Here is a 57,671-nt window from a genome sequence, read left to right on the forward strand (position 1 = left end):
TGTTATTTATCAAGCCGACATCTAATAACATTATCCTCTTTTAAACCAAGCTAACGTTGTCACTCATAACCTGACTCAGGTATTAAAGTACAGCTTCATCAACTTGCAACTTTTCCTTATTGCAATGTAACCGATGGCTGTATGCCATGAATGTCCAGGAAACTTCTATGATTCGTAAATGTTTGTTCCCCGCTGCCGGCTACGGCACGCGTTTCTTGCCGGCCACCAAAGCCATGCCGAAAGAGATGCTGCCGATCGTCAACAAGCCGTTGATCGAGTACGCCGTTGAAGAAGCACGAGACGCCGGTCTGCAGCACATGGCGATCGTCACCGGCCGGGGCAAGCGCGCACTGGAAGACCACTTCGACATCAGCTACGAACTCGAACACCAGATTCGCGGCACCGAGAAAGAGAAGTTCCTGGCCGGCACTCGCGAGCTGATCGACACCTGCACCTTCTCCTACACCCGTCAGGTGGAAATGAAAGGTCTGGGCCACGCAATTCTCAGTGGTCGCCCATTGATCGGCGACGAGCCCTTCGCCGTGGTCCTGGCCGACGACCTCTGCCTGAACCTTGAAGGTGACGGCGTGCTCACCCAGATGATCGAGCTCTACAAGAAATTCCGCTGCTCGATTGTCGCCATCCAGGAAGTCCCGCGAGACCAGACCCACAAGTACGGCGTGATCGCCGGCGAGGCGATTTCCGAGGGCATTTACCGGGTCAACCACATGGTGGAAAAACCGGCGCCGCAGGACGCTCCGTCGAACCTGGCGATCATCGGCCGCTACATCCTGACGCCCGACATTTTCGACCTGATCGCCGACACCGAGCCCGGCAAGGGCGGGGAAATCCAGATTACCGACGCCCTGATGAAACAGGCGCAGAACGGTTGCGTGCTGGCCTACAAGTTCAAGGGCCTGCGCTTCGACTGCGGTGACGCCGAGGGTTACCTGCAAGCGACCAACTTCTGCTACGACAACGTCTACCTCAAGGGCCGCTGAAAGGCGCCCCACCCACATCCGGCGAGGCAACCATGAACATCGCACAACATTCGACAGACATTGAACGGGAGGTGGATAACCTCGGGGTGATGAGCTGGTTGTCTCGTCATCAGCCATTGCCCAGCGCCAATGAGTCCTGGCTGGGGACCATCCTGCTGGTGGAACGGATCGGCATGTTTCCATCGTCCGGGGACATTCGCCGGCCGCTGCGCGATCCCTATCCCCTGCTCGCCCATCTGAAACGGATCTATGGCGAGCAGGCGCTGGAGGTCGATGACCGCGACGGCCTGAAGGTGATTCTCGGCGACTGGCGATTCCGCGTGCGCCTCTGCTGCAACGAGCCGGCGATCATCATCAATGTGGAAACCCGTTGTGTGACGCAGTTGATGCCGCAGAAGACTGCAGAGCTTCTGGGTCACGTGGACAGCTTCGACAAGGGCTGAACCCTTATTCCGAGGCGGCGCCGCAGGAAGTCCCGTGGTTGCCGCCGACGATCATCCGATAGAAGTAATCGGCAATCACCTTCCCGCCGGTGGCCGGCAGCGGATGTATCTTGTCCGGGCCGATCATCGCCGCTGCATAGCGTTTTACATCCGTACCGAATGCGCATTGCAGATTGGCGCAGCCCAGATGCTGCTCGCGGGCCCAGGGCTCCAGCACCTGCGCGTAGGCCGACATCGGATAGGCGCTGGAACGTGTGGTGTCCTGGCGCATGATCAGGTTGACGCTCGCGGCCGGCTGAATCTCGCGGATCATCCCGACCAGCCCCTTAACGTTCTTCAGGTACTGCTCGGGCTTCACGCCGAAACCCTGATCGTTGCCGCCGAGCATGATCAGATAGACGTCAGCCGGAATCTTCGACACCACCGCTTTCCACTGGACCTGCCACTGACCATCGGCATGATAGAAATCGCCGGATGCCGCACCCGACGCCGCCAGTTTCGACACCCGCAAACCGGCCTGCTCGTTGCTCATCCAAAGGCCGAACAAGGTTGGTGCGCCTTTCACCACTTCCAGCCTGAATGACCAATCCGTCGCGGCGGATGTACCTGACAATGGGACTTCCTGAACACCGACGCCGCTTAACTTCAACGGCTGCCAGGATTGCGAGGGCGACCAGCGATAGTGCAGTTCACTGGATTCGCCGCTGCCCAGATAAAGCAACTTTGCCTGGGTGACAGCGGTGTTTATCGCTTCGCTCGGATGGGCATCGACCTGCAGCCATGCGCCGGGACTTCCAGTCACGGTACGGCTGTCGGGACTGGCCACGCCGAGGTCCGACACCTTCCAGTCGCCACCAAAGTATTTCTCGCTGCTGCGGGTGTACTTGAAGTGGCTGCCGCCCAGCGCAGCACCATGGTTGAAACCGACATAACCGGGGCCGGCAAAACCGACCTCCCCGACCAGCCGCTGCACCAGTTTGTTCAGATAAAAATCCTGCCCGGCGCTGTAGCTGTCGCCGATCACCGAGACCGACAACACCTTTCCGGCCTTGCCTTCGCGCCACTGAGCAAAACGCTCGCGGGCGTCACCGATTTCAACCACCGACGCCGCGACCGGCGCTGCGTCATCCACTGCAACCATCAAGCACTTCCTTTAGCCGAAACCGGCGTCGGGGAGACGTTCCCCGCCGGTTTTTTTGCCGCCGCACGCTCGCCCAGAAACAGCACCGAAGTGAAGTTGAACCGGCTGAAAATGGTCGAGAGCAGCACCGGCCCGAGCAAGCCGCAAGCCACGCCACAGAACACCAGCACGCTTTCGTCCTTGATGCCCAGGCGCCCGAGTACCGAGCGCGAGGTGGCGGCGAACAACACATGAAACAGGAAAATCGCGTAAGAGTAACCACCGAGCCAGGTCAGCGCCTTCGAACGCATGTCACTCGACAGCAACGCGAAGCAGGACACGCACCCCACCGTCAGGCCGATCAGGCTGCGACGATCGATGATCAGCTCACGATCCAGTGAGGCGATGTACAACAGCGTCAGGGAGATCAGCACAAACACCAACGGGCCGATCACTTTGAACCGCTGCTTCAACGCGCTGACATTTTCCTGACCGATCATCCCCGCCACAAAAAACGGCAACAGATAGGTCGCACCGTTGATGCCGAACGCATCGAACTTGAATGGCGGCAATAGAAACACCGCTGCAGAGAACGCGAACAGCAGGTACAGACGTGTCGCCGAGCGCAGCAATCCACGCCACTCCAGCAGGCCGACAAACATGAAAATGATGAACACCGCCTGCAGGAACCAGAAGTGGTTGACCGGCACATAGAACGACAACAGCGCATCGATCACGCCGACATCCTTGTTCACGCCCGGCCCCACCGCCTGCAACACGGAGAACGGCACACCCACGCAAAACAGCGGCACGATCAGCCGCCGCACCTTGCCGGTGAAGAACGCCGAAAAGTCATTGCCGCGAATCTTGTAGATGGAATAGATGTAGCCGGAAATGAAAGTGAACAGCGGCATGCGCACGTACACCATCGAATCGGCGATCACCCGGAACGGCGAGCCGATGTCGATCTTCAAACCGCCGCCCAACGGGCCGATCACGTGGTAGAGCACCAGCAACAGGCAAGCAAGCCCGCGCAGGGTTTCGATCTCCAGGGACTTTTTCTTGCTCGACATAAAGCACCCGCCTCAATTCAGAATTCTTGATTCGACCCGCACCGGTTTGTTCGCCCGCAGCATCAAGCCCAGGCCCACGAACAACACCGGCACCACCATCGAAAAGTGTCGGGCGAACGAGCCGAAGTCCGGTTCGAACAAGCCTTGAACCAGCAGAAACGCCAGGGGAATCGCGATCAGTTCCTTGGGTTTGGTCTGGATCGGCGCGCCCTTGTAATCGGTCGAGGTGATGACTTTGAACAGCAGCAACGCGGTCATGATCATCAGCGCCACGAAGATCACCTGGCCCGGCCCGGAGAGCAGGATCAGCTCAACCGGGAACGACAGGCGAAAGAAGATGATCATCGAGTCCAGGGCCTGCGAAACGAAGTCGCTGCCGCTGAGCCACGAGACGATCAGCGACTTGGAACCCTCCTCGCCCGCCGTGCGCAGTTCGTTGTTGCTGGCGCGAATCGACGACACCGGAAAGCCCAGCGCCAACTGGATGGCCATGGCCACTGCCAGGTAGAACAGGAACAGCATCAGGAAGAAGGTCATGCGCGACACGTATTTCTTCATCATGCAGACGCCGACCCAGGACAGCGAAAACAGAATCCAGTAGGGCCGGATCAGCACGCCGTAGATCACCGCCGACAGGAAAAAACCGCCGCGATATTTGCGCGTCAGCGAGCTGAACAGAATGCTCAGCACCGCCACCGACACAATGATTTCCTTGGTCAGGTTTTCCAGGAAGAACGAGCGCACCACGCCCCACAGACACAGGGTCCCGAAGATCGCCAGCGGCATGCGCCGGAACACCACCACCGGAATCGCCGTGAGGAAGAAATTGCAGAACATCCCGTAGGCCCAAGCGTTGGTCAGGTTGATCCCGGTGGGCCGCAGCAGGAACGCCGAACACTCGTAGGACGAGCGATCCGGCGAGAACGGGTTCCAGAAATTGCAGTTGTCGGCCCGGGCATAGGACGACCACAGGGTCATCGCATCCGGGCCGGGATCGCGGGGGATCAGCAGCGGCATGGCCACCGACAGAAACAGGCCGGTGAACAGGATCAGGAACGACAGCGACGAATCAAGTTTCTTGCCGCGAAACTCGATGCACGGCAGTTTCAGGCCCATGACACGACAGCCTTTTTCGCACGCGTTGCACGGGTCAGTAGCGCAATCACGCCGAGCTGCACGATGATCCCGAAGACGTTGCCCCAGGCCGCGCCATAAATCGAATAGTGCTTGATCAGCATATAGCTGACTGGTATCGAAATCAGCAGGCAAAGGGCCGAACTGGCGAGGGATACCCGGCTGTTTTTCGACGCGATCAAACCACCCCAAACGATGTCGCCGATGGCGCGCAGGGCGAAGGAAAAGATCAGCACGCCGAGGATTCCGTTGTCCGGACGCGGCACCGCTGCGCCGACGTAATCGAGCACGACATTGAAGAACAGATAAATCGCCACCGCGACTGCCGCTGAAACCTCCAGCGAACGCGCGACCCATTTGTTCACGAACAACTGCCTGACCGTGAACGCTTGTTGATCGGCCTGGTAACGCTTGGCGAGCACCGGAATGCCGACCACCGCCACCACCGCATAGGACAACGCCTGCAAGGTGTTGGCCGCCGACCAGGCGTACACGTATTTACCGAGGCTGGCGTAGGGTTCCAGATCAATGATCAGAAAACGTTCGGCGTACTGACTCAACGCGATCAGACCGGTGCCCAGATAGAACGGCAACCCGGCTTTCCAGACGGTCGCCGTCGCCAGCGTCCCTTCTTCGCGCCCGCGATGGACGTTCACCACAATCAGGTAACCGGCGACGATCACCAGCACGTTGGCGATGACCCACAGCCACAGCACGCTGGCGATTCCGGACACCCAACCGAGCATCATCCCGCCCACGGCGAGCAGTGCCCAGAGGCCGGTCTTGATGAAAAACAGCAGCGCCCCCGCCGTGGCTTTCTGCGCGGAAAACACGAACGAGTTGATTTCGAACGACAGATGCTCGGTCAACAGAACCAGGGTCACACAGGCGATCAATGCCGCCGTCGCCTCGACCTGCTGGAACAGCGAATAGATCAGCACCGTCAGCACCGACAACAGCAACCCCACGGCCAGGTACAGCAGCAGAACCTTGTCGACCACACGCTTCGAACTGCCGCCGACGCTGATCAGCCGATTGATCTCGGAACTGAAACCGACGCTGTAGAACTTCGACGCGATCAATGACGCCGCGACCACCACGCCGTAAAACCCCAGCGCCTCGTAACCGAGGTAATGGGTGATGGCGAGCACCAGCAGGAACTTCGCGCCCAGTGCTCCGCCGCGCAGCAACAAGCGGAATATCATCGAATGACGCCCTTGATGATGTCGTCCATGGCCACGGTTTTGGCCTCGATTTCACGGCAGGTGTCGGTCAGGCGCTTGCCGAAATTCGACAGCGCGTCAGGCGCGTAAACCGTGTCGATGATGGTGTCGACATCGATGTCGCCACCGTTGATTACCCAGTCCTCGACGCCCATGTCCTGATAGGCGCCGAAGCCTTTGCGCTCGTAGCTGATGTGATACGCGGGCACCCCGGAGAGCAGCGATTCGATCGCCCCGTGCAGGCGCACGGAAATCACCAGGTCCGGCTGATATTTGGCAATCGTGGCCTTCAACGACAGCAGGTCTTCGGTGATGCCCAGTTCGCGATAGAACGCACCGTCATCGTTACCGCGCACAGCGCTCTGCACCGCGCAGACCACTTTGCTTTTGTTCTTCAAGCGCTGCAGCAGCACCTTCAGGTTGGCCACGTAGGCGAGCTTCTTTTCCTTGCTCCATGCCGGCGGTTTACGCAGCACCACGCACACCGTGGCCGGCGTCGAGGCGCAGCGGGTGAACTTGGGTTGCTGCAGGATTTTGCCGGCCAGGGCCTGCACCGCGAGGTCCGGTGCGCGGTAGACATTTTCGCAGGCGTCGAACAACGCCGAGGAGCGGTTATCGCGCACGAACACCGCATCGGCGCTGGCGTAGTGGCCGACGATCTTGTCGCTGTCACCGTGGAACGGCCCGATGCTCTGCGGCAGGTACACCGACGGGACTTTGCTGAGGATCGCGGTTTCCAGTTGCTTGGCGTGGCCCAGTTTCAGCTTGATGTGTTCGAAGGCGCTTTTGGAGCGCATATAGCCGCCGCCAACGCCGACGATCAGATCGGTTTTCTTCAACAGATCCGCCAGCCCGGCGTAGGACTGATTGAGGAATACCGCCTGCTTGACCCGACCCAGGCCCTTGGCTGCCATGACCGGCGCGTCAAAGCGCGGGTGCGGCAGGTATTTGAAGGAATCCGGATCGGAGGCCACGACGCTGATCGCGGTGTCTTCACCAAAATTGCGCTGCACCAGCGCAATGGCCAGATCGACCAGCAGACCATCACCGGAATTGGAGGCACTGTAGCCATGCAAAATCGTTACGTTCATGAGCGGCGTTCTACTTAATAAGAGGGAGCGGAATACACGTCGTAGGTCTGGCGGATCATCAACGCGGCGCTGAAGCGCTCGCGGACGATGCGCCGACCTTCGATGCCGAGGGCTGACAATGCGGGTTTCTGGATCTGCTTCAGGCGATCGGCCAGCGCGTGGTGATCACCGGTGGGGAACACGTAGCCGGATACCCCGTGGGTGACCAGTTCCGGCAGCGACGTGCAGTCGCTGGCGATCACCGGCAGGCCCAGCGCCATGCCTTCCAGCGGCACCATGGCAAAGCCTTCCCAGCGACTCGGGACGACCAGCGCATCGGCCTGCTGATACAGCGCGTTGACCTCGGCCGGCGTGACCCACGGCAGGTACTGAACGCCGTCCATTGGCGGGCAATCGACCGTCGCCTCGTTGACCGCACTGCCGACCACCGTCAGTTTCAGGTCGTTACGCCCGGTCCTGGCGTAGGCCTTGAGCAGCACGTCGAAGCCTTTCTGATAGTCGAGCCGGCCGACGAACAGGAGGTGAATCGGCTGCGGATCCTCGGCTTTACGCTCCTCATCCTTGGGATGAATGCCGTTGTAGATCAGCCGCATGCGTTTGCGCTCGATGCCGAACGCTGCGGCTTTGTCCAGTTCGTACTGGCTGACGCAGATGATCGTGTCGGTGACCTTCTGCAACACCCGCTCGATCCACGCATAGACTTTCTGCTTGGTCGGCGAGCTTTCCATCAGGAACGAAAAGGCATGCGGGCAGTAGACGATTTTCGGTTTGCGCCACGGCCGCAGAATCACGCACACGCAACGGCCGATCACCCCGGAAAACGTGCTGTGCAGGTGCACGACATCGGGTTTTTCCTTAAGCATCACTTGCATCAGGCGCCAGGCAAAACGCAGCAACGACGGCACATTGCGCCCGGTTCGCTCGAAGGTGCGGATCTGCTGCGGGGCGATGCCGTGCAGCTCCTTTTCCTGATCCTGCGGCACCAGATACACCAGTTCGTAGTTCGCTTGCGCATCGTCCGGGGATGCCGAAATCGTGCGGATCACCGTCGCCACGCCACCTTTTATCGTTTCAGCCACGTGCAGTATTTTTTTCACAACCCACCCACTTTGTTGCCTGTAAGAACAATCGCTGAAACTCAGGATTTGTCGGACGCGTATTCGTAGTTGTAATAGCCGTAGCCGCCGTTGCCGTAGTAACTGGCCGCACGCTTCTCGACGCCGTTGAACACCGCGCCTTTCAACTCGATGCCGTTCTGGGCGAAGCGGCGAATGGTCAGTTCGACTTCTTTGGCCGGGTTCACGCCGAAGCGCGCGACGATCAGGCTGATGCCCGCTTCACGGCCGACAATCGCCGCGTCCGTTACCGCCAGCAGCGGTGGCGTATCGATGATCACCACGTCGTAGCGCTCGCTGAGTTCCGCCAGCAGTTCGCGGAAATTGGCGTGCATCAGCAGTTCGGAAGGATTGGGCGGCACCTGGCCTCGGCTGATGAAGTGCAGGTTGTCGACTTCGACCTTGTTGATCGCCTGCTCCAGGGTGCAGCGCTTGACCAGCAGGTCCGACAAACCGTTGGTGATCGGTGTATTCAGTGTCTTGTGCAGATGGCCCTTGCGCATGTCGGCATCGATCAGCACCACGCGCTGGCCGCTCTGAGCCATGACCGCCGCGAGGTTGGAAGACACAAAGGTCTTGCCGACCTGCGGACTCGGACCGGAAATCATGATGCGGTTGTTGGTCGAATCCAGCGCCGCGAAATGCAGGCAAGTGCGCAGGCTGCGGATCGACTCGATGGACAGGTCCGTCGGATTGCGCAGGGCCAGCAGATACGCCGGTGTGTCCGCCGTGACCTTGGCGCGGACTTTCTTGGTGTCCTCTTCCTGTTGCAGGGCGCTGTAAGGGATCGATGCGTAGACCGGCAAGCCGAGCTGCTCGATGGCTTCCGGCCCTTCCAGGCCCTTGCTCAGGGACTTGCGCAACAGCACCAGCGCCACGCCGACGAAGGCACCGAGGAAGGTCGCGATCAGCACGATCAGGGCTTTCTTCGGCTTGACCGGGCTGGTCAGGTCGACATCCGCCGAGTCCACCAGACGCACGTTGCCCACGGCGCCGGCGCGGATGATGTCCAGTTCCTGGGACTTGTTCAGCAACTGGGTGTAGATCTGCGAAGCCACTTCGACATCGCGGGTCAGATTGAGCAGTTCCTGTTGCGTGGCCGGCAGGTCGCCAACCTTGCCTTCCAACGATTTCTGTTGCTGGGTCAATTCACCGATCTGGGTCATCAGGGCTCGATAGGCCGGATGCTGTCTGGTGAACTTGCGGTCCATTTCCGCCTGCTGCATTTTCAGCTCGGAAATCCGCGTTTCGAGGGCGACGGACTGACCGAGCACCGATTGGGTTTCCAGGGAAATGTTCACGGTCTTGCCGCGCGTCTGGTAGGCGTTTAGCGCATCGCTGGCCTTGGCCAGATCGCGTTTGACCTGCGGCAACTGGCTTTGCAGGAAGGCCAGGCTCTGCGCGGCTTCGGCCGAGGTGCGGCGTACGTTCTGGTCCACGTACAGCGAGGCAATCTTGTTGAGGATTTTCACCGCTTCGGCGGCGTCGGTGCTGGCCAGGGCCAGACGGATGATCCCCGACTCCTTGCCCTGTTCGGAAATATCCAGCGCGTCCTGATACCCCTGAATGGTCACGATTCGGGGATAGCGCACCACTTCGAAACGGGTGCCAGGGTTGGCCAACAGCTGCGTGATCTGCCCCTCTACGCCATCCTGTGCGAAGGCTTCACCGGCAGTGCCTTCTGCCAGCAGATTGTCGTTGTCGTCGAACAACTGGAAGCGCTGCTGCTCGCCGGCGATCAGGCTGAGTTTTTTGCCCAGCAGTTCCTTGGGCAGATCGAGCCGGGCGAACTCCAGACGCTCACCGCCCCACGCGTAGCTGCTCAACCCGAAACGTGGCGGCGCGACGCTGAGTTCGGTTTCACCGCGATAGCGGCGTGAGAGAAAGCCGCCAATCACCGGGAAAGTATTGGGGGTGACGTCGATGTCCAGGCGCAGATCGTCGACGGTCTTGCCGATCACCGCGCGGGACTTGATGATGCCGATCTCGGTCACGGAGGGCGACTGACCGCCCAGCATGCTGTTGAGATCGGAGAAGCCGAGCATGTCGTTCTTTTTCGGCTCGACCTGTACCAGCGCGTTGGCCAGATACACCGGCGTGGCCAGAATCGCATAGGCGACGCCGGTCATCATGAACGCGCCGGTGAAGGCGCCGATCAACCATTTCTGGTCGATCAAACTGCCGAATATGCCGAGAAGATCAATACTGTCTTGATCGTTGTCACGGGTGCCGACTACTGACGGTAACTGCATAAGTCTTTCTTACCATTCACTGTTCTGAAGAATATTCATCAATGCCCGAGGCGCTGTGCCCAGGAGCCAACAGCATCTTCAATCAATGCATGGGCATGAATAAAAGCGGCCTGCCCTTGACGATACGGATCCTGTATTTCTCGTTCGTTCTGCCACTTGCCGAGAAGAAACACTTTGCCCCTGGCGTGAGAGGCAATCTTCAGTACTTGTTTTACATGCTCTTTTTCCATCACCAGAATCAGGTCCGATTCATTGACGATGTCCGCTGTCAGTTGCCGCGCCTTGAAGCCTTCGGCGCACTGCCCGCGGTCTTCCAGCACCTTGCGGGCCGTCGCCTCCATGGACTCGCCAACCCTTGCGGACAAGCCTGCGGAGGTGACCGTGATGGTCGAGGGCGCCAGTGCATTACGCAGCAACAGTTCTGCTGTCGGACTTCGGCAAATATTGCCGACGCAGACGACAAGGATCTTTTTGAACAAGGTTTACTTTCCCGTGTAATGTCAATCGGCCAACATGTCCCGTGGACTTAAATGAATCCACAGGACTTTCCTGCACTCGGAAACAGTTTCGCCTGTTAGTACCGGTGCATTAAGTACCACGGGGTCCAAAAGTCACCCAACCAGAATTACCGGACTAAAAATAACTGTGATTTTCGGCGCTTTTTACACGCGGACTTTTCCGACAAAAAATAACATTGGTGCACTTTTCAACCCTTCGGACATCGGAATAGGGGTAACGAGATAACTATTGGCTAGATGTCATTTCTCATCAGGAGAGCAGACATGAAATCAGCACATCTCATTCGTCTCGGCGCCCTTTCCCTGTTAATGCTCAGTGCAGCGCCTTCGCTCCACGCCAGCGAGCTGTTCCCCGCCCTCCCCCACAAAACGGTCGGCGTTCAGGTCAAAGTGCAGAACTTTTCCGCCGCCGATGCCGCGCAGATCAAGGCTGCCGGCTTCAGTTTCGTGCGCCTGGGCGCGTGGAGCGACAGCCTGGGTGACAAGGCTTATCAGAAACAGCTCGGCGATGCGTTTGCCGCCGCTGGATCCGCGGGGTTGCCGGTGTTGATGACGGTGCGCGCCATCAAACCGCTGTCCACAGACCCCGCCACCGCTGGCGCAGCATTTGCCAGCGCGGTGAGCAGCCTGGAGCGGACTTACGGTTCTCATCTGGTCGCAATTGAAATCTGGAATGAACCGGATCTGGACACGTACTGGCCCACGGGCAATTTCAGCACTACCTTTGCACCGTTCATGAGCGCCATGTGCAAGGCGCTGCAAGACAATCCCACCACCACCCCCGTGATCGGTTTCGGCTTCGCCCGGCCACCGAACGCCGGTTCGGCCTCGACCGTGGCGCTGAACAGCATTCTCGGCGCGTATCCCAAATGCCTGAGCGCCATTTCCTACCATCCCTATGGCATGACGGCGACGCAGATCGGCAATGCGCAAACCTTCATCCAGCAGAATTTCCACCTGCCGGGCGTGATCAGTGAATGGGGCATTTCGGCGCTCCCTTCCAACGGCGGTCCCGACGGACAGGCCGCCAAGGTCGCCGCATTCATCGCCGATGTGAAACGGCTGCAAATCCCGCTGACGTCGATTTATGAATGGAAGAACAGTGATTCAGGTAGCAATGACCGGGAGAAGAATTTCGGCTTGCAGACCTCGAACGGGCAACCGAAGCCGGCAGAAGCGGCCGTCAGAACGCAGCTGGAGTCCGAATAGGTCGCATATTCATCAGTCAGTTGCTTTGAACCTGTGCCGCGATTTGGCATCGTATCTATCGATACCGCGCCCCGCCCGTTCAAACAGCCGTTTTCAGGTTGTTGCCCGCGGGGCTATCGATACATCCACATGCCCTTGAGTGGCTGTCAGCGCTCGGGTAATGTCGTCAGACCCATAGGACAGAGCACGCTCATGACTTCCAAGCTGGAACAACTCAAACAGTTCACCACCGTGGTTGCCGACACCGGCGACTTCGAAGCGATTGCCCGGGTCAAGCCGGTCGACGCCACCACCAACCCTTCCCTGCTGCTCAAGGCGGCGGCCATTCCGGCCTACGCCGAGTTGCTGAACGCCGCCGTTCGCGACTGCAAGGGCGATGTCGGCCTGGCCAGCGACCGTTTCGGCGTCGCGGTGGGTCAGGAAATCCTCAAAGTGATTCCTGGCCGCATTTCCACCGAAGTGGATGCCCGCCTTTCGTTCGACAAGGACGCGATGCTCAAGCGTGCGCACCGTCTGATCGAGCTGTACGACAAGGCCGGCGTCGGCCGCGACCGCGTGCTGATCAAGATCGCCTCCACCTGGGAAGGTATCCGCGCCGCCGAAGTGCTGGAGAAGGAAGGCATCCAGACCAACCTGACCCTGCTGTTCTCCTTCGCCCAGGCCGCCGCTTGCGCCGATGCCGGCGTGTTCCTGATTTCGCCGTTCGTGGGCCGCATCTACGACTGGTACAAGAAGGCCAACGGCAACGACTACACCGGCGCCGATGATCCGGGCGTGCAGTCCGTGACGCGTATCTACAACTACTACAAGGCCAATGACTACAAGACCGTGGTCATGGGCGCGAGCTTCCGCAACCTCAACCAGATCGAGCAACTGGCCGGCTGCGACCGCCTGACCATCAGCCCGGACCTGATCGATAAACTGGCGGCGGACACCGGCAAACTGGAGCGCAAACTGGCTCCGGGTCACGCCGGCGAAGCTCGCCTGAGCCTCAACGAATCGCAGTTCCGCTGGTTGTCCAACGAAGACGCGATGGCCACCGAGAAACTGGCCGAAGGCATCCGTCAGTTTGCCCGCGACCAGGAAAAACTCGAGGCGCTGCTGCAAGCCAAGCTGTAACGGGCTGACGTCAAACGCAAAAAGGGCGAACCCTTACAGGTTCGCCCTTTTTTGTGCCTGATGGCTGGGGAATCAATGCCTTTCGAGGGCGTTCACCAGATCATGGAAGGCTTCGCGGTTGGAGTCGTTCAGGCCCATGAGGATCTTGTGCGCTTCCAGCACCTTGATACGCACGACTTCCTCCGACTGATCCTGATCCGGCAGGTCATCGAGGCATTCCGGGCAAGGCACGGGATGGTTGACGATATTGAACACCTGCTCGAAACCCATCGATTGCAACAGACGGGTGATGTCGTCGTGGGTGGTGACCACGGTCGGCAGCAGGCCGACCTTTTGCCGCGACAGGATCGACAGCTTGGCCAGCAGGCCCAGCGTGGTACTGTCGATGCTGCGGGTTTCGGTCAGATCGATCACGATCGCGTTGAAATTCAGCGCGGTGAAGATCTTTTCAATAGTCGCATCCAACGCCGAACACAGGGTCAGGCGAACTTCACCGACGAACTTCAGGACGAAGGTGCCATCCTGCTCGGCGAACTGGATTCTACCGGTACTCATTAAAGATTCCTGCTCAACACCAACAAGGCGATATCATCCGGCATCTCCCCTAGCGTGGCCAATCCAAAAACCTGCCGCAGGCCATCCAGGCTGCCGCCCGCCGACTTGACCCGTTGGGGCAAGGCAGCTTCTTTCTCTTTGAGTGTGGGTTCTGGCAAAAGATCCAGAATGCCATCAGACATCAGCGTCAGGCTGAACGTCGGTGGCAGCTCGAGCACGTGGTCTTCGTAGGTGGCCTCGTTGAAAAGCCCCACCGGCAGACCGCGCCCTTCGAGGTAGCGAACACTGTCAGGCGTGTACAACACAGGCAACGGCAGATGGCCGCCGATGCTATAGGTCAACAAACCGGTCTCCTCGTCGATGACTCCACCGACCATTGTGACGTGTTTACCCAGCTTACAACTGATCAGCCCCCGGTTGATATGACCAAGGACTTCCGAAGGCTTGAATTCCGGCAAGGTGCCGTTGCGCTTGGACTCGAACAACAGGCGCGTGGTCATGAACTTCAGCAGCACAGTGACGAACGCCGAAGAAGCGCCATGGCCCGACACATCCGCCAGATAGAACGCAACCCGACGCTCGTCCACCCGGAAATAATCGACAAAATCACCCGACAGGTACAACGACGGGATGATCTGGTGGGCGAACTTGAACGCGTCGATGGTCCAGGGGCTTTCCGGCAGCATGTTCATCTGCACCTGGCGACCGGCGTTCTGGTCTTCCTGGAGCAGGTTCAGGCTGGCTTCGAGCTCACGGTTGGCCTTTTCCAGCTTCTCACGGTAGCGCTGGTTTTCCAGCAGCAGACGCGCACGATCCAGGGCCCGGCGCACGGAGTGCTCGAGCACGGCCAGATCTTCGAGAGGCTTGATCAGGTAATCCGCCGCGCCCAGGCGCAAGGCCTCGACCGCGTCGTTCATCACGCCGGCACCGGAAACCACGATCACAGGCGTCTGTGGTGACCGCTCGGTGACCTGACGAATGAGTTCGAGACCGCCCATCTGCGGCATGCGCAGATCGCAGATGACCAAGTCGGGCTTGTCTTGCTCGAATACCTGGAGACCCTGCTGGCCGTTACTGGCCTGCAAGACGCTGAAACCACTGTCTTCCAAATAGGCCGCGAGGCTCGCGCGCACTACTTCGTCATCATCGATTATCAGCAGCGTGGCACTGGTTTTTGGCATGTGGGCAAACGGCGCCAGAATTAGGTTGGCGTAGCAGGCGGGGCAAAGGCCCGGCGCAGACTACTGGATTCGCTTTCTAGCCTCTCTGCTGCACCGCTTCGGAGCGTTTGCCCCGCACACGGATGCACCAGAGGTGCCCTTCTAAGGCGCAGACGGTACTCCCATCCTTCGAGCGTTTCAAGCATGCGCGGATCGTCGCTTGACGACTTTGTTTGTCAAATCACAGAGAGTTATAAGAACGTTCGAAACCGTAACTCAATGGAAGGACGCGCGGACAAAAAAAAGGCGACCTTTCGGTCGCCTTTTCGGGGCTCACAAGTCGAAATCAGAAATCGTCTTCGACGTGACCGTCCTTGACCTTGAACTCGCGGTTCTGCAGGTAGGCATTGCGGATGAAGGTGTACTTGTCGCCGCTGATCAGCTTCTCGCTGGACAGCAGGCTGGCGCGGGTGTCGACGATGTTCAGGCCGTAGATGGTGTTGCGCGCCGGGATGTCGTTCATGTAGCGGTACGGTGCGGTGTAGGTATCTACGTACTTGGACGGTGCATCACGCAGGGTGCTCGGGCCGAGCAACGGCAGCATCACGTACGGACCGCTGCTGACACCCCAATAGCCGAGGGTCTGGCCGAAGTCTTCGTCGCTGCGCTGCAGGCCCATCTTGGTGCCCACGTCGAAGAAGCCCAGCAGGCCGAAGGTGGTGTTGAAGATCAGACGCGCGGTGTCGACACCGGCAGCGGCCGGCTTGGCCTGCAGGATGTTGTTCGCCAGGTTGGTGATGTCGCCGACGTTGCGGAACATGTTGTGGATGCCGTCTTCCAGGAATTGCGGCGTTACATATTCATAACCCTGCGCCAGAGGTTTCAGCGCGTAGGTGTCGACGAAGTCGTTGAACTGGAAGATCGGACGGTTGACGCTTTCCCAAGGGTCTTCTTCCGTTGCCGCCTGGGCAACGAACGGAACCAGCATCACGCTGGCGCATACACAAAGCTGAGCGAGAGGGTTGCTCCAGCGCATAGAAAAACTCCTTGGATTGTACATACGCGGCATGCGGGCCACGGTCATAAGAGGTGCAGTATAAGACGGAAACAAGGTTTTAGGCATTGCCGGCGTGAACACCCCTGTAGGACGCATCGTCACGCACTTGTCATCCAACTGTCACCGGCCATGCTTAGCCTGACTTCTATTTCAGGGACGTTTTCCATGCCTCAAGCCGAAGCCTTGCCCCTTTCAGCCCCCAACCTGACAGCCGTGCTGTTCGGGCTCAGCGGTTGCCTGGTGGACTTCGGCGCTCGCGCCCGTCATCACGCCAGCCCCGGCATGGAGCACGCCGACGCCACACCGGGCGCGCTCGACAGCCTGCACAGCCTGCAGCGCCAGCTGATCCCCTGCGCCTGGCTCGATGATTTGCCCCCAGACCTCACCCAGGTGCTTGCCTCCGGATTGCCGGGCTGGATCAAACCTTCGCAACATTCGGCAACACACAATCCCTGGCCGGCACCGAATGCCTGCTGGCAAGCCCTGATGACGTTGAATGTCGATCGCCTGGACGGCTGCGTGCTGGTCAGTGGCGAACCACGCCTGCTGCAATCGGGCCTGAATGCCGGGCTGTGGACCATTGGCCTGGCGTCCTGCGGCTCACTCTGCGGCCTCGCCCCGAGCGAATGGCAAGCCATCAGCCAGAAAGAACGTGAACAACTGCGCGGCAAGGCCACGATGCAGCTATTCGGCCTGGGCGTGCACTCGGTGATCGATCATCTGGGCGAACTCGACACCTGCCTGGCCGACATCAACCTGCGCCGTCTCAAAGGCGAAAAGCCCTGACCCGGATCATGCAGGTTGCAGCAGAGTGGATTAGTCTTAAGGAGAGCCATAGACCTTTGGCGCACGGCTGCGGTCTATGCCAGTGCCTCTCGATAAAAGGAAAACACCATGCCCGCCCGCGAACTGCAAGAACAGCTCAATACCCTGCGCGAGCAACTGGATCAGAATCCGCCGCTGTCGGAAGCCGAGCGCGCAGACCTGCACGCACTGATGCAACAGATCGAACTGGAACTTGAACTGGAAACAAAAACCCAGGATTCCAATCTCGCCGACGGCGTGAACCTGGCCGTCGAACGCTTCGAACTCGAACACCCCACCATCGCCGGCACATTGCGCAACATCGTGAATTCTCTGGTCAGCATGGGAATCTGAAACCCGCAATTGCAAAAAAGCCCTGCCAGCAATGGCAGGGCTTTTTCATGTCCGCGAGGCGGGTTACTGACGAACCAGACGGTGGTTCGGCAGTTGCACGCTTTCAGTGCTCCGGTACGGGTTGATATCCAGCCCGCCACGGCGCACATAACGTGCAAACACCGTGAGTTTTTCCGGTTTCAGCAAACGCTGCAGATCGAGGAAAATCCGCTCCACGCATTGCTCGTGGAAGTCCGAATGCTGGCGGAAGCTGACGATGTATTCCAGCAGGCTGGCGTGATCCAGCGCCGCGCCACGGTATTCCACCACCACGCTGCCCCAGTCCGGCTGGCTGGTCACCGGGCAGTTGGATTTGAGCAGATGACTGTGCACGCTCTCCTCCACCACTCGCGAATCGTCGCAACGCAGCAGCTCGGGACGCGGATGTTCGTAGTTGCTGACGCTGATATCCAGATCGTCGATGCACACGCCCGGCAGCGCAACCACGCCTTCGGCCTCAACCTCTTTCAGGCTGCGAACCCGTACGCCCACCGGCTTGCCGGCAGCGGCGGACAAGTCCTTGACCAGCGTCGCTTCCAGGCTCGCGGTATCGGCGAACGGGGTCTGGTTCAACGAGTTCAGGTACAGCTTGAACGACTTGGATTCGATGATGTTCGGCGAGTCCGCCGGAATGCTGAACTCGCCGATCGCCACCACCGGTTTGCCCGACGGCAGCAGCCACGACAGTTCGAAGCAGTTCCAGAAATCCACACCTTTATACGGCAGGGTTTCGGCGGTCAGGCCCAGTTCGGCCCACTTCGCGGTGCGCGGAATCGGGAACAGCAGGGACGGTGTGTAAGTGGCGATGTATTCGCTGGACTTGCCCAGCGGCGAATGTTCGGCTGCGGGATGCATGGCGGAAACCTGACTGAATAATCAGCGGATTCTATCAGCCTTTGCTCCCGCCTTTGAGTGCTTACTGACTGACAGTCAGTTTGCCGACCATTCCGGCCTGGTAATGCCCGGGAATGTTGCAGGCGAACTCCAGACTGGTCGCCTTGCTGAAGGTCCAGGTCAACTCGGCGGTCTTGCCCGGTTCGACCAGCACGCTGTTGGGGTCGTCGTGCTTCATGACGTGCCCCATCGAGCCATGATCCATGCCTGCCATATCGTGGGACATTTCCTTCATGCCGGTCGGCGTCAGCATGCCGCTTTGCTGCATCTGCAACATTTCCTGCTGGTGCTTGGCATGCATCGCTGCATCGCCGAGGTTGAATTCGTGCAGCAACTGGCCTTTATTCACCAAAACAAAACGAATGGTCTCACCGGCCTTGATGTCGATGGCCTTCGGATCGAACGACATGTCGCCCATCACCACTTCAATGCTGCGGCTGGCCTTGGCGGCCGGGGCCGGCTGGCCGAAGTCATACCTGTGCGCAGGGTCAGCCCAGACGGATGAACTCAGCGCCAGCAAACAGGCGGCGACGGCCAGAGGGTTGCGCAAAAACATAGTCATACTCCAACAAGATAAGGTTCAGCCTGTGGGAAACTCTAGCCCGTCCGCGCTGGCAGCTACCTGACAGGCAGATTACAACTTTGTCAGGTTGACGCTTGTGACAATGTCCCACGGTATAAAGCTTTCGATCCTACAACCCGAGCTGCCCATGAAACTGCTGATCGTCGAAGACCAACCGAAAACCGGCCACTACCTGCGCCAGGGCCTGACCGAGGCCGGTTTCAACACTGAGCTGGTGGCCGATGGCAACACCGGGCAACAACTGGCGTTGAGCGGTGACTATGCGCTATTGATCCTCGACGTGATGCTGCCCGGGCGCAACGGCTGGCAGATTCTGCAAGCGGTACGCAGTGCCGGGCTGGAAACGCCGATCCTGTTTCTGACCGCCAAGGACACCGTGGAAGATCGGGTTCACGGCCTCGAACTGGGGGCCGACGACTATCTGGTCAAGCCCTTCGCCTTCTCAGAACTGTTGGCCCGGGTGCGCAGCCTACTAAGACGTGGCAGCACCACACCCCAGGAAACCTGCCTGCAACTGGCCGACCTGCGCCTGGACCTGATTCGCCGCCGCGTCGAACGCAGCGGCCAGCGCATCGACCTCACGGCGAAAGAGTTTGCCCTGCTGGAAATGCTCCTGCGCCGCCAGGGGGAAGTGCTGCCCAAATCCCTGATCGCCTCCCAAGTCTGGGACATGAACTTCGACAGCGACACCAACGTGATCGAAGTGGCGATCCGCCGCCTGCGCCTGAAAATCGACGATGACTTTCCCGACAAACTGATCCACACCGTGCGCGGCATGGGCTACGTGCTTGAAGAGCGTCCCGTCTGATGCGCCGCTTGTCACTCGGCAGTCGGCTGGCGTTGCTGTTTGCGGCGTGTACCGCGACGGTTTCGCTGGTCGCGGGCGTGGTTTTCAATCGGGCCAGTGAGGCGCACTTCATTGAGCTCGATCAGCAATTGCTCGAAAGCAAGCTGATCAATGTGCGTCAGACGTTGCTGAGTGGCAGCGATGCCGCACATATCACCGATGAGTTGAGCCAACAAGGCGATGTCTCGCTGCGCATAAGCGGCCCCGAGGGTCAGCGCTGGTTCGGCCGTTCCCTGCAAATGCCGGCGAACCTGCCGCAACAACCCGGCCTGGCCACGATCAACGACAACGGCACCGACTATCGCCTGCTCAACGCCCCGCTCCAGCCGGAACAACCTGACTCCACGCAATTGACCTTGTTGCTGGACATCACCCACCACCAGCACTTCCTGCAACGCATGCAGCATCTGATCTGGCTGACCGTCGGCCTGTCGGCACTGGCCACGGCGCTGCTGGGTGCCTGGGCAGCACGCAGCGGCTTGCGTCCATTGCGTCGCATGAGCGCCGTGGCACGCGGGATTTCGGCCCAATCGCTGAATGCCCGACTCCCGGAAGCGCAGATGCCTGCGGAACTCACGGAACTGGCCCACAGCTTCAACGCCATGCTCGGACGTCTCGATGACTCGTTTCAACGGCTTTCGGCGTTCTCCGCCGACATCGCCCATGAACTGCGCACCCCGCTGTCGAACCTGCTGACCCACACACAGGTCACCCTCACCCGCCCTCGCCCACTCGAAGACTATCGCGAGGCTCTGCACAGCAACCTCGAAGAGCTGCAATGGATGGCGCAGCTGGTCAACGACATGCTTTATCTGGCCAAGGCCGACCATGGATTGCTGGTGCCCAAGCGCGAACCGCTGGAACTGGCGGAAGAGGCCGATGCGTTGCTGGAGTTTTTCGCACCGCTGGCCGAAGACGCCCAGGTCAGCCTGAGCCGTGACGGTGAGGGTCGGTTCGAAGGTGACCGCGCGATGCTGCGCCGGGCGCTGTCGAATCTGCTGGATAACGCCTTGCGCTTCACGCCGGCCGCTGGCGAAGTGCGTGTAAAGGTGGTCGAGCAGGCGAAATCCTTGAGAGTGACCGTGGAGAACAGTGGCGAAGGCATTTCTGCGGAATTGTTGCCGCGTTTGTTCGACCGTTTTTACCGGGCGGATCCGGCACGCCAGGAAGGCAGCAGCGAACATGCCGGATTGGGGCTGGCGATCACTCAGTCGATCATCAGGGCCCATGGCGGGCGGATTCATTGCGAATCAACCCAGGGCTGGACGCGGTTTGTGATTGAGTTGCCGCAAAACGATTGAGGCCGGCAATGCCGGCCTCAATGGGGGAACTTACGAGTAACGCAACGCGTGCGCCGGCTCGATCTTCGCCGCTCGCCAGGCCGGGTAAACGGTGGCCAGGAAGCTGAGAATGAAGCCCGCCGAGCAGATCAGCAGTACGTCACCGCCCTGCAATTCCGAGGGCAGGTTGCTGACGAAGTACACGTCGGAACTGAAGATATGCTGCCCGGTCACTCGCTCGACCCAGCCCACCATCTCACTGACGTTCAGCGCAGCAATCACGCCCAGCACGCCACCAATGATGGTGCCGACGATGCCGATCACCGTGCCCTGCACCATGAAGATCGCCATGATCTGCCGTGGCGTGGCGCCGATGGTGCGCAGGATCGCGATGTCCGCGCCCTTGTCGTTCACCACCATGATCAAAGTCGCGATGATGTTGAAGGCCGCCACCGCGACGATCATCAACAGCAACAGACCGATCATGGTCTTTTCCATTTTCATCGCGCTGAACAGGCTGCCCTGGGTGTGGGTCCAGTCGTCAGCCTTGAAGTCAGTGCCAAGGCCGGTGGCGATGTCGGACGAAACCTTCGGTGCGGCGTACAGGTCTTTCACCGCCAGACGCACGCTCTGCACCTGATTCGGCTCCCAGTGCTGCATGGTCGCGGCGTCGGAGACGTGGATCAGGCCCATGGAACCGTCCAGCTCGGCGCCGACCTTGAAGATGCCGACCACATTCAGACGCTGCATACGCGGGGTGATGCCGCCGGGTGCAGTGCTGACTTCCGGCACGATCAGGGTGATCTTGTCGCCGACGTTGAGGCGGAAACGCCGGGCCGTGATTTCACCCAGCACCACGCCGAACTCGCCCGGCTTCAAGGCATCGAGACGGCCCTGAACGATATGCTGGGCCACGATCGACACCTTGCCTTCCTGGGCCGGATCGACGCCGCTGATCTGGATCGGCTGCATCATGCCCTTGTAGGACAGCATGCCTTCCATCTCGGTGAACGGCACGGCGGCGGTCACTTCAGGATTCTTCAGCGCGGCGGCGGCCACTGGCTGCCAGTCATCGATCGGCTTGACGCCGACGATGGTCGCGTGAGGCACCATGCCGAGGATGCGCGAGCTCATTTCACGCTGGAAGCCGTTCATCACCGACAGCACCACGATCATCGCCAGCACGCCGAGGGCGAGACCGATCATCGAGGTCATCGAGATGAATGAAACAAAGCGATTGCGGCGCTTGGCGCGGGTATAGCGCGTGCCGATAAAGATCGATAACGGTCTGAACATTCGCTGGGGCACCGTATAAAAATAAAAGACCCGACGCCTTTTCAGGCATCGGGTTTCAAGCCGTCAGATGGGGGTCAGGCAACCTTCCTGCAGTTGCAGGACGCGGTCCATCTGGCGAGCCAGGTTCATGTCGTGAGTCACCACCAGAAACGCCGTGCGCATCGAAGTGCTGAGTTCCAGCATCAGGTCCTGGATGCCTTCGGCGGTGTGGGAGTCGAGGTTGCCGGTCGGCTCGTCGAGCATCACCAGGCCCGGGTTGTTCACCAGTGCACGGGCAATGGCCACGCGCTGGCGCTCGCCGCCGGACAGCTCGGCCGGTTTGTGTTCCAGGCGATGGCCCAGACCCACTCGCTCCAGCAACGCCGTGGCCCGCTGACGCGCCTCGGGGATTGCGGTCTTGCCGATCAGCAGCGGCATGCAGACGTTTTCCAGCGCGGTGAATTCCGGCAGCAGGTGGTGGAACTGGTACACGAAGCCGAGGGCACGGTTGCGCAGCAGGCCGCGCTTCTTCTCGCTCAGCGCCGACAGCTCTTCACCGTCGAGCCAGACGCTGCCCTTGGTCGGCGTATCGAGACCGCCCAGCAGGTTGAGCAAGGTACTTTTGCCCGACCCGGACTTGCCGACGATCGCCACGCGTTCGCCCGGGTGCAACTCCAGTTGCAGGTTGGCCAGCACTTCCACCGACTCCGGGCCTTCCTCGTAGGACTTGCCCAGGTTGCGGCAGCTCAGGATTGCTTTTTCACTCATGCCCGACTCACTCATAACGTAGCGCCTCCGCCGGCTGGGTGCGCGCGGCACGCCAGGCTGGATACAGGGTGGCGAGGAAACTCAGGACCAACGCAGCGGCGCAGACCATGATCACATCCTGGCTCTGCACCTGCGACGGCAGGTAATCGATGAAATACACGTCGGCGTTGAGGAACTTGTGCCCGATCAAGCCTTCGAGTGCCGAAATCGCCGCGCTGACATTAAGCGCCGCCAGGATTCCGACCACGGCGCCGATGGCCGTACCGACCACGCCGATCACCGTGCCCTGCACCATGAATGTGCGCATGATCGTGCCCGGCGTGGCGCCCAGCGTGCGCAGGATGGCGATGTCGCCCTTCTTGTCGTTCACCACCATCACCAGTGTGGAAATGATGTTGAACGCGGCAACCGCGACGATCAGCAGCAACAGCAGGCCGATCATGGCTTTTTCCATGCGGATCGCCTGATACAGGTTGCCGTGGGTGCGAGTCCAGTCGCGGGCGTAGTAATGGTCTTCGCCGAGGCGTTGGGCGATGTTCCACGCTTCACGCGGTGCCTGGAACAGATCGTCGAACTTCAGGCGCAGGCCTTGCACCTGATCCGGCTTCCAGCGGTGCATCTTCGCCAGATCCTGCAGGTTGGTGACGCCCAGATAACCGTCCAGTTCACCGGCGCCGACATGAAAGATGCCGACCACGGTGAAGCGCTTCATGCGCGGAAACATCCCCGCCGGGGTCACGCTGACCTCCGGCGCGACGAAGGTGATCTTGTCACCGATGCCTACGCCTAGCTTGGTCGCGGCCTTGTCGCCGATCACGATGCCGAAGCTGCCCGGCGTCAGATCGTCGAGTTTGCCCTGCTTCATGAAGTTGTCGATGATCGAGACGTTGCGTTCCAGCGCCGGATCGATGGCATTGAGCAACACCTTGGACACCTGGCCGTTGTTGGTCAGCAGGCCCTGCATCTGGGTGAACGGCGCGACGGCCGCCACCTGCGGGTTCTGCTTGACCTTGGCGGCCAGGCTCGGCCAGTCGCTGATGGCTTCACCGGATTCGATGGTCGCGTGGGGCACCATGCCCAGCACGCGGGTGCGCATTTCATGATCGAAGCCGTTCATCACCGACAGCACCACGATCATCACGACCACGCCAAGGGCGAGCCCGATCATCGAAGTCAGGGAAATGAACGACACAAAATGATTGCGACGCTTTGCACGGGTGTAACGCGTGCCGATAAATACGAAGAGAGGTCTGAACATGTCGGGGCTTGTTCGGAGGGAAAAGGAACGTCCTTGTGGCGGGGGTCGATAACCAGCTTTACACTCAGACCACCGCCGCTACCATGGGTTCGCCATGTCGACATTAGATGAAGAAGATCGCCGCGAATACTACCGTATCGAGGATTCGATCGCACTGGAAATTCGGCCCCTGTCCGCTGCCGAAGCCGCAGGCCAGGAAGTGTTGCAGGATGCTTCCCCGTTATTCAACGTGCTCAGTGAACTGCACCTGAGCGAATTCGAATCTCAGCACCTGTTGCGACAGATTAACGAACGCGACCGTGCCATCGCGGCATTCCTGAAATCCCAGAACAAGCGCATCGACCTGCTCAGCCAGGTCATCGCCCTGACCGCACTGGGGCAGATCGGCGAGCCGCAACCGGTGATCATTTCCGAGGGAGGTGTCGACTTCCAGAACCCGACACCGATAGCCGCCGGCTCGCGCCTGTCGGTAAAAATGGTGTTGATGCCACAGGCCCACGGCCTGCTGCTGCGCGCCCGGGTCACCCACTGCGACCGCAAGGGCGACGGCTACGACATCGGCACCGAGTTCGAACACTTGACCGATGCCCAGCGCCAGTTGCTCGCCCGCTATATCTTGCAAAAGCAGGCCCAGGAACGACGCCTGGCCCGCGAACAGAACGAATCAGGCATTTAATTAAGGAAGAACCGTGACCCTTATCTACGGCCACCGCGGCGCCAAGGGCGAAGCACCGGAAAACACCCTGACCAGCTTTCAGGAATGTCTCAAGCACGGCGTACGCCGTTGCGAACTGGATCTGCACCTGTCCAAGGACGGCGAGCTGATGGTCATTCACGACCCTACCCTCAAGCGCACCACCGAGCGCCGTGGCAAGGTGGTCGAACACACCGCCGCTGACCTGGTGACCTACGACGCCCGCAAGGGCGGCCCGGGCTGGATCAAGCCGTGCCCGATTCCGACCCTGGAAGAACTGTTCGAGCAATGTGATTTCGAGCACTGGCAGCTGGAAGTCAAAAGCGCTTCGCGCACCCGCGCCGCGACCACCGTGCTGGCCATCCGTGAAATGGCAGTCAGGCACGGGCTGCTCGACAAGGTAACGATCACCTCGAGTTCGCGGGAAGTATTGAAGGCTGCGCTGGATCTGGTACCGGACGTGTCACGAGGCCTGGTGGCCGAGTATGCCTGGCTTGACCCGCTGAAGGTCGCGGCAAGCTACGGCTGTGAGATTCTGGCGTTGAACTGGACGCTGTGTACGCCGGAACGCCTGCAGAAGGCGCAGCGTCAGGGGCTGCATGTGTCGGTGTGGACCGTCAACGAGCCTGCGCTGATGCGCAGACTCGCCGACTTCGGCGTTGACAGCCTGATTACAGACTTTCCCGGTTTGGCCACTGCCACCCTCGGGAATTGCTGAAATCGGTCTCCCCGGCCGGCTCAGGCCACCGGCCGGAGCCCGTCAAAAAAGCCGGTTGAGGCCGTCGTACGCCGCTACCCGATAGGCTTCGGCCATGGTCGGGTAGTTGAACGTGGTGTTGACGAAGTACTTCAGGGTATTCAGCTCACCCGGCTGGTTCATGATCGCCTGACCGATGTGCACGATCTCCGACGCCTGATAACCGAAGCAGTGAACGCCCAGCACCTGCAGGGTTTCACGGTGGAACAGGATCTTCAGCATGCCTTGCGGCTCGCCGGCGATCTGTGCACGCGCCATGCTCTTGAAGAACGCCTTGCCCACTTCGTACGGCACTTTGGCCTGGGTCAGTTCCTGCTCGTTCTTGCCGATCGAGCTGATCTCGGGAATGGTGTAGATGCCGGTCGGCACGTCATTCACGAAACGCCAGCTGCCATTGTCGACGATGCTGCCGGCCGCCGAGCGACCCTGGTCGTGGGCGGCACTGGCCAGGCTTGGCCAGCCGATCACGTCGCCGGCGCCATAGATGTTCTGCACGCAGGTGCGGTAGTTCTCGTCGACTTCGATCTGGCCGCGGCTGTTGACCTTGATCCCGATGTTTTCCAGGCCCAACTGGTCAGTGTTGCCGGTACGGCCGTTGCACCAGAGCAAGGCGTCCGCCTTGATCTTCTTGCCGGACTTCAGGTGCAGGATCACGCCGTTGTCCACGCCTTCGACACGGTCGTAGTCTTCGTTGTGGCGCACGGTGATGTTGTTGTTGCTGAAGTGGTAGCTCAACGCCTGGGAGATTTCCGAGTCGAGGAAGCTCAGCAACTGACCGCGGTTGTCCACCAGCTCGACCAGCACGCCCAGACCACTGAAGATCGATGCATATTCGCAACCGATCACGCCGGCGCCGTAAACGATCAGTTTGCGCGGGGTGTGGCCGAGGCTGAGGATGGTGTCGCTATCGTAGATACGCGGGTGGTGGAAATCGATGTCCGCCGGGCGATAAGGACGCGAACCGGTGGCGATGATGATGTGCTTGGCCACCAGTTTCTCGACCACGCCGTTGGCGCAGACCACTTCGATGGTCTGCTCGTCGGCGAAGCTGCCGGTGCCGAAGAACACGTCGACGCGGTTACGGGCGTAGTAGCCGGTACGCGAAGCGACTTGCTTGGAGATGACTTTCTCGGCGCTCTTCAACACGTCCGGGAAGGAGAACCAGCGCGGCTCTCCGATCGCACGGAACATCGGGTTGGTGTTGAACTGCATGATCTGCCGCACCGAGTGACGCAGGGCCTTGGACGGGATGGTGCCCAGGTGGGTGCAGTTACCGCCGACCTGGCGACGGCTGTCGACCATCGCCACCTTGCGCCCTGCTTTGGCGGCGTTCATTGCCGCGCCTTCTCCCGCCGGGCCGGAACCCAGCACCACCACGTCGTAGTTGTAGACAGCCATGCGTACTCCTCAGAACAGGCCGCGGTGCCAGCAGCACCGGCGGCTAAATCACGCCGAACGACGGCGCGAAGGAACAATTGGGGGCCAGTTGAAAACCCGGACACAGTCTATAGAAGCGTCAACGCCGCGCACATTAACCCTTGGTCGCGTCGTAGGCTACTTTTGCCTGCACTACAACGCCAGCTTTCGCATTGTTCCGGGTCAATTTTTTGCGCCACTGAGCCGTTCGAACGCCGTACTGGTGCGAGTGACGAAACCTGTATCGGCACGAATCACAAAGAATGCACCAATGTCGTGTTTTTCGGCATAGTCCCAGGCCTTTTCCGGGCCGAGAATCAGCAACAGCGTCGATAGTCCATCAGCCATCAATGCTGAAGGATGAATCACCGTGACTGACGCCAGGTCGTGTACGACGGGCGCTCCGGTGCGGGCATCGAAGGTGTGGGAATAACGCCTTCCGTCCTGTTGAAAATAGTTGCGGTAGTCGCCGGACGTGGAGAGTCCATAGCCATCGACATTAATGACGCGCTCTGCCACTTGCTGATCGTCACGCGGCTCTTCCAGAGCGATACGCCACGGCGAACCATCGAGTTTCCTGCCGGACGCCTTGAGCTCGCCCGTGGCCTCGGCGAGGTAATCATGAATGCCCATGGCATCAAGTCGCGCGGCAATGGTGTCGACCGCGTAACCGGCAGCGATGCTGTTGAAATCGACCTCGACCGCCGCGTCCTTGCACAACTGGTCGCCATCGATGCGCAGGTGCCGGTATCCCACCCGCTTCCGCACCTCGGCCAGCGCATCGGCGCTCGGGACTTTTTCTTCACGCCCTTGTGGACCGAAACCCCAGAGATTGAGCAGTGGCTCCACGGTCAGGTCGTAGGAGCCTTCGCTTTGTTGTGACAGCTGCTCGCCAACCCGCACCAGTTCAAGGATCGGTGCGGGCATGGTCTGACAGCGATCGGCAGGCAATGCGTTGAAACGCGAGATATCGGAGTCGGCGCGGTAGGTGGACATTTGCTGATCCACGTCGGCGAGGATTTTCTCCACTTCGACGCGGACATCCTGCGGCGCCGGGAGATTGGCCCGGCGCGCGTATTTGATCGAATACGTGCTGCCCATGGTCGGGCCGCCGAAGCTCTCCATGGAATCGCCATTGCCGCAGCCGTACAAAACGCCAAGCAGACCCACGAAAACCACAAACCGTCCAGTTAACAATTCTTCATCTCCGAGCAAAACCGCGCCGGCCATTATGGCCACAGAGCCCGCTCGCTCCCAAACGGCTGCACCGCTTTCATACAAAATCAAAAAAGTGAGTACCTGAACATGTCCTCCTCCACGGGCAAAGGCAAAGCGATTTTTCGCGTTGTCAGCGGCAACTTTCTCGAAATGTTCGACTTCATGGTCTACGGCTTCTACGCCACGGCCATCGCCAAGACCTTCTTTCCTACCGACAGTGCTTTCGCCTCCCTGATGCTTTCGCTCGCCACCTTCGGTGCAGGTTTCCTGATGCGCCCGCTGGGGGCGATCTTCCTTGGCGCCTACATTGACCGACACGGGCGACGTCAGGGCCTGATCATTACCCTCGCACTGATGGCGGCCGGCACCGTGCTGATTGCCTGCGTTCCGGGCTATGCCACGCTCGGTGTCGCCGCGCCACTGATCGTACTGTTCGGCCGATTGCTGCAAGGCTTCTCGGCCGGCGTGGAACTGGGCGGCGTGTCGGTATATCTGGCGGAAATCGCCACACCGGGGCGCAAAGGCTTCTTCGTCAGCTGGCAGTCCGCCAGCCAGCAAGCGGCCGTGGTGTTCGCCGGCCTGCTGGGTGTCGGGCTCAACCACTGGCTGAGCCCGGACCAGATGGGTGACTGGGGCTGGCGCGTGCCGTTCCTGATCGGCTGCATGATCGTTCCGGTGATCTTCGTCATTCGTCGCTCGCTGGAGGAAACCCCGGAATTCCAGGCGCGCAAACATCGCCCCACCCTGCAGGAAATCGTCCGCTCGATCGGTCAGAACTTCGGCATCGTCCTCGCCGGCATGGCGCTGGTGGTGATGACCACCGTGTCGTTCTACCTGATCACCGCCTACACCCCGACCTTCGGCAAGGCGGAACTGCACCTGTCGGACTTCGATGCGCTGCTGGTCACCGTGTGCATCGGCCTGTCGAACTTCTTCTGGCTGCCGGTAATGGGCGCACTTTCCGACAAGATCGGCCGCAAACCCCTGCTGCTGGGGGCGACGATTCTGGCGATCCTGACCGCTTACCCGGCACTGTCGTGGCTGGTGGCGAACCCGAGCTTCAGCCATCTGCTGATCGTCGAGTTGTGGTTGTCGTTCCTGTACGGCTCGTACAACGGTGCGATGGTGGTGGCGCTGACTGAAATCATGCCGGTGGAAGTGCGTACGACCGGTTTCTCGCTGGCCTACAGTCTGGCCACGGCGACGTTCGGCGGATTCACCCCAGCTGCCTGCACTTACCTGATCCATGTACTGGACAACAAGGCGGCACCGGGAATCTGGCTCAGTGGCGCAGCCGTATTGGGCCTGGTCGCGACGCTTGTGCTGTTCCGGGGCAACAAGCACGAACTGCGCACGGCACAAGCCGCTATCCCCCGCTGACATAAATCGCGCACAAACAAAAACGCCCCGACAATGTCGGGGCGTTTTCATTTGCAGCTAAGGCTTAGCGCGGGAATGCTGGCGGGTTTACACCGGCCATGTCTTCCATCACGCGAACCACCTGGCAGCTGTAACCGAACTCGTTGTCGTACCAGACGTACAGAACAACGCGGTTGTCCTGAGTGATGGTTGCCTCGGCATCCACGACACCGGCGTGACGCGAGCCCACGAAGTCAGTGGAAACCACTTCCTGCGAGCTGACGTAATCGATCTGCTTGTGCAGATCCGAGTGCATGGCCATCTGGCGCAGGTACTCGTTGATTTCTTCGCGAGTGGTGGCCTTTTCCAGGTTCAGGTTCAGGATGGCCATCGACACGTTCGGCGTAGGTACGCGAATCGCATTGCCGGTCAGCTTGCCCTTGAGCACTGGCAGCGCCTTGGCAGCGGCAGTGGCGGCACCGGTCTCGGTGATAACCATGTTCAGCGGCGCGGCGCGGCCACGACGGCTGCCCTTGTGGAAGTTGTCGATCAGGTTCTGGTCGTTGGTGAACGAGTGAACGGTTTCGACATGGCCATTGACGATGCCGTACTGATCGTTGACGGCCTTGAGCACCGGTACGATGGCGTTGGTGGTGCAGGACGCCGCCGAGATGATCTTGTCGTCAGCAGTGATGTCGCCGTGGTTGATGCCGTGAACGATGTTCTTCAGCGCGCCCTTGCCCGGTGCGGTGAGAATCACGCGTGCAGCGCCCGGGCAGGCCAGGTGCTGGCCCAGACCGTCGGCATCACGCCATACACCGGTATTGTCTACGATCAGCGCGTTTTCGATGCCGTACTGGGTGTAGTCGACTTCGCTCGGGCTCTTGGCGTAGATCACCTGGATCAGGTTGCCGTTGGCGGTGATGGTGTTGTTTTCTTCGTCGATGGTGATAGTGCCATCGAACGGGCCGTGTACCGAGTCACGACGCAGCAGGCTGGCACGCTTGACCAGATCGTTCTCGGCGCCTTTGCGCACGACGATGGCGCGCAGACGCAAGCCGTCGCCACCACCGGTTTTTTCGATCAGGATGCGCGCCAACAGACGGCCGATACGACCGAAGCCGTACAGCACGACATCAGTGCCTTTACGCGCGGAGGCGTTTTGCTGACCTACAACATCGGCCAACTCTTCGCGAACGAATTGTTCGGCCGTGCGGCCATTGCCTTCAGCGCGGAATTTGAACGCCAACTTGCCCAGATCCACCGAAGCCGCGCCGAGCTTGAGCTCGCTCATGGCTTTCAGCAGAGGGAATGTTTCGTGGACGGATAGTTCGCTATCGTCGGAAGAACGATGGCGAGCAAAGCGGTGAGCTTTGAGAATCGCGATGACAGACTGGTTGATCAGGCTGCGGCCATAGATCGAGCTCACCACGTTGTTATTGCGGTAGAGCTGACCGATAAGCGGAATCATCGCTTCTGCGAGTGCTTCACGGTCGATCCATTCACCAAGACACTGGTCGGGCTTCTGAGTCACGGGAACCTTCCACATGTAGGGGCAGAAAAAAGGGGCTACATTATGCCGCCGAGAACCACTTGTAGCAATGCGCGCTTGTCGCGCAATCGGTAACAAAATTCGCCCAAAAAAAAATAACGCTCTTCGCCAGCCCAGTAAAACCGGGGCTTCCAGCGCAGCCGGCTTTTCGACGACTGTTAGACGATGTCTGTAACCCTCCGTAACACCACCCACTTTCGGCACTACATAATCGTCAAAAAAGTGCTGGTTTTTATGGTTACCACTACATTTCGCCGAAACCGTGCAGATAGACGCAGTCTGCAACTGACAGGCGGCACCGGACGCCGCTACAATTACCGACTTTGTCGCAACGCCTGGAGCTCAACCTTCCGTGCCTGTTCTGCGTCTACCGCTTCTCCCTGCCGCGGCAGGTAAACAGCACTGGGGCAACCTCCCCGGTGCCGCCCTGAGCCTGGCGATTGCCGAGGCTGCCAGCGCTGCCAAGCGCTTCACGTTACTGCTGACCGCCGACAGCCAGAGTGCCGAACGGCTGGAGCAGGAGCTGAGTTTCTTCGCCCCGGATTTGCCGGTGCTGCATTTCCCGGACTGGGAAACCCTGCCCTACGACCTGTTTTCGCCGCACCAGGACATCATCTCCCAGCGCATCGCCAGCCTTTATAGACTGCCGGAGCTGGAACATGGCGTGCTGGTGGTGCCGATCACTACCGCTCTGCATCGCCTGGCGCCGACCAAGTTCCTGCTCGGCAGCAGCCTGGTGCTGGATGTCGGGCAGAAACTCGACGTCGAGCAAATGCGCTCGCGGCTTGAAGCCAGCGGCTATCGCTACGTCGATACGGTTTACGAACATGGCGAGTTCACCGTACGCGGTGCACTGATCGACCTGTTCCCGATGGGCAGCAAACTGCCGTATCGCATCGACCTGTTCGACGACGAAATCGAAACCCTGCGCACCTTCGACCCGGAAAACCAGCGCTCCATCGACAAGGTCGATTCGGTCAAGCTGCTGCCGGCCAAGGAGTTCCCGCTGCAGAAAGAAGCGGTCACCCGCTTCAAGGCGCGTTTTCGCGAGCGTTTTGATGTCGACTTCCGCCGCTGCCCGATCTTTCAGGATCTGAGCAGCGGTATCACGCCGGCCGGCATCGAGTACTACCTGCCGCTGTTCTTCGAAGAAACCTCGACCCTGTTCGATTACCTGCCCCAGGACACTCAGGTGTTCTCGCTGCCGGGCATCGAGCAAGCGGCGGAAAACTTTTGGAACGACGTGCGCAATCGTTATGAAGAACGCCGCGTCGATCCATCGCGTCCTTTATTGCCGCCCGCCGAACTGTTCCTGCCGGTGGAAGACTGCTTCGCCCGCCTGAAGAACTGGCCGCGCGTCGTTGCCAGCCAGCAGGACGTGGAAACCGGCGTCGGCCGCGAGCGCTTCCCGGCGCAGGCCTTGCCGAATCTGGCGATCGAAGCCAAGGCCACGCAACCACTGGCCGCGCTCTCGGCATTCCTCGACGAGTTCCCCGGACGCGTGCTGTTCACCGCCGAATCCGCAGGGCGACGCGAAGTGCTGCTGGAACTGCTGGACCGTCTGAAGCTGCGACCGAAAACCGTCGACAGCTGGCCGGACTTCGTTGCAAGCAAGGATCGCCTGGCGATCACCATCGCTCCGCTCGACGAAGGCCTGATGCTGGATGACCCGGCGCTGGCACTGGTTGCGGAAAGTCCGCTGTTCGGCCAGCGCGTGATGCAGCGTCGCCGTCGCGAAAAACGCGCCGACGCCAACAACGATGCGGTGATCAAGAACCTCACCGAGCTGCGCGAAGGCGCGCCGGTGGTGCACATCGACCACGGTGTCGGCCGTTATCTCGGCCTGACGATTCTGGAAATCGACAGTCAGGCTGCCGAATTCCTGACCCTCGAATACGCCGAGAACGCCAAGCTGTACGTACCCGTGGCCAACCTGCACCTGATCGCCCGCTACACCGGCAGCGACGACGCACTGGCCCCGCTGCACCGCCTCGGCTCCGAGACCTGGCAGAAAGCCAAGCGCAAGGCTGCCGAACAGGTGCGCGACGTGGCTGCCGAGCTACTCGACATCTATGCCCGCCGCGCCGCCCGTGAAGGTTATGCGTTTGCCGATCCGAAAGCCGATTACGCGACCTTCAGCGCTGGCTTCCCGTTCGAGGAAACCCCGGACCAGCAATCCACCATCGAAGCCGTGCGCGAAGACATGCTCGCGCCGAAGCCGATGGACCGATTGGTCTGCGGTGACGTGGGTTTCGGCAAGACCGAAGTGGCCATGCGTGCCGCGTTCATCGCGGTGCATGGCGGCAAGCAAGTGGCGATCCTGGTACCGACCACCCTGCTCGCCCAGCAGCACTACAACAGCTTCCGCGACCGCTTCGCCGACTGGCCGGTGACCGTGGAAGTAATGAGCCGCTTCAAGTCAGCCAAGGAAGTGAACGCTGCGGTGGCCGAACTGGCCGAAGGCAACATCGACATCGTCATCGGCACCCACAAGCTGCTGCAGGACGACGTCAAGATCAAAAACCTCGGACTGGTGATCATCGACGAAGAGCACCGTTTCGGTGTCCGTCAGAAGGAACAGCTCAAGGCGCTGCGCAGCGAAGTCGACATTCTGACGCTGACCGCCACGCCGATTCCGCGCACGCTGAACATGGCGGTGTCCGGCATGCGCGACCTGTCGATCATCGCCACGCCGCCGGCGCGACGCCTGTCGGTGCGCACCTTCGTCATGGAACAGAACAAGAGCACGGTCAAAGAGGCCTTGCTGCGTGAGCTACTGCGTGGCGGTCAGGTTTACTACCTGCACAACGACGTGAAGACCATCGAGAAATGCGCCGCCGAACTGGCCGAGCTGGTGCCGGAAGCGCGAATCGGCATCGGCCACGGGCAGATGCGCGAACGCGAACTCGAACAGGTGATGAGCGACTTCTACCACAAGCGCTTCAACGTGCTGATCGCCTCGACCATCATCGAGACCGGCATCGACGTGCCGAGCGCCAACACCATCATCATCGAGCGCGCCGACAAGTTCGGCCTGGCGCAATTGCACCAGTTGCGCGGCCGTGTTGGTCGCAGTCACCACCAGGCCTACGCCTACCTGCTGACCCCGCCACGCCAGCAGATCACCGGCGATGCGGAAAAACGCCTGGAGGCGATTGCCAATACTCAGGATCTGGGCGCGGGCTTCGTGCTGGCCACCAACGACCTGGAAATCCGTGGCGCCGGCGAACTGCTGGGCGACGGTCAGAGCGGGCAGATTCAGGCGGTCGGCTTCACGCTGTACATGGAAATGCTCGAGCGCGCGGTGAAATCGATCCGCAAGGGCGAACAACCGAACCTCGATCAACCGCTTGGCGGCGGCCCGGAAGTCAACCTGCGGGTGCCGGCACTGATTCCGGAAGATTATCTGCCGGACGTGCATGCACGCCTGATCCTCTACAAACGCATCGCTTCGGCCACCGACGAGGAAGGCCTGAAAGATCTGCAAGTGGAGATGATCGACCGCTTCGGCCTGCTGCCGGAACCGACCAAGAATCTGGTGCGCATCACGGCGCTGAAATTGCAGGCCGAGCAGCTGGGCATCAAGAAAGTCGATGGCGGCCCGCAAGGCGGACGCATCGAGTTCGCGGCGCAGACGCCGGTCGATCCGATGACCCTGATCAAACTGATCCAGAGTCAGCCAAAACGCTACAAATTCGAAGGCGCCACGATGTTCAAGTTCCAGGTGCCGATGGAGCGCCCGGAAGAGCGCTTTAATACTGTAGAGGCGCTGTTCGAGCGCCTCATCCCGAAAACTGTTTGAAGGACGCCGCATGCGCCTGTTTCGCTCACTGACCTTGTTGTTGACGCTGGTCGCCCCTTCGGCATTTGCCGATGACCTGTATCAGGTCGAAATGATTCTGGTACGCCAGAACGCCGTGCCAGCCATCGTCAGCCGCGCCGCGCCGGAAGACTGGGCCGCCGGTGCCCAGCGCCTGGGCGATGACAGCAAGCGCACCACAGCGCTGAACGACGTCGCCAACAAACTCACCGCCAGCGGCGAATACAGCGTGCTGATGCACAAGGCCTGGCAGCAGACACTCGGCGAGACGCCGGCGAAGGTCGCGGTCAGCGATGGTCAGGAGCAGTTCGGACAGTTCCCCGTCGAGGGCACGATCGAAATGAAGCTCGGGCGCTTCACCGACGTGAACGCCGATTTCTGGGTCAACCAGATCGACGCCAACGGCATGGTCACCGCCAGCGAACGCCTGAAGCAGGAAAGCCACACCAAGAACGGCCAGCTCAACTACCTGGACAACGGCCACCTCGCCCTGCTGATCAAGATCACTTCACTGACGGCGCCTGCGCCTCGGGAAGCGCCTGAAGTCGTTCCGGACTGATTGAAGTCCTTATGTCCCCGCCTCTGAGTAAACCGCTGGCCTCCTCCTGGGTCAGCCGGTTCAAGGAACAAAGCCTGGAGCGTGGCCGCCGCTATGCTCTGGAAAACCGGGTGCGGATCGTGCAGGTCGGCGATGCGACCATTACCGCCAGTTGCGAAGGCTCTGGCGGCAACATTTATCGTCAGACGATTCATCTGCGCGAGTCAGCTAAAGGCACGTTGCTGATGGTCGACGCCACGTGCACCTGCCCGGTCCACAGCAACTGCAAACACTGCGCGGCGGTCTTGCTGCAGGTGCAGGAAACCCTCGAATACCCGGCCGCCGCCAAAGACGCCGAACTGCTGGAGAAACTCCAGGCAGTCCTGGAAAACCGCAGCCCGAAAGCGCCGCCGCAAGTGCTGGTGGACAATGTGCAACCAGTGCCGCGCCTGTGGCTGGCCAGCGTCGAGTTCAGCGCTTTCGAGCCGCGCAACGGCAAGATGCAGCGTTACATCCAGCATCGTGCGGCGCTGTCTTTCAGCTACCTCGACGAATACGTCAGCGGCCAGAAAAACAGCGACATCCTGATTCGCCAGGAAGCCCAGACGCTGCGAGTCAAACGCCAGCCGGACGTCGAGCAAAGCTACCGCGAGCAACTGCGGATTCTCGGCTTTCGCATCGCCACCCGGCAAAGCAAGGCCCTGCCGGAAAGCGCCGGCGAACTCTACGAGATGGTCAACGACAGCGCCTGGCTGACGTTCACCCTTAACGATCTGCCGAAGCTGCGCACCCAAGGCTGGGAATTGCTGGTCGACGATGAATTCGGTTTCGACCTGACAGCCGTGGACGACTGGTACGCCACCGTCGAACAGACGCCAGAGCGGGACTGGTTCGATCTGGAACTGGGCATCATCGTCAATGGCGAACGCCTGAGCCTGCTGCCGATCCTGCTGAACCTGATGCGCTCGCACACAGAAATCCTCAACCCCGAACGCCTCGCCCGGCGACGGGACGATGAGCTGATTCTGGTGAACATCCCGCAGCGCAACAGCGAGCACGGGCCGTTGCAAGTCGCCCTGCCCCTTGGCCGGTTGAAACCGGTGCTGGCGACGCTGGGCGAGTTCTATCTGCAAGAGCCGGGCGAAACCACCCTGCGCTTGAGCAAGGCCGACGCCACACGCCTGAACTCGCTGGAAGGCATTCCTCTGCTTTGGGAAGGCGGGGAGCAGATCCGCAGTTTCGCCCAACGCCTGCGCGATATCCGCGACTACAGCGCCGAAGCGCCACAAGGGCTGAACGCGACACTGCGCCCTTATCAGCTCGAAGGCTTGAGCTGGATGCAGTCACTGCGGCAACTTGAGGTTGGCGGGATTCTCGCGGACGACATGGGCCTGGGCAAAACCCTACAGACCCTGGCGCACATTCTCAGCGAGAAAAACGCCGGGCGCCTGGATCGACCCTGCATGGTGGTGATGCCCACCAGCCTGATCCCCAACTGGCTGGACGAAGCGGCGCACTTCACACCACAGCTCAAAGTGGTGGCCCTGTACGGCGCCAGCCGCAAAAAGCATTTCGAGCATCTGGCCGATTACGACCTGATCCTCACGACCTATGCGCTGCTGCCAAAGGATGTCGAACGTCTCGCCCAGCAACCGCTGCATGTATTGGTGCTGGACGAGGCGCAATACATCAAGAATCCGAACAGCAAGGCCGCTCAGGCTGCCCGCGAACTGAACGCCCGCCAGCGCCTGTGCCTGAGCGGTACGCCGCTGGAAAATCACCTTGGCGAGCTGTGGTCGCTGTTTCACTTCCTGCTGCCCGGCTGGCTCGGCGACGTCAAAAGCTTCAATGCCGATTACCGCGTACCGATCGAAAAGCGCGCCAGCGAAGTCAGACTTCAACACCTCAACGGTCGGATCAAACCCTTCCTGCTGCGTCGTACAAAGGAGCAGGTCGCGACCGAATTGCCGCCGAAGACCGAGATCATCCACTGGGTCGAGCTCAACGAAGCCCAGCGCGACGTGTACGAAACCATGCGTCTGGCCATGGACAAGAAGGTGCGCGACGAGATCACCCGCAAAGGCGTGGCGCGCAGCCAGATCATCATTCTTGAAGCGCTGCTCAAGTTGCGTCAGGTCTGCTGCGATTTGCGCCTGGTCAACGACGCCACCCTGCCCGCTCGCGGCAGCACCTCGGGCAAGCTCGACAGCCTGATGGAAATGCTCGAGGAGTTGTTTGAGGAAGGACGGCGGATTCTGTTGTTCTCGCAGTTCACTTCGATGCTGTCATTGATCGAGGACGAGCTGAAAAAGCGCAATGTCCCCTATGCATTGCTGACCGGCCAAACCCGGGATCGGCGCACACCGGTGAAGGAATTCCAGAGCGGCAAGCGTCAGATCTTTCTCATCAGCCTGAAGGCTGGTGGTGTTGGCCTGAACCTGACGGAAGCGGACACCGTGATTCACTACGATCCGTGGTGGAACCCGGCGACCGAAAACCAGGCCACCGACCGTGCGTATCGCATTGGCCAGGAGAAGCCGGTATTCGTCTACAAGATGATTGTCCGGGGTACGGTCGAAGAGAAAATTCAGCTTCTGCAGCGAGAAAAATCCGACCTGGCGGCCGGCGTGCTGGATGGGCGCAAGGCCGGGGACTGGAAGTTGCAGAGTGATGATATCGAGGCGCTGTTTGCGCCGTTGCCGGACAAGTTCGACAAGCGCTGAAATCTTTGTCGTTTACCAGATCGATTCGCGGGCAAGCCCGCTCCCACAGAGATAGCGCTTAACCTGTGGGAGCGGGCTTGCCCGCGAATGGCTCGACTCTATTTCGAGCCAGACTCAGCCCTTCAGCACCCGCGCCAACGTCGATTTCACCTTGCCCATCCCGTCATGCAGCGCCTGCTCGATCTCGGCCATGGTGATCACTTCAGTGGTCTTGCCCGCCGCCGGGTTCACCACCAGCGACAGGCAGGCGTAATCCAGATCCAGCTCGCGAGCCAGTGCCGCTTCCGGCATGCCGGTCATGCCGACGATGTCGCAGCCATCACGCTCCAGACGCACGATTTCCGCCACGGTTTCCAGTCGCGGGCCCTGGGTGCAGGCGTAAACGCCTTGGTCGCTGTATTCGCAGCCTTCAGCGGCCAGCGCAGCAATCAGTTGCTGACGCAGCGGCTCGCTGTAGGGAAAGCTGAAGTCGATGTGTGTGACATGCTCCAGATCATCGGCGAAATAGGTATGTTCGCGACCGCTGGTGTAGTCGACGATCTGATGCGGTACGCAGAAATGTCCGGTGCCCATTGCAGGATGAATCCCACCCACTGCGTTGACCGCGATGATTGCCTCGGCCCCGGCCTGCTTCAACGCCCACAGGTTGGCGCGATAGTTGACCTTGTGCGGCGGAAAGCGATGCGGGTGGCCGTGGCGAGCGAGGAAGAGCACTTCCTTGCCGGCGTATTCACCAATCTGGACTTCAGCCGATGGCGCACCATAAGGCGTATCCACCGCCAGCGACTGACGAATGCTCAGGCCTTCCAGCTGGGTAAGGCCGGTGCCGCCGATAATTGCGTAAACCGTCATAGCGAAAAATCCTTAATCGATCAGTTGAGCGTCTTTGAGGGCGCCGACAGCGGTCAGCCAGCGCGGATCCTGACGGTATTCGGTGTTGGCGAACGCCTGACCGCGCATGCGTGCGATGCGCGGCGACGGCTTGACCTTCATGCGTTGCGCGGCGCTCAGGGCCAACTCGGCGGCAGCACGGTCGTTGCAGACCAGACCCATGTCGCAACCGGCGCTGAGTGCAGCTTCGATACGACTGGCGGCGTCGCCCACTACATGCGCGCCGGCCATCGACAGGTCATCGCTGAAGATCACGCCGTCGAACTGCAACTCACCGCGCAGGATGTCCTGCAACCAGCGCCGGGAGAAACCGGCGGGCTGTCCGTCGACTTGCGGATAAATCACGTGAGCCGGCATGACGGCGGCCAATTGCTTGCTCAGCCTGGCGAACGGTACGAGGTCGTTGGCGCGGATCTCTTCGAGGCTACGCTCGTCGCTGGGGATTGCGACGTGGGAGTCGGCTTCCGCCCAGCCGTGGCCGGGGAAATGCTTGCCGGTAGCCGCCATGCCGGCGCTGTTCATGCCTTTGATGAAGGCTCCGGCGAGCAGTGCCGCACGCTCTGGATCGCCCTCGAATGAACGAGTACCAACCACGGCGCTGCGCTGGTAATCCAGGTCCAGCACGGGGGCAAAGCTCAGATCGAGCCCGACAGCCAGCACTTCTGTTGCCATGATCCAGCCACACTGCTCGGCCAGATACTCGGCATTCGGGTTATCGGCGATTGCACGCATGGCCGGCAGACGCACAAAGCCCTGACGCAGGCGCTGGACGCGACCGCCTTCCTGGTCCACCGCCAGCAGCAGGTCCGGTCGAATGGCACGGATCGCCGCGCTCAGCTCGCGCACCTGACGCGGGTGCTCGATGTTACGGGCAAAAATGATCAGGCCGCCCACTTCGGGCTGACGCAACAATTGGCGATCTTCGGCCGTCAGCCAGGTACCGGCGACGTCCACCATCAACGAGCCTTGCAGGCCAGCAGTCATAGAGATTCCTTGAAAACGAAAAACCCGTCAGCCACGAAACCACCACCAGCGGCATTGCCCGGCAGGTCGGTGATTTCAATGAGAAACGGGTTCAGAACGAGAGTCGGCATGGGCGGCTAGCTTAGCGGATGTCCGCTGCCACGCCCACCCATGGACAGTTAAACCTTGGCAGGCGCCGGTGCCGATTTGCTGCGCGGTCGCAACTGCGCGCTGGCCATTGCAGTATCGGTGACACCGGTTTCGGCACGCATGCCGGCGGCCAGGAACGGCACCATCAGACGCATCACCTGCTCGATGGAGGTGTTGACGCCGAAATCGGTCTCGGCAATCGCGCGCAGGGCCTTGATACCCGACATGCTGAATGCCGCAGCGCCGAGCATGAAGTGCACGCGCCAGAATAGTTCGATAGGAGGAATGCGCGGGGCGGCTTCGTTTACCAGCAGCATGTAGCGGCGAAAAACCTTGCCGTACATGTCTTCCAGGTAACGACGCAAGTGGCCCTGGCTCTGGCTGAATGCAAGACCGAGCAAGCGCATGAAAATCGACAGATCGTTGCCGCTGCGTGGCTGGACGACCAACGCCTGTTCGACGAGGATTTCCAGCAGCTCCTCAAGTGAAGGCTTGTTCTCTGGCTTGGCCTGGCGGCGCTCCAGCTCTTTATCAAGGCTGATGCAGAACGGACCGAGGAAGCGCGAGAAAACCGCCTGGATCAGCGCCTTCTTCGAACCGAAGTGATAGTTCACCGCTGCGAGGTTGACCCCGGCCTTGCTGGTGATCAGACGCAATGAGGTTTCGGCGAAACCTTTTTCCGCGAACAGCTGTTCTGCAGCATCAAGAATGCGTTCAACGGTTTCCGACTGGGCCATGGCTACTCCGCCTGACAAACACTTGTTTGAAACATACGTTTCAGCCTGTGCCTTGTCAAGCCTGCCGGTTCGTTTTGGGAATGGTCGGTCAGATATTTAACCACAACAAGGACGCCACATTAATCCACGCCGTCACTGACCGTCCGGCGGCCTGGCAAAAAACGATCATTGCCAAGACCGCTTCACTGTATATAATCCCAGTCACTGTATAAAAAGACAGAGCGATCAATATGCTTAAGCTGACGCCACGCCAAGCCGAGATTCTGGCCTTTATCAAACGCTGCCTCGAAGACAACGGCTACCCGCCGACCCGTGCGGAAATCGCTCAGGAACTGGGTTTCAAATCGCCCAACGCGGCCGAAGAGCATCTCAAGGCGCTCGCTCGCAAAGGCGCGATCGAAATGACTCCCGGCGCCTCTCGCGGCATTCGAATCCCCGGCTTTGAAGCCAAGGTCGACGAATCCACCCTGCCGATTATCGGCCGAGTCGCTGCCGGCGCACCGATTCTCGCCCAACAGCACATCGAAGAGTCCTGCAACATCAACCCGGCCTTTTTCCATCCTCGCGCCGACTACTTGCTGCGCGTCCACGGGATGAGCATGAAGGACATCGGGATTTTCGACGGTGACCTGCTGGCAGTTCACACGACCCGGGAAGCACGTAACGGCCAGATCGTCGTTGCGCGGATCGGCGACGAAGTGACCGTCAAACGCTTCAAGCGCGATGGCAGCAAAGTCTGGTTGATCGCCGAGAACCCTGAGTTCGCCCCTATCGAAGTCGACCTGAAAGATCAGGAACTGGTGATCGAAGGCTTGAGTGTCGGCGTAATCCGCCGCTAAAGGAGGCTTTATGCAGTTCCCACACGTACCTCAGCAAACACAACTGCCGTTGTTCGAGGCCTTTCTGGCGCAACCATTGGCCCCCATCCTCAAGGATGTAGCCGAACGCCCATGGAATGTCGAACCCGAAGCGTTCAGTGAACTGTCGCTGCGCGGTGCGGCCGGGAACTGCCTGAACCTGCTGGCCCCCATACTTCGGGAATTGAGTGAGGATCAGGATGCACGCTGGCTGACACTGATTGCGCCACCCGCGAGCCTGACCCAGGCCTGGCTGCGGGATGCCGGACTGAATCGCGAACGCATCCTGCTGTTGCAACCGCGTGGCACGCAAAGCGCTCAGCAACTGGCTTGCGAAGCCCTGCGCCTGGGACGCAGTCACACCGTGGTGACATGGTTGAACCCGCTCAACTCAGGCTCACGCCAACAACTGATCAGCGCCGCCCGCACCGGGGACGCTCAAAGCCTGAATATTCGACTGGGCTGACTACGTGCGCGCTATCTGAAGCGCGGGGCTTCTCAAAGGACAGAGAAGCCGAACCGGGGCGATTATCGACGGGCGGTACTCAATGAAGAACCCGCGCCCCCTCTTCCTTATCAAACTCGCCTTCAACCATTCGACCAGCCATCTGCACACCAACGCTGAGCATCGCCTTGGCAATTTCAACGTGCTGGCCCTGCAGAAATGCCTTGGCATCCTCGGAGAAATCCAGAGTCACCAGAGAACCCTCGTCCTCGGCCCTGCGCAGTTCGATTCGGCCGTCTGGTAGCTCGACAATTTCTAGAAAGGACGTTGGCATATAGGTCTGTTCTCCACGAAAGGCAGGGATTATATAGACATCATTCGGGATTCGCTCGGGATCTTGACCAGCAGCATGCATCTCGTCGCCGCCAGTCAAGAAACCATCAGCACTCGTTCAGGCCTTCACGGAAACGGATCGCCAGACTCTTCAGATTCTGCCGCCAGCTCTCCAGCTCTTCACGACTGAGCTCTTCCGAGGCATGCTCTTCATCCAGATTGACCGCCTGAATCAGCGGCTGGGTCACATCGCCTTTTGGCTTGTGCGGCACCCGTGGCGGCTGAAACAGCGCCGAATGTGCGGCCAGCAATTTAGCCAGCCAGGTTTCAGGATTACCCGCCAACTCGACCATCTCGGCCAACTCCGGAATCGCAATCGACTCAAGCACTTCGCGGGTCAACAGCGTTTCCGCCCGGGGCGCGTTAGCCTGTGGCAGACGGTAAAACCCGGCGATTTCGTGACACAACCCCAGCAATGCACCGTAGAGATGAAACAGTGCCGATTCGCGCCCGGCCTGAATCAACGCAAGCGAATTCATCGCCCGTCCCTCTTCAGCCCTGGCCAGCGCTTCCAGCGACAGACCCGCGAAATAGATCTTCTGATTGGTACGGGTATAGAGCTCGTGGGCCATATCGGCACTCTCCGCAGCGAAATAATTTCTTCATACAGGTCGGACAGTGTCATGGATCAGCCGATCCGACCGCAAGCTTTAAACAAAAAGGCCGCATGAAAACCAGAAGGTTGTCATGCGGCCTTTGTGTTGAAGCCACCCGGTCAGGGCAGCCACGGATCAGCGCTTGCTCAAGCCTTGGCTTTCGCCGGACGCTTGTCCTCAACTGTCCACTTGCCACCGTCGAAGAACGCTTTCCAACCAGTCGGTTTGCCGTCGACTTCGGTCTGGACGTATTGCTCCTTGGTCTTGCGACTGTAGCGGATCACTGCCGGCAGACCATCTGGATCCTTCTGCGGCGCTTCGCACAGGAAGTGATACTTCGGATCGATCTCGTCCTTGTGCGGCAGAATCTCGATCACCAGCGGAGCACGGGTCTCGCGGTTTTTCGGGAACTGGCTGGCCGCCAGGAACAGGCCTGAAGCACCGTCGCGCAGGATATAGGTGTCGTTGACCTTTTCGCATTTCAGCTCAGGCATCTTCACCGGATCCATCTTCGGCGGTGCCGCGTCACCGCTTTTCAGCAGCTTGCGGGTGTTCTTGCAGGTCGGATTGGTGCAACCAAAGAACTTGCCGAAACGGCCGGTCTTGAGCTGCATCTCGCTACCGCACTTGTCGCATTCCAGGCTCGGACCTTCATAGCCCTTGATGCGGTAGCTGCCTTCTTCGATTTCGTAGCCGGCGCAATCCGGGTTGTTACCGCAGATGTGCAGCTTGCGCTTTTCGTCGAGCAGGTAGGCGTCCATCGCGGTGCTGCAGATCGGGCAGCGATGCTTGCCACGCAGCACCAGGGACTCCGATTCGCCCTCGTCGTCCGCAGCAATTTCATCGCCTGGCACCAGGTTGACCGTGGCCTTGCAGCGCTCTTTCGGCGGCAGGCTGTAGCCCGAGCAACCGAGGAACACGCCGGTCGATGCAGTACGAATCTGCATCGGACGACCGCAAGTCGTGCACGGAATATCGGTCATCACCGGCTGGTTGGCACGCATGCCGGCTTCCGGGTTCTCGGCAACTTCAAGTTTTTTCTTGAAGTCACCGTAGAACTCGTCCAGCACGTTTTTCCAGTCGCGTTCGCCCTGAGCCACGTCATCGAGGTTCTCTTCCATGCCGGCGGTGAAGCCGTAGTCCATGAGGTTAGAGAAGCTCTCGGACAGACGCTCAGTGACGATGTCGCCCATCTTTTCCGAATAGAAACGACGGTTGTGCAGGGTCACGTAGCCGCGATCCTGAATGGTCGAAATGATCGCCGCGTAGGTCGAAGGACGGCCAATGCCGCGCTTTTCCATTTCCTTCACCAGGCTGGCTTCCGAGTAACGGGCCGGTGGTTTGGTGAAATGCTGGGTCGGGTCGAGCTTGATCAGCTTCATCACGTCGCCCTGCGCCATGTCCGGCAGGACGTCGTCATCGCCAGGCTTGGTGATTTGCGGCAGAACGCGGGTGTAGCCGTCGAACTTCAGGATACGGCCCTTGGCACGCAGCTCGAAGTCGCCAGCGGCCACGCTGACGGTCGTCGAGAGATATTGCGCCGGCAGCATCTGGCAAGCCAGGAACTGGCGCCAGATCAGCTCGTAGAGGCGCTCAGCGTCACGCTCCATGCCAGCGAGCTTGCTTGGCGTGGTGTTGGCGTCGGAAGGACGAATCGCTTCGTGAGCCTCTTGTGCGCCTTCCTTGCTGCTGTAGACGTTCGGCGTTTCCGGCAGATACTTCTTGCCGAACTCGTCTTCGATGTAGGTACGCGCCATCGTCACGGCATCCGCCGAGAGGTTGGTCGAGTCGGTACGCATATAAGTGATGTAGCCGGCTTCGTACAGACGCTGGGCCATCATCATGGTTTTCTTCACGCCGAAGCCCAGGCGGTTGCTCGCAGCCTGTTGCAGCGTGGAGGTGATGAACGGTGCCGACGGCTTGCTGCTGGTCGGTTTGTCTTCACGTTTGACGATGCTGTAGCTGGAGGACTTCAGCTTCTCCAGCGCCGCCATGGCCTGCGCTTCGTTGAGCGGCTTGAAAGCTTCACCCTTCTCACGAGCCACTTCGAAACGCACGGTCGAGCCTTTTGCAGTGCCGAGGTCGGCATGCACTTCCCAGTACTCTTCCGGGATGAACGCACGAATTTCACGTTCACGCTCCACCACCAGCTTCACGGCCACCGATTGCACACGGCCGGCGGATAGACCGCGAGCAATCTTCGCCCACAGCAACGGCGAGACCATATAACCGACGACGCGGTCGAGGAAACGACGGGCCTGCTGCGCGTTCACTCGATCGATATCGAGCTCGCCCGGCTCCGAGAAGGCTTCCTGAATCGCTTTCTTGGTGATTTCGTTGAACACAACACGCTTGTAGCGGCTGTCGTCACCACCGATGGCTTCGCGCAGGTGCCAGGCAATGGCTTCCCCCTCGCGATCCAAGTCGGTTGCGAGATAGATGGTGTCAGCATCCTTGGCGAGCCGGCGCAGCTCTTCGATGACTTTTTCCTTGCCCGGGAGGATCTCGTACTTGGCCTTCCAGCCATGATCCGGATCGACACCCATGCGCGAGACCAGCTGCTTGCGCGCCTTCTCTTTCGGCGACAGCGCTGGCGCTTCGCCCGCAGCTGCCTTGCCACGCTTGGCGGCTGGCTCCTTGCTGGCGCTAGCCGAACCGCTGGTGGGCAGGTCTCGGATATGGCCGATACTCGACTTCACCACGTATTGGTTGCCCAGATACTTGTTGATGGTCTTGGCCTTAGCCGGGGATTCCACAATGACCAGCGATTTGCCCATGGATCAGAAAATTCCTGAATTCTAGAAGTGAAAGGCGGTTGGCGCCTGACGCGGCACCGCTATATATAGTGGCTACAAGGTGAGGTCAAGCGCAGGGTTTTGCGCGCACTCGCCTCATGGCTTCGAAAAAAGGCTCGGTTCGGCTTGCACCAAAGCAAAGCGTGGGACCTGCTCCCCGTCAACCTCGACGGACTCCAGGAACATGCTCAAGGGACGTACCCAGAAGCCGTAATCGCCATACAGGGCTTGGTAAAAGACCACTTCCTCTTCGGTCTCGGAATGCCGCGCGACACTGAATACGCGGTACTGCGGACCTTTGTAATGTTGGTAGAGCCCAGGTTGTATCGGCATGCTTCGGCCCTCACTCAAATTTTTTCAAAATAAAAACAAAAATAAATCCGCAAAAACAAAAACCGGGGCACTTGGCCCCGGCTTCCATCGACGAGACGCTTAAACGCGTTCGAAGACGGTGGAGATGCCTTGGCCGAGGCCAATGCACATGGTGGCCACCCCGAAGGTGCCGCCATTCTGCTTCATCACGTTCAGCAAGGTGCCGGAAATACGGGCACCGGAGCAACCGAACGGGTGACCCAGGGCGATCGCGCCGCCGTGCAGGTTAACCTTCTCATTCATCTTGTCGAGCACTTTCAGGTCTTTCAGCACTGGCAGGGCCTGTGCGGCGAACGCTTCGTTGAGCTCGAAGAAGTCGATATCGTTGATACCCAGGCCGGCACGTTTCAGTGCTTTCTGAGTCGCCGGTACCGGACCATAGCCCATGATCGCCGGATCCACACCTGCCACCGCCATCGAACGAATCACGGCCAGCGGCTGAATGCCCAGGTCCTGTGCACGCTGCGCCGACATCACGATCATGCACGAAGCACCATCGGTGATCTGCGACGAAGTACCGGCAGTCACGGTGCCGCCCTTTGGATTGAACGCCGGCTTCAGAGCCGCCAGGCTTTCCAGGGTGGTTTCCGGACGAATGGTTTCGTCGTAGTCGAAGGTTTTCAGGAAACCGTTCTCGTCATAGCCCTGCATCGGGATGATTTCGTCCTTGAACTTGCCTTCCACAGTCGCCTTGTGGGCCAACTGGTGGGAACGCACGCCAAAGGCGTCCTGCTGTTCGCGAGTGATGCCGTGCATTTTGCCCAGCATTTCAGCGGTCAGGCCCATCATGCCCGAGGCTTTCGCCGCGTACAGGGACATGTGCGGGTTCGGATCGACACCGTGCATCATGCTCACGTGGCCCATATGCTCGACGCCGCCAACCACGAATACGTCACCGTTGCCGGTCATGATCGCTTGTGCAGCGGTGTGCAGCGCGCTCATCGACGAGCCGCACAGACGGCTGACGGTCTGGCCGGCCGAAGTGTGCGGGATCTGGGTCATCAGCGACGCCATGCGCGCGATGTTCCAGCCCTGCTCCAGAGTCTGGTTCACACAGCCCCAGATCACATCCTCCACTTCTGCAGGATCGACCTTGGTGTTGCGTTCCAGCAGTTTGCTGATCAGGTGCGCCGACATGTCTTCGGCGCGGGTGTTGCGGTGCATGCCGCCCTTGGAGCGGCCCATCGGAGTACGACCGAAGTCGACAATCACGACGTCTCTAGGATTCAAGCTCATAAGTTCACTCTCACTCTAGTTGGGGGCGCTTAACCGAAGAAGCTCTGGCCGTTCTTGGCCATTTCGCGCAGCTTCGCGGTCGGGTGATACAGCGCGCCCAAATCAGCGTACTGGTCGGCCAGGGCAACGAACTCGGCAACACCGATCGAATCGATGTAGCGCAGCGCACCGCCACGGAATGGAGGGAAACCAATACCGTAGACCAGACCCATGTCGGCTTCGGCAGCGGTTTCGACGATGCCGTCTTCCAGGCAACGCACGGTTTCCAGGCACAGCGGGATCATCATCCAGTTGATGATGTCTTCGTCAGTGACTTCGCGCTGCTCGTAGACGATCGGCTTGAGCACTTCCAGTACCGACGGATCGGCGACTTTCTTCTGCTTGCCTTTCTTGTCGGCCTCGTAGGCGTAGAAGCCCTTGCCGTTCTTCTGACCCAGACGCTTGGCTTCGTAAAGCACGTCGATGGCCGAACGACGGTCGTCCTTCATGCGGTCCGGGAAGCCTTCAGCCATCACGTCACGACCGTGGTGACCGGTGTCGATGCCGACCACGTCCATCAGGTATGCCGGGCCCATCGGCCAGCCGAATTTTTCCATGATCTTGTCGATACGGACGAAGTCCACACCGGCACTGACCAGCTTGGCGAAACCGCCGAAGTACGGGAACAGTACACGGTTGACCAGGAAGCCCGGGCAGTCGTTGACCACGATCGGGTTCTTGCCCATTTTCTTGGCGTAGGCAACGGTGGTGGCAATCGCCAGCTCGCTGGACTTCTCGCCACGGATCACTTCCACCAGCGGCATCATGTGCACCGGGTTGAAGAAGTGCATGCCGACGAAGTTTTCCGGACGCTTGAGGGCCTTGGCCAGCAGGCTGATGGAAATGGTCGAGGTGTTGGACGCGAGGATGGTGTCCTCTTTGACCTTGTCTTCGACTTCCGCCAGAACGGCTTGCTTGACCTTCGGGTTCTCGACCACGGCTTCAACGACCAGGTCGACGTGACCGAAATCGCCGTAGGACAGCGTAGGACGAATGCCGTTGAGCACTTCTGCCATCTTCGCGGCAGTCATGCGGCCTTTATCAACGCGGCCGACCAGCAGCTTGGCGGCTTCCGCCAGACCTTGCTCGATGCCGTGCTCGTTGATGTCCTTCATCAGGATCGGAGTGCCTTTGGAGGCCGACTGATAGGCGATACCGCCACCCATGATGCCGGCGCCCAGTACGGCAGCCTGCTTCACGTCCTTGGCGATTTCGTCGTAGGCCTTGGCCTTTTTCTTCAGTTCCTGATCGTTCAGGAACAGACCGATCAAGCTCTGCGCGGCAGAGGTCTTGGCCAGTTTCACGAAACCTGCAGCTTCGACTTCCAGCGCCTTGTCACGACCGAAGTTCGCGGCTTTCTGGATGGTCTTGATCGCTTCGACCGGAGCCGGGTAGTTAGGACCCGCCTGGCCAGCCACAAAACCTTTGGCGGTTTCGAAAGCCATCATTTGTTCAATGGCGTTCAGCTTGAGCTTTTCCAGCTTTGGCTGACGCTTGGCCTTGTAGTCGAACTCGCCGGAGACGGCGCGCTTGATCAGCTCAAGGGCGGCATCCTGCAGCTTTTCAGGGGCAACCACGGCATCGACGGCGCCGACTTTCAGCGCGTCTTCAGGACGGTTTTCCTTGCCGGCGGCAATCCACTCGATGGCGTTGTCGGCACCGATCAGGCGCGGCAGACGCACGGTACCGCCGAAGCCCGGGTAGATGCCCAGCTTGACTTCCGGCAGACCGATCTTGGCCTTGGTGGACATGACGCGGTAGTCCGCTGCCAGGCACATTTCCAGACCGCCACCCAGGGCGATGCCGTTGATCGCGGCAACGGTCGGAACGTTGAGGTCTTCGAAATCGCTGAAGATCTTGTTGGCTTCGAGATTGCCAGCAACCAGCTCGGCATCCGGCAGCTTGAAGTTGTCGACAAATTCGGTGATGTCGGCGCCGACGATGAACACGTCCTTGCCACTGCTGACGATCACGCCCTTGATCGAAGCATCTGCCTTGATGTTGTCTACGGCCTGACGCAGTTCGTTCAGGGTAAGACGGTTGAACTTGTTGACGGACTCACCCTTGAGGTCGAATTTCAATTCGACGATGCCACTTTCAAGAGCTTTAACCGTGATGGCTTTACCTTCGTAAATCATCAACTGATCTCCACGATATGGAAGCTGAACAGTACACGTCGGACGCAGGCGAATGGCTCGGCAGGACGCTTTTTCGTCAATGCTGACACCAATCCACCCGGCACACCCGCCAACGCGATAGTCGGGATTCTGTAGGAGCAGTCTGCAATACAAACGCTCAATTCATACGCCCGTTTGATTTGGGTACGCCACCTTCACGGAATTTCCGACAATTGTCAATCGCCCTAAATACGGGTTGAAATGCGACTTTGCGGTCATTTCTGTAAGACGCAGCCCGTCCACGCATGCTTGCATGTCAGGGCATTCATAAGATTAATAGTTAGAAAAGTCGCCCTAATTCACCGCAAGCCTTGTTTAACAGGCTACGCTGGCTGGACTACGAAGGAAAACAGGCGCACTTTTGCTGACCGGATCACTCCGGCTCAACGCCCAAAATAATTTCCGGCCTGCCTGGCCAACCCCGCCCGATGAATCATGTCGGGCTTTTTATTGCTCGTCTGCCGGACGTTTCGCACCGTTGCAGCGCGAAACGTCCGTGAGTCATGCCAGTGCTTTCAGCGTGGCATCAATGTCCAGCAGAACCGAAGCGTCACCCTTCTCGCCCCAATAGAGCGCGATCATCTGCTTGTCGGCTTCAACCTTGAAAACGTTGCCCGGCAATTTTTCGAAATGATTCAGCAGAAGCGGATCTTCACAGACTTCCTGCCACTGATTGACCCACACGCCCGGGGATTTTTGCCAGTACGTCCAGCACGCCGGCTGCTTGCCGCGCCGTGGCCGATGGTATTGCGCGCACGGGTTTGGCGGCTCCTGGCTCAGCCAGTGCGGCCACTCCTGCGGCGCCAGCTGCATGGCCAGCCCGATGCGCCGGGCCTCAGCCCGCAAGGCTATCCGGCCACTCTGTGCACGGGACGGGCGCAGCCATGCCAGGGGGCTCAACACCACCAGCAGGATTGACACCACCAGCCAGACCGTCATATCTCTACTCCCGATTTTGAATGAGCCCATTGCGTCACTTTGGAACCAATGCGCTTGAAACCAGCCATACTTAACAATATTGATCCCTCACGAGGAGCACCTCATGCCCTACCACCATATCCTGGTCGCCGTAGATCTGACCGAAGAGTGCGACCCTGTGATCCACCGCGCCCGAGAGCTGTCGGTGAGTAATGGCGCCAAGCTGTCGCTGGTGCATATCGTCGAACCGATGGCCATGGCCTTCGGGGGTGACGTGCCGATGGATCTGTCACAACTGCAACAACAGCAGTTCGATCAAGCCAAGGAACGCCTTGAGCGCCTGAAGCACAAATACACCGAACTGGAAGGCTCCAACTGCCACCTGACCTACGGCCAGCCACGCCAGGAAATCCACCACTTCGCCAAGGAACAGGAATGCGACCTGATCGTGGTCGGCAGCCATGGCCGGCATGGTCTGGCGCTGTTGCTGGGTTCGACCGCCAACGATGTCCTGCACGGCGCACCTTGCGATGTGCTGGCGGTGCACTTGGTCAAACGCTGATCCCAGGCACTTGTGAAAAGCTAAAAAGCCCGGCGTCCATCACTGGACGCCGGGCTTTTTCATGCCTGGAAACAATCAGGCATCCAGCTCGGCCCAACGCTCCACCAGCGCATCCAGCTCAGCCTGCAACTGCTCAAGCATTGCAATCACCTTGGCCGTCTCGGCCGGCGGACGCTGGTAGAAACCGGCTTCAGCCATTTCAGCCTCGACCGCAGCAATCTGCTGCTCTTTGGCGTCGATGTCGCCCGGCAACGCTTCCAGCTCGCGCTGAAGCTTGTAGCTCAGCTTCTTCTTCGCAGCCGGGGCCGCAGCGACCGGCGCGGCAACCGGAGCCGGTTCGGCAGTGACCACCGCCGAATTCAGGTCGGCCTTGCCGGATTTGCTTTCGGTCACGCCCAGCAGACGCGGCGAACCGCCCTGACGGATCCAGTCCTGATAACCGCCGACGTACTCGCGAACCTTGCCTTCACCTTCGAAGACCAGGGTGCTGGTAACCACGTTATCGAGGAATGCCCGGTCGTGGCTGACCATCAGCACGGTGCCGTTGAAGGTCAGCAGCACTTCCTCGAGCAGCTCGAGTGTTTCCACATCGAGGTCGTTGGTCGGTTCGTCGAGCACCAGCAGGTTTGCTGGTTTGCTGAACAGTTTGGCCAGCAGCAGACGTGCGCGCTCGCCACCGGACAACGCTTTCACCGGCGTGCGGGCACGCTGCGGGCTGAACAGGAAGTCGCCGAGATAGCTCAGCACGTGACGGCTCTGGCCATTGATATCGATGAAATCGCGACCTTCGGCGACGTTGTCGACCACCGTCTTTTCCAGATCCAGCTGATGGCGCAACTGGTCGAAGTAGGCCACGTCAATTTTGGTGCCCTCTTCCACCTTGCCGCTGGTCGGTTGCAGACCGCTGAGCATCAGTTTCAGCAGGGTGGTCTTGCCGGTGCCGTTGGCGCCGAGCAGGCCGATACGATCGCCGCGCTGCAACACCATTGAGAAATCGCGGATCAGGAACGGACCGCCCGGGTGCGCGAAACTCACGTTATCGAGCACCATCACCTGCTTGCCGGACTTCTCCGCTGTTTCCAGCTGGATGTTGGCCTTGCCGGTGCGCTCACGACGCTCGCTGCGCTCGACACGCAGGGCCTTCAGCGCACGCACGCGGCCTTCGTTACGGGTGCGACGGGCCTTGATCCCCTGACGAATCCACACTTCTTCCTGAGCCAGACGCTTGTCGAACAGCGCGTTAGCGGTTTCTTCAGCGGCCAGTTCGGCTTCTTTGTGGACCAGGAAACTGGCGTAGTCGCCGTTCCAGTCGATCAGGCCGCCGCGATCCAGTTCGAGGATGCGGGTGGCCAGGTTCTGCAGGAAGGAACGGTCGTGCGTGATGAACAGCACGGCGCCCTGGAAATCCTTCAGCGCTTCTTCGAGCCAGGCAATCGCACCGATGTCCAGGTGGTTGGTCGGTTCGTCGAGCAGCAGCAGATCCGGCTCGGACACCAGCGCCTGGGCCAGCAGCACGCGACGACGCCAGCCGCCGGACAACTCGGCGAGGGTCTTGTCGGCCGGCAGTTGCAGGCGACTCAGGGTGCTGTCGACCAGGGTCTGCAAGCGCCAGCCGTCACGGGCTTCGAGATCGTGCTGGACGTGCATCAGCTTTTCCAGATCAGCGTCGGTGACGATGTTCTGGCTCAGATGATGGTATTCGGCAAGTAACGCGCCCACACCGTCGAGGCCTTCGGCCACCACGTCGAAAACGGTCCGCTCGTCGGCCACCGGCAGTTCCTGTGGCAATTCACCGATTTTCAGACCGGGGGCACGCCACACGGCGCCGTCGTCAGGCTTCTGGTCGCCCTTGACCAGTTTCATCATGCTGGATTTGCCAGTGCCGTTGCGGCCGATGATGCACACCCGCTCACCACGGGCGATCTGCCAGGACACCTTGTCCAACAACGGCATCGCGCCGAATGCAAGGGACACATCGCTGAATTTGAGCAGGGTCATGAGCTTCTCCAAAAACCGGGCGCGCATTCTACCTGAATCGAGGGCCGAACAGGCCGGCAATTTCGCCGGTGACGTACTCTGCACAACATTTGTTGCGAACTTGTGCCGCAAGGCCCGCAAAGCTTTCGCCGTCTGCTGGCAAAAGGCTAAGCTACAGACAATTCAGTGCCGCCCAAGCTGGCACTTGTCATGATTTCTCTGCCCGGATGTCTCATGCGCAGTCGCCTTCTCAGTGTTTTGTCCTGTTTGCTACTCACCGCCGCTGCTGCTCAATCCGCCCAGGCGGTGGACCTGTCCACCCAGCGCCAGTATTACGATGAGGCCAAGCGCGCCCTGGCCAAGGGCGATACCGGCCCGTATTTTCGTTACAGCCAGGCCCTCGCCGATTATCCGCTGGAGCCGTACCTGGCCTACGACGAGCTGACCGCCCGCCTGAAGACCGCCAGCAACGCGGAAATCGAAAAATTCCTCGCCGAACACGGTGACCTGCCCCAGGCCAACTGGATGAAGCTGCGCTGGTTGCGCTGGCTCGCCGACCGTGGAGACTGGACGACCTTCGTCAAGTATTACGACCCGAAACTCAACTTCACCGAACTGGACTGCCTGAACGCGCAGTACCAGATCAGCAGCGGCCACAAGGCCGAGGGTTACGCCAACGCCGACAAACTGTGGCTGACCGGCAAATCGCAACCCGCCGCGTGTGACGCGCTGTTCGGGATCTGGGCCGCCGATGGCCAGTTGACCGAGCAAAAACGCTGGGAGCGCACCAAGCTCGCCGCCCAGGCGCGTAACTATCCACTGGCCAACAGCCTGGTCAACGGCCTGACCACCCTGTCCCCACGCGGGCGTCTGTTGGTGGATGTGGCGCAGAAACCTGAACTGCTCAACCAGCCATCGCGCTTCACCCCGGCCGACGAACCGATGTCGGACATCGTCAGCCTCGGCCTGCGCCGCCTGGCCCGTCAGGACCCGGATAAGGCCATGGATCTGCTCGACGGATACGCCAGCAGCATGCATTTCTCGCGAGATGAAAAAGTCGCCATCGCCCGGGAAATCGGCCTGACCCTGGCCCGTCGCTTCGACAGCCGCGCGCTGGATGTGATGACCAAATATGACCCGGAACTGCGCGACAACACCGTGTCCGAATGGCGCCTGCGCCTGCTGCTGCGCCTGGCGCGCTGGGACGACGCCTATCAGTTGACCCGCCGCCTGCCGCAGGATCTGGCCACCACCAACCGCTGGCGTTACTGGCAGGCCCGCAGCCTGGAACTGGCGCAACCGCAGAACCCTGAAGCACAGACGCTGTACAAGAGCCTCGCACGGGAGCGGGATTTCTACGGTTTCCTGGCTGCAGATCGCTCACAACTGCCCTATTCGCTGGTCAACAAACCGCTGGTACTCAGCCAGGCCACCATCAACAAGGTGCGCAACACCCCCGGCGTTCGCCGCGCACTGGAATTCCACGCCCGTGGGCAGATCGTCGACGGGCGCCGCGAGTGGTATCACGTCAGCCGACACTTCAACCGCGACGAGATGGTCGCCCAGGCCAAACTGGCCTACGACCTGAAATGGTATTTCCCGGCAATCCGCACCATCAGCCAGGCGCAATACTGGGATGACCTGGACATCCGCTTCCCGATGGCGCACCGCGACACCCTCGTGCGTGAAGCCAAGGTCCGTGGCCTGCACTCGAGCTGGGTGTTCGCCATCACCCGTCAGGAAAGCGCCTTCATGGACGACGCCCGATCCGGCGTCGGCGCCAGCGGCCTGATGCAACTGATGCCCGGCACCGCCAAGGAAACCGCGCGCAAGTTCAGCATTCCGCTGGCCTCGCCGCAGCAGGTGCTCGATCCGGACAAGAACATCCAGCTCGGCGCCGCCTACCTGAGCCAGGTGCACAGCCAGTTCAACGGCAACCGCGTGCTCGCCTCCGCCGCCTACAACGCCGGCCCTGGCCGCGTGCGCCAGTGGCTGCGCGGTGCCGACCACCTGAGCTTTGACGTGTGGGTCGAAAGCATCCCGTTCGACGAGACCCGCCAGTACGTGCAGAACGTGCTGTCTTACTCGGTGATCTACGGCCAGAAACTCAACTCGCCGCAACCGCTGGTGGACTGGCATGAGCGGTATTTTGACGATCAGTGATCGTGCAGCGTTTTGCTGATATATCGGCGTAAACAAAAATGCCCGCATCGAAAGATGCGGGCATTTTTTTGGGATCAGCAATTGGTTAACCGTGTTGCAACTTCACCAACCGAAATCTGCCGCTCGAAGTCAGCCGGTACTTCTGATTCGGGCTCCTCGGCGAGTCGGGATCAGTCATCTCGATCAATTCACCCACTAAAGCGGGTGTCAGGTAGTTCGCGCGAAAAGTAGCCTTGTGGGCCAGCCCCAGCGCCCCCATCAGCTCGTTGACACTGAGAGGAGTGCTATCAACGAGTAGCTGAAGCAGCTTTCTTACTTGGTCGGTTACTTGGTCGGTTACTTGGTCGGTGGAAGGCTCATTTTCAATAGCCTCGCGCAACGCCAGATTCAGTGCATTCAACATATACTCCACGAACGGCGTTGATTCCGCCATTCGGTCAGCAGCTGACAACGCTGCGTAATAATCATCCTGCTGCTCGCGAATCACTGCCTCAACGGGCAGGTACGCCAACACCGGCCGCCATTGGCTGAGTATCAACGTTTGCCAGAGCCGCCCCATTCGACCATTTCCATCGGCAAATGGATGGATGAACTCAAACTCGTAGTGAAAGACACAACTGGTAATCAACGGATGCCAGTCCGAAGCCTCGAGCCACGCCAGCAAGTCGTCAACCAAATGGGCAATCCTGCTTGGCGGCGGTGCCATGTGGACCAGTTGCTCGCCACGATAGATACCGACACCCGCTCGACGAAAGCGACCAAAGTCGTCAATCAGCCCCTGCATCAGCAGTTCGTGGGCACGCAGCAAGTCAGAACGATTACCGGGCTTCCAGTCAGTCAAGCATTCATATGCCGCAAAAGCATTGCGCACTTCCTGAATTTCCCGAGGCAAACCCAACACCCTTTGCCCGGCCAACACAGCAGTTACCTGTTCGACGCTGAGAGTATTGTTTTCAATGGCAAGAGAAGCCTGGATCGTTCGAATACGATTCCCACGACGCAACTGAGGTGTCTGTCGCCCACTGTCAGCAGCCGAAAGCTGACCGATCTGCTCACTGATCTCTGCGATCAACGCAAGCATTCGAGGCGTCAGGGTCAATGGGGGTTGGTAGCGGCTCATATCCTTTCCAGGTGCTTCTCAATGGTCGTCATAATGCCCGATGCCATCAAGCTCGGCAGCCTTAATCAATGAGCTTTCTGCCCATCACTGAACTGCAACGCCGCCAACCGCGCATACAACGGATTGCTGGCGATAAGCTCCTGATGCGTGCCAATCGCCACCAGCTTGCCCTGGTCCATCACCGCAATCCGGTCGGCGTTTTTCACCGTGGCCAAGCGGTGGGCGATCACCAGCGTGGTGCGGTTTTGCATCAGGCTGGGCAGGGCTTGCTGGATCAGGTGTTCGCTCTGGGCGTCGAGGGCGCTGGTGGCTTCGTCCAGCAGCAGGATCGGTGCGTCGACCAGCAACGCCCGGGCGATGGCCAGGCGCTGGCGTTGTCCGCCTGACAGACCGAGACCGCCGTCGCCCAGATGGGTCTGGTAGCCGTCGGGCATTTGCTCAATGAAATCATGGGCGTGGGCGATTTTCGCGGCTTCCTGCACCTGCTCCAGGGTGGCGTTCGGGCAACCGTAGCGAATGTTTTCTTCGACGCTGCCGAAGAACAGCGCCGGAGTCTGCGAAACCAGTGCAAAACAGCGGCGCAGGTCCAGCGGATCAAGATTCGTCAGCGGCACGCCATCAATCAGGATTTGCCCTTCACGCGGATCGTAGAAACGCAGCAACAAGTCATACACCGTGGACTTGCCCGCACCGGACGGACCTACAAGCGCGAGGGTTTCGCCCGCGTTGACCGTCAGACTCAAACCGTCAACGGCAAAGCTTTCGGGACGCGAAGGGTAGGAAAAGCGCACGTCCTGCAACGCCAGCTCGCCTCTGATCCGCTCCGGCAAGGTTACCAGCCCGGCTTTCGGCGGCTGGATGATGTTCTCGGAACGCAGCAATTCGGCAATGCGCTCGGCAGCGCCCGCTGCGCGCTGCAATTCGCCGATCACTTCGCTCAACGTGCCAAACGCACTGCCGACAATCAGGCTGTAGAACACGAACGCCGCCAGCTCACCGGCAGAAATCCGTCCGGCAATCACGTCCATACC

The 57,671-nt window shown here is 60.0% G+C and carries 50 protein-coding genes (1 of these 50 cut by a window edge); 18 read left to right on the forward strand and 32 right to left on the reverse strand.

What is annotated here, in order from left to right; translation table 11 throughout:
• Positions 1-167 precede the first annotated feature (167 nt).
• On the forward strand, positions 168-1,001 hold the full coding sequence (gene galU, locus DXT77_RS05970; protein ID WP_007951629.1) for a UTP--glucose-1-phosphate uridylyltransferase GalU: 834 nt from the start codon (positions 168-170) through the stop codon (positions 999-1,001).
• A 32-nt stretch (positions 1,002-1,033) separates the two neighbouring features.
• The gene (locus tag DXT77_RS05975; RefSeq protein ID WP_119426975.1) at positions 1,034-1,444 is read left to right on the forward strand and encodes a mannose-1-phosphate guanylyltransferase; all 411 of its coding nucleotides are present in this window, start codon (positions 1,034-1,036) and stop codon (positions 1,442-1,444) included.
• A 4-nt stretch (positions 1,445-1,448) separates the two neighbouring features.
• Here DXT77_RS05975 and DXT77_RS05980 read toward each other — a convergent pair whose 3' ends face one another.
• Genes DXT77_RS05980 through DXT77_RS06015 form a run of 8 tightly spaced genes read right to left on the reverse strand, consistent with a single transcriptional unit; the run spans position 1,449 to position 10,931 of the window.
• A complete protein-coding gene (locus DXT77_RS05980; RefSeq protein ID WP_119426976.1) occupies positions 1,449-2,585 on the reverse strand; it encodes an SGNH/GDSL hydrolase family protein in 1,137 nt (378 codons plus the stop codon).
• Positions 2,585-3,637, reverse strand: a complete 1,053-nt coding sequence (locus tag DXT77_RS05985; RefSeq protein ID WP_119426977.1) for an acyltransferase family protein — start codon at positions 3,635-3,637, stop codon at positions 2,585-2,587. The genes DXT77_RS05980 and DXT77_RS05985 overlap by 1 nt, the downstream gene beginning before the upstream one ends.
• A gap of 12 nt (positions 3,638-3,649) precedes the next feature.
• Complete coding sequence (locus tag DXT77_RS05990) at positions 3,650-4,753, reverse strand: hypothetical protein (RefSeq protein WP_119426978.1); 1,104 nt, start codon at positions 4,751-4,753, stop codon at positions 3,650-3,652.
• The gene (locus DXT77_RS05995; RefSeq protein ID WP_119426979.1) at positions 4,744-5,976 is read right to left on the reverse strand and encodes a phosphoribosylaminoimidazole carboxylase; all 1,233 of its coding nucleotides are present in this window, start codon (positions 5,974-5,976) and stop codon (positions 4,744-4,746) included. Before DXT77_RS05995 ends, DXT77_RS05990 begins: the two co-directional genes overlap by 10 nt.
• Positions 5,973-7,085, reverse strand: a complete 1,113-nt coding sequence (locus DXT77_RS06000) for a polysaccharide pyruvyl transferase family protein (RefSeq protein ID WP_119426980.1) — start codon at positions 7,083-7,085, stop codon at positions 5,973-5,975. Before DXT77_RS06000 ends, DXT77_RS05995 begins: the two co-directional genes overlap by 4 nt.
• Positions 7,086-7,099: 14 nt before the next feature.
• Positions 7,100-8,182: a glycosyltransferase gene (locus tag DXT77_RS06005; RefSeq protein ID WP_119426981.1), complete on the reverse strand. Its 1,083-nt coding sequence runs from the start codon at positions 8,180-8,182 to the stop codon at positions 7,100-7,102.
• Positions 8,183-8,223: 41 nt separating this feature from the next.
• Entirely contained in the window at positions 8,224-10,452 is a 2,229-nt protein-coding gene (locus DXT77_RS06010; protein WP_119426982.1) for a polysaccharide biosynthesis tyrosine autokinase, read from the reverse strand.
• A gap of 38 nt (positions 10,453-10,490) precedes the next feature.
• Positions 10,491-10,931 carry a low molecular weight protein-tyrosine-phosphatase gene (locus tag DXT77_RS06015; RefSeq protein WP_119426983.1) on the reverse strand — a complete coding sequence of 147 codons (441 nt, stop codon included), beginning with the start codon at positions 10,929-10,931 and terminating at the stop codon, positions 10,491-10,493.
• 303 nt (positions 10,932-11,234) lie between these two features.
• Between DXT77_RS06015 and DXT77_RS06020 the strand changes: the two genes are divergently transcribed.
• Positions 11,235-12,179: a glycosyl hydrolase family 5 gene (locus tag DXT77_RS06020; protein WP_119426984.1), complete on the forward strand. Its 945-nt coding sequence runs from the start codon at positions 11,235-11,237 to the stop codon at positions 12,177-12,179.
• Positions 12,180-12,371: 192 nt separating this feature from the next.
• Complete coding sequence (tal, locus tag DXT77_RS06025) at positions 12,372-13,298, forward strand: transaldolase (RefSeq protein ID WP_114884366.1); 927 nt, start codon at positions 12,372-12,374, stop codon at positions 13,296-13,298.
• A gap of 72 nt (positions 13,299-13,370) precedes the next feature.
• Here tal and rssC read toward each other — a convergent pair whose 3' ends face one another.
• The 3 genes from rssC to DXT77_RS06040 all read right to left on the reverse strand — a co-directional run bounded on the left by rssC (position 13,371) and on the right by DXT77_RS06040 (position 16,049).
• A complete protein-coding gene (gene rssC, locus DXT77_RS06030; RefSeq protein ID WP_042560140.1) occupies positions 13,371-13,853 on the reverse strand; it encodes an anti-sigma factor antagonist RssC in 483 nt (160 codons plus the stop codon).
• Positions 13,853-15,034: a two-component system response regulator RssB gene (gene rssB, locus DXT77_RS06035; RefSeq protein WP_085713163.1), complete on the reverse strand. Its 1,182-nt coding sequence runs from the start codon at positions 15,032-15,034 to the stop codon at positions 13,853-13,855. Before rssB ends, rssC begins: the two co-directional genes overlap by 1 nt.
• A gap of 325 nt (positions 15,035-15,359) precedes the next feature.
• A complete protein-coding gene (locus DXT77_RS06040) occupies positions 15,360-16,049 on the reverse strand; it encodes a VacJ family lipoprotein (RefSeq protein WP_085713162.1) in 690 nt (229 codons plus the stop codon).
• A 186-nt stretch (positions 16,050-16,235) separates the two neighbouring features.
• Here DXT77_RS06040 and DXT77_RS06045 point away from each other — a divergent pair, with 186 nt between their 5' ends.
• Both DXT77_RS06045 and DXT77_RS06050 read left to right on the forward strand, forming a co-directional pair.
• Complete coding sequence (locus tag DXT77_RS06045; RefSeq protein ID WP_119426985.1) at positions 16,236-16,856, forward strand: HAD family phosphatase; 621 nt, start codon at positions 16,236-16,238, stop codon at positions 16,854-16,856.
• Positions 16,857-16,964: 108 nt separating this feature from the next.
• Complete coding sequence (locus DXT77_RS06050; protein WP_085713160.1) at positions 16,965-17,228, forward strand: DUF4404 family protein; 264 nt, start codon at positions 16,965-16,967, stop codon at positions 17,226-17,228.
• A gap of 63 nt (positions 17,229-17,291) precedes the next feature.
• Here DXT77_RS06050 and queF read toward each other — a convergent pair whose 3' ends face one another.
• Together queF and DXT77_RS06060 are read right to left on the reverse strand one after the other, a co-directional pair.
• On the reverse strand, positions 17,292-18,122 hold the full coding sequence (queF, locus tag DXT77_RS06055; protein WP_114884371.1) for an NADPH-dependent 7-cyano-7-deazaguanine reductase QueF: 831 nt from the start codon (positions 18,120-18,122) through the stop codon (positions 17,292-17,294).
• Between the two features lie 61 nt (positions 18,123-18,183).
• Entirely contained in the window at positions 18,184-18,717 is a 534-nt protein-coding gene (locus DXT77_RS06060; RefSeq protein ID WP_119426986.1) for a plastocyanin/azurin family copper-binding protein, read from the reverse strand.
• A gap of 154 nt (positions 18,718-18,871) precedes the next feature.
• Here DXT77_RS06060 and DXT77_RS06065 point away from each other — a divergent pair, with 154 nt between their 5' ends.
• Complete coding sequence (locus DXT77_RS06065; protein WP_119426987.1) at positions 18,872-19,552, forward strand: heavy metal response regulator transcription factor; 681 nt, start codon at positions 18,872-18,874, stop codon at positions 19,550-19,552.
• On the forward strand, positions 19,552-20,892 hold the full coding sequence (locus DXT77_RS06070) for a heavy metal sensor histidine kinase (protein ID WP_119426988.1): 1,341 nt from the start codon (positions 19,552-19,554) through the stop codon (positions 20,890-20,892). Before DXT77_RS06065 ends, DXT77_RS06070 begins: the two co-directional genes overlap by 1 nt.
• Positions 20,893-20,922: 30 nt before the next feature.
• On the opposite strand, the gene DXT77_RS06075 is transcribed toward DXT77_RS06070, so the two are convergent.
• The 3 genes from DXT77_RS06075 to DXT77_RS06085 form a co-directional block, all read right to left on the reverse strand.
• Complete coding sequence (locus DXT77_RS06075; protein WP_065260718.1) at positions 20,923-22,167, reverse strand: lipoprotein-releasing ABC transporter permease subunit; 1,245 nt, start codon at positions 22,165-22,167, stop codon at positions 20,923-20,925.
• Between the two features lie 63 nt (positions 22,168-22,230).
• Complete coding sequence (gene lolD, locus DXT77_RS06080; RefSeq protein ID WP_167443782.1) at positions 22,231-22,914, reverse strand: lipoprotein-releasing ABC transporter ATP-binding protein LolD; 684 nt, start codon at positions 22,912-22,914, stop codon at positions 22,231-22,233.
• 7 nt (positions 22,915-22,921) lie between these two features.
• Positions 22,922-24,172: a lipoprotein-releasing ABC transporter permease subunit gene (locus DXT77_RS06085; protein WP_085713153.1), complete on the reverse strand. Its 1,251-nt coding sequence runs from the start codon at positions 24,170-24,172 to the stop codon at positions 22,922-22,924.
• Positions 24,173-24,266: 94 nt separating this feature from the next.
• On the opposite strand from DXT77_RS06085, the gene DXT77_RS06090 reads away from it, so the two are divergent.
• Together DXT77_RS06090 and DXT77_RS06095 are read left to right on the forward strand one after the other, a co-directional pair.
• Positions 24,267-24,848, forward strand: coding sequence for a PilZ domain-containing protein (locus tag DXT77_RS06090; protein WP_085713152.1), 582 nt, complete (start codon positions 24,267-24,269; stop codon positions 24,846-24,848).
• Between the two features lie 13 nt (positions 24,849-24,861).
• Positions 24,862-25,584: a glycerophosphodiester phosphodiesterase gene (locus DXT77_RS06095; protein WP_119426989.1), complete on the forward strand. Its 723-nt coding sequence runs from the start codon at positions 24,862-24,864 to the stop codon at positions 25,582-25,584.
• Between the two features lie 42 nt (positions 25,585-25,626).
• Here DXT77_RS06095 and sthA read toward each other — a convergent pair whose 3' ends face one another.
• Both sthA and DXT77_RS06105 read right to left on the reverse strand, forming a co-directional pair.
• Entirely contained in the window at positions 25,627-27,021 is a 1,395-nt protein-coding gene (gene sthA / locus DXT77_RS06100; RefSeq protein ID WP_085713150.1) for a Si-specific NAD(P)(+) transhydrogenase, read from the reverse strand.
• A gap of 201 nt (positions 27,022-27,222) precedes the next feature.
• Positions 27,223-28,269 carry an FAD:protein FMN transferase gene (locus DXT77_RS06105; RefSeq protein WP_119426990.1) on the reverse strand — a complete coding sequence of 349 codons (1,047 nt, stop codon included), beginning with the start codon at positions 28,267-28,269 and terminating at the stop codon, positions 27,223-27,225.
• A 75-nt stretch (positions 28,270-28,344) separates the two neighbouring features.
• Here DXT77_RS06105 and DXT77_RS06110 point away from each other — a divergent pair, with 75 nt between their 5' ends.
• Complete coding sequence (locus DXT77_RS06110; RefSeq protein WP_085713148.1) at positions 28,345-29,637, forward strand: MFS transporter; 1,293 nt, start codon at positions 28,345-28,347, stop codon at positions 29,635-29,637.
• Between the two features lie 64 nt (positions 29,638-29,701).
• On the opposite strand, the gene DXT77_RS06115 is transcribed toward DXT77_RS06110, so the two are convergent.
• Positions 29,702-31,165: a glyceraldehyde-3-phosphate dehydrogenase gene (locus DXT77_RS06115; RefSeq protein ID WP_085713147.1), complete on the reverse strand. Its 1,464-nt coding sequence runs from the start codon at positions 31,163-31,165 to the stop codon at positions 29,702-29,704.
• 355 nt (positions 31,166-31,520) lie between these two features.
• Here DXT77_RS06115 and mfd point away from each other — a divergent pair, with 355 nt between their 5' ends.
• Genes mfd through DXT77_RS06130 form a run of 3 tightly spaced genes read left to right on the forward strand, consistent with a single transcriptional unit; the run spans position 31,521 to position 38,249 of the window.
• Complete coding sequence (mfd, locus tag DXT77_RS06120; RefSeq protein ID WP_119426991.1) at positions 31,521-34,970, forward strand: transcription-repair coupling factor; 3,450 nt, start codon at positions 31,521-31,523, stop codon at positions 34,968-34,970.
• Positions 34,971-34,980: 10 nt separating this feature from the next.
• Positions 34,981-35,547, forward strand: coding sequence for a CsiV family protein (locus DXT77_RS06125; protein ID WP_085713145.1), 567 nt, complete (start codon positions 34,981-34,983; stop codon positions 35,545-35,547).
• Between the two features lie 11 nt (positions 35,548-35,558).
• Entirely contained in the window at positions 35,559-38,249 is a 2,691-nt protein-coding gene (locus tag DXT77_RS06130; RefSeq protein ID WP_119426992.1) for a DEAD/DEAH box helicase, read from the forward strand.
• A 114-nt stretch (positions 38,250-38,363) separates the two neighbouring features.
• Here DXT77_RS06130 and DXT77_RS06135 read toward each other — a convergent pair whose 3' ends face one another.
• From DXT77_RS06135 to DXT77_RS06145, 3 genes are all read right to left on the reverse strand, one after another.
• On the reverse strand, positions 38,364-39,101 hold the full coding sequence (locus DXT77_RS06135; RefSeq protein ID WP_007953033.1) for an S-methyl-5'-thioinosine phosphorylase: 738 nt from the start codon (positions 39,099-39,101) through the stop codon (positions 38,364-38,366).
• A gap of 12 nt (positions 39,102-39,113) precedes the next feature.
• Positions 39,114-40,112, reverse strand: coding sequence for a beta-N-acetylhexosaminidase (nagZ, locus tag DXT77_RS06140; protein ID WP_178083447.1), 999 nt, complete (start codon positions 40,110-40,112; stop codon positions 39,114-39,116).
• 170 nt (positions 40,113-40,282) lie between these two features.
• Complete coding sequence (locus tag DXT77_RS06145) at positions 40,283-40,990, reverse strand: TetR/AcrR family transcriptional regulator (RefSeq protein WP_119426994.1); 708 nt, start codon at positions 40,988-40,990, stop codon at positions 40,283-40,285.
• A 230-nt stretch (positions 40,991-41,220) separates the two neighbouring features.
• On the opposite strand from DXT77_RS06145, the gene lexA reads away from it, so the two are divergent.
• Both lexA and sulA read left to right on the forward strand, forming a co-directional pair.
• On the forward strand, positions 41,221-41,829 hold the full coding sequence (gene lexA / locus DXT77_RS06150; RefSeq protein ID WP_085713140.1) for a transcriptional repressor LexA: 609 nt from the start codon (positions 41,221-41,223) through the stop codon (positions 41,827-41,829).
• 10 nt (positions 41,830-41,839) lie between these two features.
• Entirely contained in the window at positions 41,840-42,313 is a 474-nt protein-coding gene (gene sulA, locus DXT77_RS06155) for an SOS-induced cell division inhibitor SulA (RefSeq protein ID WP_085713139.1), read from the forward strand.
• 79 nt (positions 42,314-42,392) lie between these two features.
• Here the strand turns inward: sulA and DXT77_RS06160 are convergent, their stop codons facing one another.
• The 7 genes from DXT77_RS06160 to DXT77_RS06195 all read right to left on the reverse strand — a co-directional run bounded on the left by DXT77_RS06160 (position 42,393) and on the right by DXT77_RS06195 (position 50,839).
• Positions 42,393-42,626, reverse strand: a complete 234-nt coding sequence (locus tag DXT77_RS06160; protein WP_119427030.1) for a hypothetical protein — start codon at positions 42,624-42,626, stop codon at positions 42,393-42,395.
• Between the two features lie 106 nt (positions 42,627-42,732).
• Positions 42,733-43,257, reverse strand: coding sequence for a DUF6586 family protein (locus tag DXT77_RS06165; protein WP_119426995.1), 525 nt, complete (start codon positions 43,255-43,257; stop codon positions 42,733-42,735).
• A 170-nt stretch (positions 43,258-43,427) separates the two neighbouring features.
• A complete protein-coding gene (gene topA / locus DXT77_RS06170) occupies positions 43,428-46,058 on the reverse strand; it encodes a type I DNA topoisomerase (RefSeq protein WP_119426996.1) in 2,631 nt (876 codons plus the stop codon).
• 114 nt (positions 46,059-46,172) lie between these two features.
• A complete protein-coding gene (locus tag DXT77_RS06175) occupies positions 46,173-46,409 on the reverse strand; it encodes a DUF1653 domain-containing protein (protein WP_007953059.1) in 237 nt (78 codons plus the stop codon).
• Between the two features lie 99 nt (positions 46,410-46,508).
• A complete protein-coding gene (gene fadA / locus DXT77_RS06180; protein ID WP_007953060.1) occupies positions 46,509-47,684 on the reverse strand; it encodes an acetyl-CoA C-acyltransferase FadA in 1,176 nt (391 codons plus the stop codon).
• 29 nt (positions 47,685-47,713) lie between these two features.
• Positions 47,714-49,861, reverse strand: coding sequence for a fatty acid oxidation complex subunit alpha FadB (fadB, locus tag DXT77_RS06185; RefSeq protein ID WP_119426997.1), 2,148 nt, complete (start codon positions 49,859-49,861; stop codon positions 47,714-47,716).
• Between the two features lie 540 nt (positions 49,862-50,401).
• Complete coding sequence (locus tag DXT77_RS06195) at positions 50,402-50,839, reverse strand: hypothetical protein (RefSeq protein ID WP_119426998.1); 438 nt, start codon at positions 50,837-50,839, stop codon at positions 50,402-50,404.
• Between the two features lie 103 nt (positions 50,840-50,942).
• Here DXT77_RS06195 and DXT77_RS06200 point away from each other — a divergent pair, with 103 nt between their 5' ends.
• Complete coding sequence (locus tag DXT77_RS06200) at positions 50,943-51,380, forward strand: universal stress protein (RefSeq protein WP_119426999.1); 438 nt, start codon at positions 50,943-50,945, stop codon at positions 51,378-51,380.
• A gap of 75 nt (positions 51,381-51,455) precedes the next feature.
• Here the strand turns inward: DXT77_RS06200 and DXT77_RS06205 are convergent, their stop codons facing one another.
• Entirely contained in the window at positions 51,456-53,378 is a 1,923-nt protein-coding gene (locus DXT77_RS06205; protein ID WP_119427000.1) for an ATP-binding cassette domain-containing protein, read from the reverse strand.
• Positions 53,379-53,591: 213 nt separating this feature from the next.
• Between DXT77_RS06205 and DXT77_RS06215 the strand changes: the two genes are divergently transcribed.
• On the forward strand, positions 53,592-55,520 hold the full coding sequence (locus tag DXT77_RS06215) for a transglycosylase SLT domain-containing protein (protein WP_119427002.1): 1,929 nt from the start codon (positions 53,592-53,594) through the stop codon (positions 55,518-55,520).
• 85 nt (positions 55,521-55,605) lie between these two features.
• Here DXT77_RS06215 and DXT77_RS06220 read toward each other — a convergent pair whose 3' ends face one another.
• The gene (locus DXT77_RS06220) at positions 55,606-56,640 is read right to left on the reverse strand and encodes a Fic family protein (RefSeq protein ID WP_119427003.1); all 1,035 of its coding nucleotides are present in this window, start codon (positions 56,638-56,640) and stop codon (positions 55,606-55,608) included.
• A 65-nt stretch (positions 56,641-56,705) separates the two neighbouring features.
• Positions 56,706-57,671, reverse strand: the 3' portion of a protein-coding gene (locus tag DXT77_RS06225) for an ABC transporter transmembrane domain-containing protein (RefSeq protein WP_178083445.1). Its footprint extends 810 nt past the window's final position; only the last 966 of its 1,776 coding nucleotides appear in the window; the start codon falls outside the window, past its right edge — the gene reads right to left on this strand; its stop codon occupies positions 56,706-56,708.

It is taken from the genome of Pseudomonas sp. 91RF (genome assembly GCF_003576265.1).
GTDB lineage: Bacteria > Pseudomonadota > Gammaproteobacteria > Pseudomonadales > Pseudomonadaceae > Aquipseudomonas > Aquipseudomonas kribbensis.

Bases quoted from the DNA above. Each gene is read 5' to 3' on its own strand.
- DXT77_RS06040 (WP_085713162.1), bottom strand. From the start codon at position 16,049: ATGCGCTGGAGCAACCCTCTCGCTCAGCTTTGTGTATGCGCCAGCGTG.
- DXT77_RS06165 (WP_119426995.1), bottom strand. From the start codon at position 43,257: ATGGCCCACGAGCTCTATACCCGTACCAATCAGAAGATCTATTTCGCG.
- DXT77_RS06045 (WP_119426985.1), top strand. From the start codon at position 16,236: ATGCCTCAAGCCGAAGCCTTGCCCCTTTCAGCCCCCAACCTGACAGCC.
- fadB (WP_119426997.1), bottom strand. From the start codon at position 49,861: ATGATTTACGAAGGTAAAGCCATCACGGTTAAAGCTCTTGAAAGTGGC.
- rssB (WP_085713163.1), bottom strand. From the start codon at position 15,034: ATGCCAAAAACCAGTGCCACGCTGCTGATAATCGATGATGACGAAGTA.
- DXT77_RS05980 (WP_119426976.1), bottom strand. From the start codon at position 2,585: ATGGTTGCAGTGGATGACGCAGCGCCGGTCGCGGCGTCGGTGGTTGAA.
- DXT77_RS06085 (WP_085713153.1), bottom strand. From the start codon at position 24,172: ATGTTCAGACCTCTCTTCGTATTTATCGGCACGCGTTACACCCGTGCA.
- DXT77_RS06125 (WP_085713145.1), top strand. From the start codon at position 34,981: ATGCGCCTGTTTCGCTCACTGACCTTGTTGTTGACGCTGGTCGCCCCT.
- queF (WP_114884371.1), bottom strand. From the start codon at position 18,122: ATGCATCCCGCAGCCGAACATTCGCCGCTGGGCAAGTCCAGCGAATAC.
- DXT77_RS06145 (WP_119426994.1), bottom strand. From the start codon at position 40,990: ATGGCCCAGTCGGAAACCGTTGAACGCATTCTTGATGCTGCAGAACAG.
- lolD (WP_167443782.1), bottom strand. From the start codon at position 22,914: ATGAGTGAAAAAGCAATCCTGAGCTGCCGCAACCTGGGCAAGTCCTAC.
- DXT77_RS06175 (WP_007953059.1), bottom strand. From the start codon at position 46,409: ATGCCGATACAACCTGGGCTCTACCAACATTACAAAGGTCCGCAGTAC.
- DXT77_RS05985 (WP_119426977.1), bottom strand. From the start codon at position 3,637: ATGTCGAGCAAGAAAAAGTCCCTGGAGATCGAAACCCTGCGCGGGCTT.
- DXT77_RS06075 (WP_065260718.1), bottom strand. From the start codon at position 22,167: ATGTTCAGACCGTTATCGATCTTTATCGGCACGCGCTATACCCGCGCC.
- DXT77_RS06115 (WP_085713147.1), bottom strand. From the start codon at position 31,165: ATGTGGAAGGTTCCCGTGACTCAGAAGCCCGACCAGTGTCTTGGTGAA.
- fadA (WP_007953060.1), bottom strand. From the start codon at position 47,684: ATGAGCTTGAATCCTAGAGACGTCGTGATTGTCGACTTCGGTCGTACT.
- DXT77_RS06160 (WP_119427030.1), bottom strand. From the start codon at position 42,626: ATGCCAACGTCCTTTCTAGAAATTGTCGAGCTACCAGACGGCCGAATC.
- DXT77_RS05975 (WP_119426975.1), top strand. From the start codon at position 1,034: ATGAACATCGCACAACATTCGACAGACATTGAACGGGAGGTGGATAAC.
- DXT77_RS06065 (WP_119426987.1), top strand. From the start codon at position 18,872: ATGAAACTGCTGATCGTCGAAGACCAACCGAAAACCGGCCACTACCTG.
- DXT77_RS06060 (WP_119426986.1), bottom strand. From the start codon at position 18,717: ATGTTTTTGCGCAACCCTCTGGCCGTCGCCGCCTGTTTGCTGGCGCTG.
- galU (WP_007951629.1), top strand. From the start codon at position 168: ATGATTCGTAAATGTTTGTTCCCCGCTGCCGGCTACGGCACGCGTTTC.
- DXT77_RS06010 (WP_119426982.1), bottom strand. From the start codon at position 10,452: ATGCAGTTACCGTCAGTAGTCGGCACCCGTGACAACGATCAAGACAGT.
- DXT77_RS06130 (WP_119426992.1), top strand. From the start codon at position 35,559: ATGTCCCCGCCTCTGAGTAAACCGCTGGCCTCCTCCTGGGTCAGCCGG.
- rssC (WP_042560140.1), bottom strand. From the start codon at position 13,853: ATGAGTACCGGTAGAATCCAGTTCGCCGAGCAGGATGGCACCTTCGTC.
- DXT77_RS06050 (WP_085713160.1), top strand. From the start codon at position 16,965: ATGCCCGCCCGCGAACTGCAAGAACAGCTCAATACCCTGCGCGAGCAA.
- DXT77_RS06070 (WP_119426988.1), top strand. From the start codon at position 19,552: ATGCGCCGCTTGTCACTCGGCAGTCGGCTGGCGTTGCTGTTTGCGGCG.
- DXT77_RS06000 (WP_119426980.1), bottom strand. From the start codon at position 7,085: ATGAACGTAACGATTTTGCATGGCTACAGTGCCTCCAATTCCGGTGAT.
- DXT77_RS06020 (WP_119426984.1), top strand. From the start codon at position 11,235: ATGAAATCAGCACATCTCATTCGTCTCGGCGCCCTTTCCCTGTTAATG.
- DXT77_RS06205 (WP_119427000.1), bottom strand. From the start codon at position 53,378: ATGACCCTGCTCAAATTCAGCGATGTGTCCCTTGCATTCGGCGCGATG.
- sthA (WP_085713150.1), bottom strand. From the start codon at position 27,021: ATGGCTGTCTACAACTACGACGTGGTGGTGCTGGGTTCCGGCCCGGCG.
- sulA (WP_085713139.1), top strand. From the start codon at position 41,840: ATGCAGTTCCCACACGTACCTCAGCAAACACAACTGCCGTTGTTCGAG.
- DXT77_RS06200 (WP_119426999.1), top strand. From the start codon at position 50,943: ATGCCCTACCACCATATCCTGGTCGCCGTAGATCTGACCGAAGAGTGC.
- tal (WP_114884366.1), top strand. From the start codon at position 12,372: ATGACTTCCAAGCTGGAACAACTCAAACAGTTCACCACCGTGGTTGCC.
- DXT77_RS06135 (WP_007953033.1), bottom strand. From the start codon at position 39,101: ATGACGGTTTACGCAATTATCGGCGGCACCGGCCTTACCCAGCTGGAA.
- DXT77_RS06195 (WP_119426998.1), bottom strand. From the start codon at position 50,839: ATGACGGTCTGGCTGGTGGTGTCAATCCTGCTGGTGGTGTTGAGCCCC.
- topA (WP_119426996.1), bottom strand. From the start codon at position 46,058: ATGGGCAAATCGCTGGTCATTGTGGAATCCCCGGCTAAGGCCAAGACC.
- DXT77_RS06220 (WP_119427003.1), bottom strand. From the start codon at position 56,640: ATGAGCCGCTACCAACCCCCATTGACCCTGACGCCTCGAATGCTTGCG.
- lexA (WP_085713140.1), top strand. From the start codon at position 41,221: ATGCTTAAGCTGACGCCACGCCAAGCCGAGATTCTGGCCTTTATCAAA.
- DXT77_RS05995 (WP_119426979.1), bottom strand. From the start codon at position 5,976: ATGATATTCCGCTTGTTGCTGCGCGGCGGAGCACTGGGCGCGAAGTTC.
- DXT77_RS06090 (WP_085713152.1), top strand. From the start codon at position 24,267: ATGTCGACATTAGATGAAGAAGATCGCCGCGAATACTACCGTATCGAG.
- DXT77_RS05990 (WP_119426978.1), bottom strand. From the start codon at position 4,753: ATGGGCCTGAAACTGCCGTGCATCGAGTTTCGCGGCAAGAAACTTGAT.
- DXT77_RS06105 (WP_119426990.1), bottom strand. From the start codon at position 28,269: ATGGCCGGCGCGGTTTTGCTCGGAGATGAAGAATTGTTAACTGGACGG.
- DXT77_RS06215 (WP_119427002.1), top strand. From the start codon at position 53,592: ATGCGCAGTCGCCTTCTCAGTGTTTTGTCCTGTTTGCTACTCACCGCC.
- DXT77_RS06110 (WP_085713148.1), top strand. From the start codon at position 28,345: ATGTCCTCCTCCACGGGCAAAGGCAAAGCGATTTTTCGCGTTGTCAGC.